The 55,495-nt window shown below is 70.6% G+C and carries 50 protein-coding genes and 3 pseudogenes (2 of these 53 only partly in view); 25 read left to right on the top strand and 28 right to left on the bottom strand.

Annotated features, from left to right (window positions below):
* Both ACFVV1_RS22600 and ACFVV1_RS22595 read left to right on the top strand, forming a co-directional pair.
* A protein-coding gene (locus tag ACFVV1_RS22600; protein ID WP_389991939.1) for a TauD/TfdA family dioxygenase crosses the window boundary here: on the top strand, window positions 1-364 show its 3' end. It extends 722 nt beyond the left edge of the window; only the last 364 of its 1,086 coding nucleotides appear in the window; the start codon falls outside the window, past its left edge; its stop codon occupies window positions 362-364.
* A 32-nt stretch (window positions 365-396) separates the two neighbouring features.
* The gene (locus ACFVV1_RS22595; protein ID WP_389991936.1) at window positions 397-1,902 is read left to right on the top strand and encodes a long-chain fatty acid--CoA ligase; all 1,506 of its coding nucleotides are present in this window, start codon (window positions 397-399) and stop codon (window positions 1,900-1,902) included.
* Between the two features lie 521 nt (window positions 1,903-2,423).
* Here the strand turns inward: ACFVV1_RS22595 and ACFVV1_RS22590 are convergent.
* From ACFVV1_RS22590 to ACFVV1_RS22580, 3 genes are read right to left on the bottom strand one after another with little or no spacing between them, the layout of a single operon-like run.
* Window positions 2,424-3,758 (bottom strand): Dyp-type peroxidase, encoded by a 1,335-nt coding sequence (locus ACFVV1_RS22590; protein WP_389991933.1) that lies wholly within the window; start codon window positions 3,756-3,758, stop codon window positions 2,424-2,426.
* 19 nt (window positions 3,759-3,777) lie between these two features.
* A complete protein-coding gene (locus tag ACFVV1_RS22585) occupies window positions 3,778-4,791 on the bottom strand; it encodes a hypothetical protein (RefSeq protein WP_389991931.1) in 1,014 nt (337 codons plus the stop codon).
* 44 nt (window positions 4,792-4,835) lie between these two features.
* Entirely contained in the window at window positions 4,836-5,366 is a 531-nt protein-coding gene (locus tag ACFVV1_RS22580) for a hypothetical protein (protein ID WP_389991929.1), read from the bottom strand.
* A gap of 874 nt (window positions 5,367-6,240) precedes the next feature.
* On the opposite strand from ACFVV1_RS22580, the gene ACFVV1_RS22575 reads away from it, so the two are divergent.
* A complete protein-coding gene (locus tag ACFVV1_RS22575; protein ID WP_389992124.1) occupies window positions 6,241-8,064 on the top strand; it encodes a glycoside hydrolase family 5 protein in 1,824 nt (607 codons plus the stop codon).
* 690 nt (window positions 8,065-8,754) lie between these two features.
* Here ACFVV1_RS22575 and ACFVV1_RS22570 read toward each other — a convergent pair.
* The 5 genes from ACFVV1_RS22570 to ACFVV1_RS22550 all read right to left on the bottom strand — a co-directional run bounded on the left by ACFVV1_RS22570 (window position 8,755) and on the right by ACFVV1_RS22550 (window position 15,056).
* Complete coding sequence (locus tag ACFVV1_RS22570) at window positions 8,755-10,095, bottom strand: carboxylesterase/lipase family protein (RefSeq protein WP_389991926.1); 1,341 nt, start codon at window positions 10,093-10,095, stop codon at window positions 8,755-8,757.
* A 25-nt stretch (window positions 10,096-10,120) separates the two neighbouring features.
* Entirely contained in the window at window positions 10,121-11,197 is a 1,077-nt protein-coding gene (surE, locus tag ACFVV1_RS22565) for a 5'/3'-nucleotidase SurE (protein ID WP_389991923.1), read from the bottom strand.
* Window positions 11,198-11,325: 128 nt separating this feature from the next.
* Window positions 11,326-12,588, bottom strand: a complete 1,263-nt coding sequence (locus ACFVV1_RS22560; RefSeq protein ID WP_389991920.1) for an MFS transporter — start codon at window positions 12,586-12,588, stop codon at window positions 11,326-11,328.
* Window positions 12,589-12,672: 84 nt separating this feature from the next.
* Entirely contained in the window at window positions 12,673-14,067 is a 1,395-nt protein-coding gene (locus tag ACFVV1_RS22555) for an NAD(P)/FAD-dependent oxidoreductase (RefSeq protein WP_389991917.1), read from the bottom strand.
* Window positions 14,068-14,180: 113 nt separating this feature from the next.
* Window positions 14,181-15,056, bottom strand: a complete 876-nt coding sequence (locus ACFVV1_RS22550) for a PaaX family transcriptional regulator C-terminal domain-containing protein (protein WP_389991915.1) — start codon at window positions 15,054-15,056, stop codon at window positions 14,181-14,183.
* Window positions 15,057-15,213: 157 nt separating this feature from the next.
* On the opposite strand from ACFVV1_RS22550, the gene ACFVV1_RS22545 reads away from it, so the two are divergent.
* The 5 genes from ACFVV1_RS22545 to ACFVV1_RS22525 all read left to right on the top strand — a co-directional run bounded on the left by ACFVV1_RS22545 (window position 15,214) and on the right by ACFVV1_RS22525 (window position 19,648).
* Window positions 15,214-16,116 carry an SDR family NAD(P)-dependent oxidoreductase gene (locus tag ACFVV1_RS22545; RefSeq protein ID WP_389991913.1) on the top strand — a complete coding sequence of 301 codons (903 nt, stop codon included), beginning with the start codon at window positions 15,214-15,216 and terminating at the stop codon, window positions 16,114-16,116.
* Window positions 16,113-17,000 carry an amidohydrolase family protein gene (locus ACFVV1_RS22540; RefSeq protein ID WP_389991911.1) on the top strand — a complete coding sequence of 296 codons (888 nt, stop codon included), beginning with the start codon at window positions 16,113-16,115 and terminating at the stop codon, window positions 16,998-17,000. Before ACFVV1_RS22545 ends, ACFVV1_RS22540 begins: the two co-directional genes overlap by 4 nt.
* A 9-nt stretch (window positions 17,001-17,009) precedes the next feature.
* A complete protein-coding gene (locus ACFVV1_RS22535; protein WP_389991908.1) occupies window positions 17,010-18,530 on the top strand; it encodes a long-chain fatty acid--CoA ligase in 1,521 nt (506 codons plus the stop codon).
* A 60-nt stretch (window positions 18,531-18,590) separates the two neighbouring features.
* Window positions 18,591-19,046: a MaoC family dehydratase gene (locus tag ACFVV1_RS22530; protein WP_389991906.1), complete on the top strand. Its 456-nt coding sequence runs from the start codon at window positions 18,591-18,593 to the stop codon at window positions 19,044-19,046.
* An 89-nt stretch (window positions 19,047-19,135) separates the two neighbouring features.
* Window positions 19,136-19,648 carry an IclR family transcriptional regulator C-terminal domain-containing protein gene (locus ACFVV1_RS22525; protein WP_389991903.1) on the top strand — a complete coding sequence of 171 codons (513 nt, stop codon included), beginning with the start codon at window positions 19,136-19,138 and terminating at the stop codon, window positions 19,646-19,648.
* Here ACFVV1_RS22525 and ACFVV1_RS22520 read toward each other — a convergent pair.
* Window positions 19,572-20,282, bottom strand: a complete 711-nt coding sequence (locus ACFVV1_RS22520) for a helix-turn-helix domain-containing protein (RefSeq protein WP_389991900.1) — start codon at window positions 20,280-20,282, stop codon at window positions 19,572-19,574. The two genes, ACFVV1_RS22525 and ACFVV1_RS22520, sit on opposite strands and share 77 nt — an antisense overlap.
* Window positions 20,283-20,374: 92 nt before the next feature.
* Here ACFVV1_RS22520 and ACFVV1_RS22515 point away from each other — a divergent pair, with 92 nt between their 5' ends.
* Window positions 20,375-22,009, top strand: a complete 1,635-nt coding sequence (locus tag ACFVV1_RS22515) for an amidohydrolase (RefSeq protein ID WP_389991898.1) — start codon at window positions 20,375-20,377, stop codon at window positions 22,007-22,009.
* 17 nt (window positions 22,010-22,026) lie between these two features.
* Here the strand turns inward: ACFVV1_RS22515 and ACFVV1_RS22510 are convergent, their stop codons facing one another.
* Window positions 22,027-23,106 carry a LacI family DNA-binding transcriptional regulator gene (locus ACFVV1_RS22510; RefSeq protein WP_389991895.1) on the bottom strand — a complete coding sequence of 360 codons (1,080 nt, stop codon included), beginning with the start codon at window positions 23,104-23,106 and terminating at the stop codon, window positions 22,027-22,029.
* A gap of 130 nt (window positions 23,107-23,236) precedes the next feature.
* Between ACFVV1_RS22510 and ACFVV1_RS22505 the strand changes: the two genes are divergently transcribed.
* Genes ACFVV1_RS22505 through ACFVV1_RS22485 form a run of 5 tightly spaced genes read left to right on the top strand, consistent with a single transcriptional unit; the run spans window position 23,237 to window position 28,545 of the window.
* The gene (locus tag ACFVV1_RS22505; RefSeq protein ID WP_389991893.1) at window positions 23,237-24,874 is read left to right on the top strand and encodes an ABC transporter substrate-binding protein; all 1,638 of its coding nucleotides are present in this window, start codon (window positions 23,237-23,239) and stop codon (window positions 24,872-24,874) included.
* Window positions 24,871-25,824 (top strand): ABC transporter permease, encoded by a 954-nt coding sequence (locus tag ACFVV1_RS22500; protein ID WP_385135791.1) that lies wholly within the window; start codon window positions 24,871-24,873, stop codon window positions 25,822-25,824. The genes ACFVV1_RS22505 and ACFVV1_RS22500 overlap by 4 nt, the downstream gene beginning before the upstream one ends.
* Complete coding sequence (locus tag ACFVV1_RS22495; protein ID WP_389991890.1) at window positions 25,821-26,708, top strand: ABC transporter permease; 888 nt, start codon at window positions 25,821-25,823, stop codon at window positions 26,706-26,708. Before ACFVV1_RS22500 ends, ACFVV1_RS22495 begins: the two co-directional genes overlap by 4 nt.
* Before the next feature lie 5 nt (window positions 26,709-26,713).
* Window positions 26,714-27,727, top strand: coding sequence for an ABC transporter ATP-binding protein (locus ACFVV1_RS22490; protein WP_389991888.1), 1,014 nt, complete (start codon window positions 26,714-26,716; stop codon window positions 27,725-27,727).
* Window positions 27,694-28,545, top strand: a complete 852-nt coding sequence (locus ACFVV1_RS22485; RefSeq protein ID WP_389991885.1) for an ABC transporter ATP-binding protein — start codon at window positions 27,694-27,696, stop codon at window positions 28,543-28,545. The genes ACFVV1_RS22490 and ACFVV1_RS22485 overlap by 34 nt, the downstream gene beginning before the upstream one ends.
* Window positions 28,546-28,830: 285 nt before the next feature.
* Here the strand turns inward: ACFVV1_RS22485 and ACFVV1_RS22480 are convergent, their stop codons facing one another.
* From ACFVV1_RS22480 to ACFVV1_RS22470, 3 genes are read right to left on the bottom strand one after another with little or no spacing between them, the layout of a single operon-like run.
* Window positions 28,831-29,793 carry a hypothetical protein gene (locus ACFVV1_RS22480; protein WP_389991883.1) on the bottom strand — a complete coding sequence of 321 codons (963 nt, stop codon included), beginning with the start codon at window positions 29,791-29,793 and terminating at the stop codon, window positions 28,831-28,833.
* Window positions 29,712-30,002 carry a hypothetical protein gene (locus ACFVV1_RS22475; RefSeq protein WP_389991880.1) on the bottom strand — a complete coding sequence of 97 codons (291 nt, stop codon included), beginning with the start codon at window positions 30,000-30,002 and terminating at the stop codon, window positions 29,712-29,714. The genes ACFVV1_RS22480 and ACFVV1_RS22475 overlap by 82 nt, the downstream gene beginning before the upstream one ends.
* Window positions 29,995-30,378, bottom strand: a complete 384-nt coding sequence (locus ACFVV1_RS22470; protein ID WP_389991878.1) for a hypothetical protein — start codon at window positions 30,376-30,378, stop codon at window positions 29,995-29,997. Before ACFVV1_RS22470 ends, ACFVV1_RS22475 begins: the two co-directional genes overlap by 8 nt.
* A 244-nt stretch (window positions 30,379-30,622) precedes the next feature.
* Here ACFVV1_RS22470 and ACFVV1_RS22465 point away from each other — a divergent pair, with 244 nt between their 5' ends.
* On the top strand, window positions 30,623-31,447 hold the full coding sequence (locus ACFVV1_RS22465; protein ID WP_389991875.1) for an SAM-dependent methyltransferase: 825 nt from the start codon (window positions 30,623-30,625) through the stop codon (window positions 31,445-31,447).
* 121 nt (window positions 31,448-31,568) lie between these two features.
* On the opposite strand, the gene ACFVV1_RS22460 is transcribed toward ACFVV1_RS22465, so the two are convergent.
* Window positions 31,569-32,177, bottom strand: a complete 609-nt coding sequence (locus ACFVV1_RS22460) for a contact-dependent growth inhibition system immunity protein (RefSeq protein WP_389991873.1) — start codon at window positions 32,175-32,177, stop codon at window positions 31,569-31,571.
* Between the two features lie 457 nt (window positions 32,178-32,634).
* Between ACFVV1_RS22460 and ACFVV1_RS22455 the strand changes: the two genes are divergently transcribed.
* Window positions 32,635-34,587 (top strand): SMI1/KNR4 family protein, encoded by a 1,953-nt coding sequence (locus tag ACFVV1_RS22455; protein ID WP_389991871.1) that lies wholly within the window; start codon window positions 32,635-32,637, stop codon window positions 34,585-34,587.
* Window positions 34,588-34,844: 257 nt separating this feature from the next.
* Here ACFVV1_RS22455 and ACFVV1_RS22450 read toward each other — a convergent pair whose 3' ends face one another.
* Together ACFVV1_RS22450 and ACFVV1_RS22445 are read right to left on the bottom strand one after the other, a co-directional pair.
* Complete coding sequence (locus ACFVV1_RS22450; RefSeq protein ID WP_389991868.1) at window positions 34,845-35,174, bottom strand: hypothetical protein; 330 nt, start codon at window positions 35,172-35,174, stop codon at window positions 34,845-34,847.
* A gap of 46 nt (window positions 35,175-35,220) precedes the next feature.
* Window positions 35,221-35,640, bottom strand: a complete 420-nt coding sequence (locus ACFVV1_RS22445) for a hypothetical protein (protein WP_389991865.1) — start codon at window positions 35,638-35,640, stop codon at window positions 35,221-35,223.
* A 719-nt stretch (window positions 35,641-36,359) separates the two neighbouring features.
* Here ACFVV1_RS22445 and ACFVV1_RS22440 point away from each other — a divergent pair.
* Complete coding sequence (locus ACFVV1_RS22440; RefSeq protein ID WP_389991863.1) at window positions 36,360-37,160, top strand: SAM-dependent methyltransferase; 801 nt, start codon at window positions 36,360-36,362, stop codon at window positions 37,158-37,160.
* 1,157 nt (window positions 37,161-38,317) lie between these two features.
* On the opposite strand, the gene ACFVV1_RS22435 is transcribed toward ACFVV1_RS22440, so the two are convergent.
* The 8 genes and pseudogenes from ACFVV1_RS22435 to ACFVV1_RS22400 form a co-directional block, all read right to left on the bottom strand.
* Entirely contained in the window at window positions 38,318-38,578 is a 261-nt protein-coding gene (locus ACFVV1_RS22435; RefSeq protein ID WP_389991860.1) for a hypothetical protein, read from the bottom strand.
* Window positions 38,575-39,074 (bottom strand): annotated as a pseudogene (locus tag ACFVV1_RS22430) (transposase). The gene ACFVV1_RS22435 and the pseudogene ACFVV1_RS22430 overlap by 4 nt, the downstream one beginning before the upstream one ends.
* Window positions 39,075-39,111: 37 nt before the next feature.
* A pseudogene (locus ACFVV1_RS22425) lies at window positions 39,112-39,300 on the bottom strand (transposase); the annotation flags it as partial.
* A gap of 173 nt (window positions 39,301-39,473) precedes the next feature.
* The gene (locus ACFVV1_RS22420) at window positions 39,474-41,255 is read right to left on the bottom strand and encodes a CocE/NonD family hydrolase (protein ID WP_389991858.1); all 1,782 of its coding nucleotides are present in this window, start codon (window positions 41,253-41,255) and stop codon (window positions 39,474-39,476) included.
* Window positions 41,252-42,247, bottom strand: coding sequence for an MBL fold metallo-hydrolase (locus ACFVV1_RS22415; RefSeq protein ID WP_389991855.1), 996 nt, complete (start codon window positions 42,245-42,247; stop codon window positions 41,252-41,254). Before ACFVV1_RS22415 ends, ACFVV1_RS22420 begins: the two co-directional genes overlap by 4 nt.
* Before the next feature lie 41 nt (window positions 42,248-42,288).
* Window positions 42,289-43,212, bottom strand: coding sequence for an alpha/beta hydrolase (locus tag ACFVV1_RS22410; RefSeq protein ID WP_389991853.1), 924 nt, complete (start codon window positions 43,210-43,212; stop codon window positions 42,289-42,291).
* 4 nt (window positions 43,213-43,216) lie between these two features.
* Complete coding sequence (locus ACFVV1_RS22405) at window positions 43,217-43,780, bottom strand: FAD-dependent oxidoreductase (RefSeq protein WP_389991850.1); 564 nt, start codon at window positions 43,778-43,780, stop codon at window positions 43,217-43,219.
* Window positions 43,777-44,148: pseudogene (locus ACFVV1_RS22400) on the bottom strand (cupin domain-containing protein); the annotation flags it as partial. The gene ACFVV1_RS22405 and the pseudogene ACFVV1_RS22400, both read right to left, overlap by 4 nt.
* A 6-nt stretch (window positions 44,149-44,154) precedes the next feature.
* Between ACFVV1_RS22400 and ACFVV1_RS22395 the strand changes: the two are divergent.
* On the top strand, window positions 44,155-44,874 hold the full coding sequence (locus tag ACFVV1_RS22395; RefSeq protein WP_389992120.1) for an IclR family transcriptional regulator: 720 nt from the start codon (window positions 44,155-44,157) through the stop codon (window positions 44,872-44,874).
* A 119-nt stretch (window positions 44,875-44,993) separates the two neighbouring features.
* Here ACFVV1_RS22395 and ACFVV1_RS22390 read toward each other — a convergent pair whose 3' ends face one another.
* On the bottom strand, window positions 44,994-45,137 hold the full coding sequence (locus tag ACFVV1_RS22390) for a hypothetical protein (protein WP_389991847.1): 144 nt from the start codon (window positions 45,135-45,137) through the stop codon (window positions 44,994-44,996).
* A 760-nt stretch (window positions 45,138-45,897) separates the two neighbouring features.
* Here ACFVV1_RS22390 and dhaK point away from each other — a divergent pair.
* Genes dhaK through ACFVV1_RS22375 form a run of 3 tightly spaced genes read left to right on the top strand, consistent with a single transcriptional unit; the run spans window position 45,898 to window position 47,927 of the window.
* Window positions 45,898-46,884, top strand: coding sequence for a dihydroxyacetone kinase subunit DhaK (dhaK, locus tag ACFVV1_RS22385; protein ID WP_389992117.1), 987 nt, complete (start codon window positions 45,898-45,900; stop codon window positions 46,882-46,884).
* Between the two features lie 21 nt (window positions 46,885-46,905).
* Window positions 46,906-47,520 (top strand): dihydroxyacetone kinase subunit DhaL, encoded by a 615-nt coding sequence (gene dhaL, locus ACFVV1_RS22380; RefSeq protein WP_389991845.1) that lies wholly within the window; start codon window positions 46,906-46,908, stop codon window positions 47,518-47,520.
* A complete protein-coding gene (locus ACFVV1_RS22375) occupies window positions 47,517-47,927 on the top strand; it encodes a PTS-dependent dihydroxyacetone kinase phosphotransferase subunit DhaM (protein ID WP_266744462.1) in 411 nt (136 codons plus the stop codon). Before dhaL ends, ACFVV1_RS22375 begins: the two co-directional genes overlap by 4 nt.
* A 113-nt stretch (window positions 47,928-48,040) precedes the next feature.
* Here ACFVV1_RS22375 and ACFVV1_RS22370 read toward each other — a convergent pair whose 3' ends face one another.
* Window positions 48,041-51,469: a phosphodiester glycosidase family protein gene (locus ACFVV1_RS22370; protein WP_389992115.1), complete on the bottom strand. Its 3,429-nt coding sequence runs from the start codon at window positions 51,467-51,469 to the stop codon at window positions 48,041-48,043.
* 314 nt (window positions 51,470-51,783) lie between these two features.
* Between ACFVV1_RS22370 and ACFVV1_RS22365 the strand changes: the two genes are divergently transcribed.
* Window positions 51,784-52,311: an NUDIX domain-containing protein gene (locus ACFVV1_RS22365; RefSeq protein ID WP_389991843.1), complete on the top strand. Its 528-nt coding sequence runs from the start codon at window positions 51,784-51,786 to the stop codon at window positions 52,309-52,311.
* 85 nt (window positions 52,312-52,396) lie between these two features.
* Here the strand turns inward: ACFVV1_RS22365 and ACFVV1_RS22360 are convergent, their stop codons facing one another.
* Both ACFVV1_RS22360 and ACFVV1_RS22355 read right to left on the bottom strand, forming a co-directional pair.
* Window positions 52,397-53,341 carry a M56 family metallopeptidase gene (locus ACFVV1_RS22360; RefSeq protein WP_389991841.1) on the bottom strand — a complete coding sequence of 315 codons (945 nt, stop codon included), beginning with the start codon at window positions 53,339-53,341 and terminating at the stop codon, window positions 52,397-52,399.
* Complete coding sequence (locus ACFVV1_RS22355) at window positions 53,338-53,793, bottom strand: BlaI/MecI/CopY family transcriptional regulator (RefSeq protein WP_389991839.1); 456 nt, start codon at window positions 53,791-53,793, stop codon at window positions 53,338-53,340. The genes ACFVV1_RS22360 and ACFVV1_RS22355 overlap by 4 nt, the downstream gene beginning before the upstream one ends.
* Window positions 53,794-53,906: 113 nt before the next feature.
* Here ACFVV1_RS22355 and ACFVV1_RS22350 point away from each other — a divergent pair, with 113 nt between their 5' ends.
* The 3 genes in view from ACFVV1_RS22350 to ACFVV1_RS22340 are tightly spaced (each overlapping or abutting the next) and all read left to right on the top strand, a layout consistent with a single transcriptional unit that may run on beyond the window.
* Window positions 53,907-54,575 carry a DedA family protein gene (locus ACFVV1_RS22350; RefSeq protein ID WP_389991836.1) on the top strand — a complete coding sequence of 223 codons (669 nt, stop codon included), beginning with the start codon at window positions 53,907-53,909 and terminating at the stop codon, window positions 54,573-54,575.
* Entirely contained in the window at window positions 54,575-55,177 is a 603-nt protein-coding gene (locus ACFVV1_RS22345; protein ID WP_389991833.1) for a phosphatase PAP2 family protein, read from the top strand. The genes ACFVV1_RS22350 and ACFVV1_RS22345 overlap by 1 nt, the downstream gene beginning before the upstream one ends.
* Window positions 55,174-55,495: the 5' portion of a phosphatase PAP2 family protein gene (locus ACFVV1_RS22340; RefSeq protein ID WP_389991830.1), read on the top strand. It continues 383 nt past the right edge of the window; only the first 322 of its 705 coding nucleotides appear in the window; it begins with the start codon at window positions 55,174-55,176; its stop codon lies beyond the right edge, outside the window. Before ACFVV1_RS22345 ends, ACFVV1_RS22340 begins: the two co-directional genes overlap by 4 nt.

The following is a 55,495-nucleotide window of genomic DNA, read 5'->3' as shown; positions in this document are numbered from 1 at the left end:
GCGCTTTCCTGACGTTCCCCACCTGGAGCCGACGGACGTGGAGCTGTTCGACCTCGTCGACGCACTGGCAGGGTCACCGGAGCTCCGGCTCGAGGTCGACTTCGAGGTCGGCGACCTCCTGTTCCTCAACAACCATGCGGTTCTTCATTCCCGCACGGAATACGAGGACTTCGCCGAGCCCGAACTGAAGCGCCACGTCCTGCGGCTGTGGCTGGCCGTGCGGCAGGGACGCGCCCTGCCGTCCGACTTCTGGGGAGATCCGCACAGCACCGGCAGCGGCCCCGATCGCGGCGGGGTTGCCCCCCGCGACGTGATCACGACACAGAACTCCGCGAGCCTCGGCGGCTGCCGCCACCAACGGTGACCGCCACCGACCCGGACCGAAGAGGAAACCGAATGAACAACCTCGCCACGCTCCTGGCCGAATCCGCCCGGGCCGACGGCGATCGCGTCGCCGTCCGTCAGGACGAGATCGCCCTCACCTATGCCCAACTCAACGACAAGAGCGCCCGGTTCGCCACACTTTTGCAGACCAGGGGCGTGCGGCCGGGCGATCGCGTCGCGTTGGTCATGCCCAACGTCACCTCTTTTCCGGTCGCGTACTACGGCATCCTCCGCTGCGGTGGCGTGGTGGTACCGATGAATCCGCTGTTGAAGGCCCGTGAAATAGCCTTCACTCTCCGGGATTCCGGATCGCGGATCGTGGTGGCATTCCCGCGGTGCGCGGACGAGGTCGCAAAGGCCGCGGCGGAAGTCGGGGCCGACTGCCTGGTCACCGACTCGACGGCGTTCGACACCGCGGTGCGGGCCACCGAACCGATGCCTCACGTCGCCGACCGGGCGGACTACGACACTGCCGTGATTCTCTACACATCCGGCACGACAGGAACCCCGAAGGGCTCCGAGCTGACCCACCGCAACCTGATGACCAACGCGGCCACCGCGGCCGAGACGCTGCTCCACGTCGGGCCGGGCGACGTACTGTTCGGGGGCCTGCCGCTGTTCCACGCCTTCGGGCAGACCTGCGCTCTCAACACCGCCGTCGCCGCGGGCGCCACTCTGACCTTGCTGCCGCGGTTCGAGCCGGCCAAGGCGCTGGAGATCACGCATCAGGACGGGGCCACCATCTTCCTGGGCGTCCCCACGATGTACACAGCCCTGCTCCGCACCGGGATCCCGGACGGCTACGACCTCTCACGACTGCGCCTGGCCGTTTCCGGCGGTGCTTCCTTGCCGGTCGAGGTACTGCACGACTTCGAACGGACATTCGGCGTCACGGTGCTGGAGGGCTATGGGCTGTCGGAGACTTCGCCCGTCGCGTCGTTCAACCCCCCGGACAGGCCACGCAAGGCCGGCTCGATCGGTCTCCCGATCCGCGGGGTCGAGCTCAAGGTCGTGGCGGACGACGGCACCTCGGTGGGCCCGGGTGAGGTGGGGGAGATCGCGATCCGCGGCGACAACGTGATGAAGGGCTACTGGAATCGTCCGGATGCGACCGCGGATGCCATCCGGGACGGGTGGTTCCACAGCGGCGACCTGGCCCGTGTCGACGAGGACGGCTACTACTTCATCGTCGACCGGAAGAAGGACCTCATCATCCGCGGCGGATACAACGTCTACCCACGTGAGATCGAGGAGGTGCTCTACGAACACCCGGCCGTCGCCGAAGCCGCGGTAGTCGGCGTGCCGCACGAGACCTACGGAGAGGAGATAGCCGCCGTCGTGACCCTCCGGGACGGTGCACAGATCACAGCCGATGAGATACGCGACCATGTCAAACAGCGGGTGGCGGCCTACAAGTATCCGCGGATCGTCACATTCACCGACGCACTCCCCAAGGGAGCAACCGGCAAGATCCTCAAGCGGGAGATCGTCGTCAAGCAGAAGGCTTCCACGGACTGAACCGATCTGGTTCGACGGCGGCAACCGCAGGAAGACGCTGCGTGTACAGCGGCGTGGGCAGCGCGGTGCAGCTTCTGGTCGACGGTCTGTGCGGAACCAGGCTGCGCGAATCGTGCCGGACGCCCGTCAAATCCTCGCTGTTCCAAGCCGGGCGACGGCCGGTTTCGGAGCCGCTGATGGTGCTGTTGGCCGCCACCGCCCGGCGCCGGCCAACGAGCAGACGCCGGGAGCGTTCTGGCGTGGGCTGCGGCTGGTGGCGCTGGACGGCACGTGCTGGAATGCCGCTGACAGTCGAGCCACCCGAGAAGGCCCTGATCCTGACTGACCGGGTCTTCCTCGGCGTGTCGTGGCGGCCGGCGTTCACCGCCCCCACGACACGCCGCGGCGCCCGCGTACAGCGACTGTGGCTTCGACTACCGCCACCTGCGGCGATGGCTCCATGGCCGAGGCCTCGCCCACCGAACGCGCCCTCGGGCGGCGGTGCACCTCGGGGTGGTGCCACGGCGCACGTGACCGCACTGTCAGTTCTGGAGTTCCCCGAGCCAGCGCAGGGCGCTCAGGCTCGGCAGGAAGCAGTACTCGCCGCCGCGGGTGACGACGAACCGCGGCAGTGGGGTGAGGCGCCGTCGCAGCGGCCGCCGGGGAATCGTGAAGCCGGTGACGCCGTCGTGGGATCCGGTAACGGGGTCTTTGGTGTTGCCGGCGCCGAAGAAGACGCCGTCGTTCATCCACTCCGACTGGACGAACTCGAACTGCCGCCCGAGGTGCGCCCCGATAAACGCGAACATCAGGCCGCGGTCGGCCCCGTCGTCCTCCAGGGCTCCCTCGGGCAGCGGCGGACCGTAGACGGCGCCGCGTCTGATCATGCGGTGCAGTCGCACTTCACCCGCCACCGACGCGTCGCGGGGGTTGGCCCGGCGGATGTGGCAGCCGCCGGGCGTGATGAATCCCGCCGGATCGTCCCGCTCGTACAGGAAGGTGTTGCGGCGGTGCCGGTCGGCACCGAGAGCGGGGTCGTCGTGTTGCGGACTGAGCGCGAGGGGGGCTCCGCTGCGCCAGCGTCCCATGATCTTGGCCGCGAGCAGTTCCTCGTCTTCAGGAGAAGTGGCGTTGTCCCGCAGACAGCGCCGGAACGCGGCGACGTCTTGGTGGAGTTTACGGAAGACCGCGTAGCTGCCGTTGCGTCCCAGCACCTCCGGCCGCAGGGTCTGAAGACCGCCGATCTCGTCCCGGTAGCCGAGCACGAACTCCCCCGCCTTCAAAGGCACTTCCAGCCGGTTCGACCCGGCGATGCCGCTTCCTTCGACGGCTGGATGGCTGACGCCGTCGCGGTAGCCGAAATGCTCGGTCTCGGTGGGCAGCGCGTAGCAGTCCTGCCGCCAGATCGCGGTCACACCGGAAAGGTGGTCGTACGCGGGGCGGGCCCGTTCGAGGGCCGCCTCCAACCGTGGGGGGTCGGGCGCGACCGCCGTGAGCACCACATGGACGTCCGGCGTGCCCAGCGGCGCTTCCCAGTTCTCGGGGCTGCTCTCGCCGACATCGCCCAGCGTTTTGGCCCGGGCGGCCATCCCCTGCCGGAACTCCCAGGCGAACGTGTCCAGCGATGCGCTCGGCACACCCAGGGCCTTGAGCCCGTGAAAGGTGACCGCGACACTGACCCAGGTGTCCCCCTGGGGGCTGACCGAGTCGGCGGCGGAGGTCACCACCGCGCTCGCGCGCCGCATCAGCTTCCGGCCGGCCGGCCGGTCATCGACGCGGAACACAAGGTAGGTCGCCGCGTAGGGGGTCGGGCGAGGGCTGAGAACTCCGCGCTGAACATCGTCGAGTTCCAACGCAGTTTGCTCAGACCCACTCACGGTTCGCCTCCCTGCGACACTACTTCGAGACAAGGTTCCGCCAGAAGTTCCGCAGACTCTCGTCACCGCCGAACAGCGAACTGAAGATCGTGGAGTCCGCCAGCAGCACATCGCCGGCCCGCTCACCGCTCGGCGGCATCCACAGGAACATGTTGAACTCGGTGTTGCCTGCCTCGATGAACGGATGCGGCCTGGAGGTGTCGATCGGCTGCCGGGCCAGCACGCGTATGACATCCGGCTCGTCGGTCGTCACGGCGTAATGCGGAAGGTGCTGGTGGAAGTTGAAGTTCGTCACCCCGTCCAGCCACCCTTTCGCGTCCAGGTCCCTCACCGTGGAGAGCGGGGCGATCTTGTTCTTCTCCCGCACCGCGGGTCGCAGTCCGTAACAGTTCTCGACCGGCACCGCGAGGCTCTGCATCAAGCCACGGACGTAGGCGGCGAATCGTTGCTGGCGGGGGACCAAGGGATCGCCGTGGTGGTGGTACTCCACGTCCCGCACGGCCAGATCGTCCGATGCCCCGACGTCGTGGTGAGGCCCCAGGACAAGACAGGCATCCTCCCGGCCGAGGAAAGCACGCAGTGCCTCAACCTCCTCGGGCCGGGCCTCCTGCCCGGTGACCATGTGGTCCAGCCCGAACACGAAGAGAGTGTCGGTGTCGGCCAGTACGCGCTCGTCGAGCGGGTTCCGGAAACCGGCCTGGTCGATGCGCTGATACACCGGGACGGGGTGCCCGGTGACCTCTTCGACGAACTGCTGGAACGGCACCCAGGCCCAGAAGAACAATTCCAGTGAGCCGGCGATGCCCTGCTGGAACTGCAACGGGTCGGACCATTTCGGGTCCTCGTAGGCAGGCCAGGCCACCCGCCGGACCTCGGTCATGGTGGAGAACCGGTTGTCCAGCTCGGACGGATTCCTGCCCGCCTCGGCCGGATAGCTCCACGAGACGTAGATGCTCACCCGTCGCCGGCCCGGGGTGTATTCGCGCGGGACATGGTTCTGGTTGTAGGTGCGCGCGGTCCTGACCTCACTCATCTCGTCTCCGATCCGCAATGGGACAAGCACACGACAGCCCGCTCTCACTGCAGCTGGTCGAGCATCTCCGACAGGGCACCCTTGATCCGCAGAGCCTTCTTGATCTCATCAGCGGACACGTACGGGTACTCCCCGTACTCGATGAAGCTCGGACAGTGGTGTTCGCGCACAAACCTGCCGAACGCCTCGGGGTTGGTCCGCCAGTCCTCGGGAAACCCTTCGAGGTTCTCGAAGGCCGTGTTGACCCCCGCCTTGCCGAAAAGCGCAATGGCGTCCTCGGTGTACTTGTCGAAGTCGGTGTCGAAGATCCCCTGATACATGAAGCGCGTGTCGTCGTCGAAGAGCACCCAGCGCAGGTAGTGCAACTTCAGTGGCGCGAGGAGATGGGGGTCTTCCTCCAAAGCCTCGGCCAGAGTGTGGCCGTACTCACGCATCGCGTCGGCCCGGCCCGGCTTGACCTTCGCGACGATGGTGAACCCGTAGCACGCCGGTGTCTTCGGAAACACGGGACCGTATTTCCCCTGCTCGAGTTGGTCGATCTCGGGGATGACGGCCGCCTGCGGCTTGATCTCCATGTCCGCTCCCTCCCGCCATGTTTCGGCCGGGAACAATCCCTCTGATTGTCCCATGCAGCAGGCCCATCCGCCTCGTGAGCAGCACCGTCGTGATCCCGGCCTCGCGTGCGGGCACGCCGTCGGCAGCTTGGCGGAAGCCCGCCGCAGAAGTGGTCAAGGACAGTTCCAGGCACTTGTCCGTATCGAGACGGAAGGCGCCGTACGGAGAGATGGACCAGGGCCGCCGGCAGGCCGCTGCGGTGCACCACGATTGCGCTCGGCTCACCGCCGGAGTCCGCCATGTCCGGTGGCACCATGGCACGCTCCCGGTCCGACACGACCATCTTCAGCGGCAGCGAGTCGACCAGACGAAGCTCGAGACCCGCCATGGCGGCCGCCCGCACATCCCGCACGACGTCGTGACCGTCGAGACAGCGCTCGGCATTCACGACCCGGAAGCCGACTCCGCGGTCCAGCGCGGAACTCTCCGACAGGTCGGCATCCTCGCGCGGCACCGCGATGGGCGCGCCGACGAGGAAGACAAGCAACTCCCGTACGTTCGTGGCCGGCTCGCCCCTCTGCGCCGGACCCGATCACGACGCTTCCGACAGCTCGGTCCAGCGACATCCACGAAGTGCCGCCTCGGAGTCGGCCGTGGTGTATCGGCTCGCAGTCCATCCGGAGAGGGTAGCCCTGCCACCGGACGCACCTTACGGTTGCCCGGTGCAAGGCGCCGGTCCGGCAGCTCGCACAGCGCCAACCCCTCGTATCGGTTCCCTGTCCTCCGGAGGACACAGTGAGACGAACCCTGTTCCCGGCACTGCTGTCAGGGGCGCTGCTCCTCGGAGCGCTCGGGCCCGCCACGGCGGCTGCTTCCACGAGCGCGCCGCCGCCCATGACCCGGTTACCGGCCGCGGACGACACGGACAGCCTGGCCGATGCGTGGACCGCACCCCTGAGCACTCGCGGTCGGTACGTCGTCGACGCCTCCGGCAACCGCTTCAAGCTCAAGTCCGCGAACTGGCATGGCGCACAGGGGTCCTGGAACGGGTCCGGAGACATCAACGAGCCGGCGAACCATCATGACGGCGAGAAGGCCGACCAGATGCCGCTCGGTCTGGATCGCGCGCCGGTCCAGGCGATCCTCGCCGATTTCCACGAGCTGGGCATCAACAGCATCCGCCTGCCGTTCTCGAACGAAATGTTGCACGATCAGCGGCCGGTCTCCGACGCCTCGGTCGCCGCCAATCCGCAGCTGCGGGACAAGACGCCGCTCCAGGTCTTCGACGCCGTCATCGCCGCCACGACAGCGGAAGGCTTCGCGGTGGTCCTCAACAACCACACCAACACCTCGCGCTTCTGCTGCGGCCTGGACGGCAACGAGCGCTGGAACACGAGTCAGTCCACCGCGCAGTGGGAGAACGACTGGATCACCCTCGCCCGCCGCTACAAGGACAACAAGCGCGTCGTCGGAGCCGACCTCTACAACGAGGTCCGCCGTACCGTCACCGACGACGCCAACTGGAACTGGGGCAACGACCACGACTGGTGGACCGCTTCCCAACGCCTCGGTGACCGGCTCCTGACCGAGGCCAACCCCGACCTGCTGGTGATCGTCGAAGGCATCAACTGGCAGGGCATCCCCCTCGACGGGTTCTCCCACTGGCGCCCCACACTGGAGCCGGTGCGAACCGTGTCGCACACTTTGGTGGCTTCGAACAAGCTCGTGTACGCGGCGCACTTCTACGGGTACACGGGTCCGAACCACACCGGTGCCGACGGGCTCGGCGAGACCCACGATCCGCGCTATCAGGAGCTGTCCCGCGAAGAACTGTTCGCGACGCTGGACCGCCAGGCGCTCTTCGTCACCGGCGAGACCGGCCGTCACTTCACCGCGCCGGTATGGATCAGCGAGTTCGGTATCGGCAGTGACGAGACGAACCCGCAGGCCCGCGCATGGTTCGGCAGCTTCGTGGACTATCTGATCGACCGGGACGCCGACTTCGCCTACTGGCCGCTGGTCGGATGGACCGGACACGGCACCTGGTCGATCCTGAACTACGACGCGCAGGGTCGCCGGTCGGGGATTCCCGGCGGCGGTGACTGGCGCGCGGCCCACTGGAGCCGCCTCGTCGGCGCACCGCAGAAGAGCGGCCCGGTCGCGGTTGCCGATACGTGGGACATGCTCAACCTCGATCACGCGGACGCGGTCCAGTCACTCCGGACACGTGCCCGGGGAGACTGGGATCCGGGAGCCCGTAAAGGAGTGTGCCCCGACGGCCAGCGTCTCACCGGTCTGGCCCACAGCGGTGGTCGGGGTCTGTGCACCGACGCCGGAACTTCCCTGACCGTCCCTGCCAGTGCGCAGTCCACGGTGGTGCGCGACGAACGCAACGTCCAGCAGGGCGACTGGGCCGGTGGCTACACCAAGTACCAGTGCGGAGTAAACCAGTTCATCTCCGGGTACAGCGTCCGAGGCCAGGAGGTGTCGGCGGTCCTGTGCACTCCCGCGGGCCGCACGCTCGGGACGAGTGGTCGGACCGTCTGGTTCGACCGTGGAGACAACCGGCCTGCCGGGGAGCCGGGCGGCGGGTTCGCCCTGGGCAACTTCAAGGGCCAGTGCCGTACCGATGAGTATGTGGCGGGTGTCGCCTTCACCTCCGCCTGGGCCAAGGGGAAGACCCCGGACGCCCTTCTGTGCCGGAAGCTTGACGGCTGACCCTCGCGATCGGGAAGAACCGACGGCGGTCTCCGGACGACCTGCTCGGCCGAGCGCTGCGGTTCCGTGTACGGACGGCTGGGCAGACCGCGGCTGTGTGACGCACGAGCAGCGCGGGTGCGCGTGGCGGGGTCACCCCTCCCTGAAGCGATGGCCTCGCCATTCGGGCGTTCGGGGTGCCCTCGTCGCGAGCCTGGCCGAAGCGGCGGCGGAGGGGGTCGGGCGTCGGCACGGTCGCCGGCAGGACCGGCGCTGGGCGACCTCGTCGAGCCCGGAGCAAATCGCCCGGAGCAAATCGCCCGCAGGCTCCCGGTCGACCGAGCCGGTCCGCCGTGCTGTCCGGGCCGTGTCCGACCGCCTCCGGCATCCCGCCCTGGACCAGACCGGGACGATGCGACGGCGCCGAGAGCGCCGAGCTGACCGGCATGGTCGATCTGGACGGCTGTCCGGCCGGCACCCGCATCATCGTGCGCCGGGAACGGCCGCACCCCACGACCCGAAGGACCCCGGAGAACCCGACCATCGCTCCGGGGCCCACCATGCCCGAACAGAGAAAACACCCCGACCAGCTGACAGTTGACAGTCCGCGACGCCTCAACACGCCAACCGAAACGACGAGGTCGGAGATCAAGTCAGGAACTGTGTGAATTCTTGATCGAGCTCGTGGCTCGATCAGGGCCCGGACGCCCGTCACGCGGACAAGCGCTCCCGCAGATCGCGCAGGGGGTCGTGGGCCGTATGGGGTTCGGCGGACCAGATCCGGGTCGCACGGGTGTCGGGGGTGTAGCTCGGCCAGGACGGATCGAGGTCGCGGACGAACCGCACCCAGGACTCGTGCAGGGCGTCGGCGAGCGGCTGGGGAGGGTGGTCGCCGAGGGCCTCGGGAACGCCGGGAGCGTTCAGGAGGTCGAAGGCGAAGGGCAGGTCCACGCAGTGGTGCGCCAGGCCCTCGAAGGCAGGCGCGGTGGCCTGCCATTCGAACTGATAGAGCCAGGTCGGGCGGCCCGTGCGGGCGCGGGCCTCGGCGATCGCGAGGGCGGGGGCCCGGAACATCTCGTCGGTGAGGGCCGCGCCCAGCTCGGGGGGCTCGATCATGTGGAACTCGTGGGCAGTGAAACCCAGCATCAACGGAATGTCCTCACCGGCCTCGCCGTCGACGAGCGCCTCGTGCACCGGCTCGGGGACGAGTTCGCCGTCCGCGAAGGGGGCGAGGAGCGGCATCGGCATCGCGTCGCTATCAGGACCGGGCTCGCACAACCGGTCCTGAAGGTCGAGGAGTTCGTCGCCGGTGAGGTCGCGCAGGGCGGCGGCGGTGGCCGGGACGCCGGTACGGGAGGTGAACAGTGCCGACACCTTCTCGGCCAAGTCCCTGCCCTGGGGCCGCATGACCGCTCCGGAGACCGAGAGGGCCGCCCGGAAGAGTCCCCGGGCCGCCGGAACCGCGAGCAGGGTCTGGACGGCGCCACCGCCCGCGGACTGTCCGGCGATGGTCACCTTCGCCGGATCGCCGCCGAACGCCGCGATGTTGTCCCTCACCCACTCCAGTGCGGCAATCCAGTCCCGTACCCCCCGGTTGTCCGGGGCATCCTCCAGTTGCAGGTAGCCCTCGATTCCCAGCCGGTAGCCGATGGACACCAGCACCACCCCGTCCCGGTTGAACGCCCTCCCGTCGTACCACGGGCTGGCCGCCGATCCGGCCACGTAGCCGCCCCCGTGGATCCATACGAGGACCGGCAGGCCCGTCTCCGGGTCGGCGGCCGGAGTGAACACATTGAGGTTCAGCACCCCCTCACCCGGGATCGAAGGCTCCGGGATCGTGGTGACCTCGGCGAAGGGACGGCGCTGCGCCGTCGGCCCGTACGCCTTGGCATCCAGCGGCTCCGTCCAGGGGGTCGGCGGCACCGGCGCCGCGAACCGCAGTTCGCCCACCGGGGGCTGCGCGTAGGGAATGCCGAGGAAGCGAAGGGTGCCATCGGTGCGGTGTTCACCCCGCACCGGGCCGTGGCCGGTGCGGACGACGATGTCGGTCATGGGAGGGGCTCCTGTGGTGAGGGGTTCAGTTGCGGGGTGCGTCGTGTTCGACGTAATGGCGGATCTTCCGCAGCGTTTCGGGGTGCGGCTTCCGCACACCGTAGGTGCGGTCGGCCGTCACGGGTGCCACGGCGATCCGGCCGTCGCGCAGGAGAGCGGTCGCGTCGGCGTCCTTCACCGTCTCCGTGCACGGATCGCCGGGCAGTTCCTCGCAGAACCCGAGGGCGATGGCGAAGGAGTCCTCGCCGACCGGTTCGTAGGCGTGCCAGACGGCCCGGCCGTGTCCGATGCTCGTCCAGCGCGGCGGCCCGGCGGGCGTCCCGGCGCTGACGTCGGGGTAGTCGACCTTCAGGGCGAACTGCGGGGTCAGCAAACCGCGTTCCTTCAGGCCGGCGACGAAGCGGGCGCCGAACGCGGCGTTCGCACGGTAGTTGACCCGGGGGAAGGAGGTGTTGCTCGCGTCGCCGGAGGAGGAGAAGGCGATGGCCGGGACGTCCTGGTCGATCGCGGCGACGGCGGCGCCGACGGTCCCGGAGTCGTTGACGCCGGCGGAGATGTTCGGTCCGGAGTTGATGCCGGTGAGGACGAGATCGGGGGCGCCCTTCCAGCCGGCCTTCGCCTTCAGGCCGCCGCGCAGGGCAAGCTTGACGGTGTCGGCCGGGGTGGCGCTCGGGCTGTCCTTCCCGCAGGGGCCCTCGCCGAGGCAGACGCCGAAGACCGCGCCCCTGGCCGCAGCGCCCGCGCAGTCGTCCTCGTATCCGGCAGGCAGTGCGGTGCGACGCTGGGCGGTGACGACGCCGCCGTTGGTGACGGCCGTGCCCTTGCCCGACTGGACCTGCCAGGGGGCCATGACGACGACGTCGGCGCCGGCGGCGCACATCGCCCGACGCAGCTCGTACAGGCCGAGGCCGTCGGAGTTACTCCGCTTGGCGGCCTGCATGGAGTCGTCGTTGGAGAGCAGGACCCGCATCCCGGCGAGGGGGCGCTCACCGAAACCGTGGGCCGGCGTGGGGTCCGGTACCGCGTACGCGGTCACCCCCACGGCGGCGAGCAGCACGGCCCCGGCGGCCGCGCAGGCGAGTCTGCGCGCAGTCGACGTCATCAGTGGCATGGGCGAAGTCCCTTCGATCGGGAGGGGTTTGCCGGGCGGCGCCCGTCAGGTGGCGCCGCCCGGTGTCGCGGCCCCGGTGGGGCCGCAGACCTGGGGAGTGGTGGCTCGACCAGTTGGCCTCAGCAGACCTTCTTGATGGGGATCACCGACGCGGCACCGAGCAGCGTGATCAGCGCGGCGACGACGTACAGCCCGTCGTAGCCGATCGCCCCGACCAGAAGCGCCGCCAGGAGCGGAGCGACGATCTGGGGACCGGCGTTGGCGATGTTGAGCACGCCCATGTCGCGGGCCGCGTCGTCGGCGCTGGGCAGCACCAGGGTGACCAGCGCCGTGTCCACGGCCATATAGCTGCCGAAGGCCAGGCCGGCGAGCACCGTGAAGATGAGCATTCCGGTCCAGTCCGGCGAGACCACGGGCACGGTCATCGCGATCGAGGCGAGAACGCAGGAAACGGCGACGAGCGGCTTGCGGCGGCCGATGCGATCGGAGAGCAGTCCGCCGACGACCGTTGCGAGCAGGGTGCAGCCCGCATCGATCGGGGCGATGAACGCCACGGCCTCGGTCGGGCTGAGTCCTTCGGGGAGGGCGATGTGGTCCTGGAGGATGTAGACCTGGAAGAGCGAGACGGAGAAGAAGCCGAGCATCATCAGGAACCGCCCGATGAAGACCCATCGGAAGTCGGCCGACCTGAGCGTGTCCGCGAAGGCGGCCATCTGCTTCCGCAGCGGCACCGGTTCCCCCGCGGGACGTCTTTTCTCCCGTACGACAGAGGTGAAGAGCACGGCCGCACCCGCGATGACGGCGCCGAACATGAGGTAGCCGAGGGAGATGTCGTCCGGGACGAAGAGGGCGGCGAGCGAGATGCCGACGGCCGAGCCGATGGGGGTGCCGATGCCGACCATCGCCGAGGCCAGGCCCCGGCGTTCGACGGGCACGCGGTCGGGGACGACGGCCGTCAGGCCCGCCTGGTAGATGTTCATCATCGCCTGGACCAGACACCAGCCGACGGTGACGAGCAGGACTGTCCGGGCGGCGCCGAGAAGCGCCAGTGCGCCGAGGGCGGCCAGACCGCCGCCCAGGATCCAGGGGTTGCGCCGCCCCGAGCGGTCGGAGAGGAGCCCCGCGAGGGGGTTGAAGAGGGTCGCGAAGATCGCGGAGACACCGGAGACGAGGCCGAAGTTGGCCACCTTGTCCGCCGGGTCGACGAGTTCGACCTGGATCGGCAGCAGCACGGCGCCGATGCCCATGTAGACCATGTACATCGCGGCGTTCGCCACCGAGAGCATGGGCATCAGCCGTAGCAGGGTCCGGCCGTCGGCCGCGCCGGGGTCGGCCGGTTCCGGTGTCGCCGGTACGGCCGACCGGACTTCGGGTGCGTTCATGTCGGGTCTCCTCCGCCCCGTACCCCGGTGCGGGGCAGGAGCAGATGGTGCGAAGGGAAGAGGGGACGGGGCCGGGGCGCGGCGTCAGCTGTCGAAGCCGAGGCCGAAGCGGTCGAGCGTCCGCAGCCAGAGGTTGCGGTGTCCCTCGTTGCGATCGGCGCGCGCCATGGACCACTTGGTGATGCCGATCCCGGCCGCGCGGACGGGCTCGGGCGGGAAGGGGAGGGGCTTGCGGCGGACGAGTTCCAGCCCGGTCCGCTCGGTGCGCTCGCCCGCCAGGAGGTCGAGCATGACCTCGGCGCCAAAGCGGGTGGCGCCCACTCCGAGGCCGGTGAATCCGGCCGCGTAGGCGACCTTGCCGTGGTGGCTCGTGTCGAAGAACACGCAGAAACGGGTGCTGGTGTCGATGGCGCCGCCCCAGGCGTGGGTGAAGCGGACGCCCTCCAGTTGCGGGAAGGTCGTGAAGAAGTGTCGGGCGAGGGTGGCGAAGGTCGCGGGCCGCCGGTCGTGTTCGGCACGGACCCGGCCGCCGTAGTGGTAGACGGCGTCGTATCCGCCCCACAGGATGCGGTTGTCGGCGGAGAGCCGGACGTAGTGGAACTGGTTGGCGCTGTCCGCGAAGCCCTGACGGCGCGTCCAGCCGACGGCGGAGAGCTGTGCCTCGGTCAGCGGCTCGGTCATCAGCGCGTAGTCGTACACGGGGACGGTGTACGGGCGGTGGCGCCGGAGCAGGGAGGGGTAGGCGTTGGTGGCGAGCGCGACGCGCCGGGCGGTGATCCGGCCGTAGGAGGTACGGACGGCAATCACGGCGCCGTGCTCGTCGAGCGAGGTGGCGGGGGTGTGCTCGTACACCCGGACGCCGGCGTCGAGGCAGGCGCGCTTGAGTCCCCAGGCGAGCCGGGCCGGGTTGACCATGGCGACATCGTCCTTGTTCCACAGGCCGCCGAGGAAGGTCGGGGAGTCGATCTCGGCGCGGACGGTGTCGGCGTCGAGGAGGACCGGCTTGCCGCCGTACCGGGCGGCGGCCTCGGCCTCCTCCGCAAGGCCGTCGAGCTGGTAGGGCTCGGTGGCGACGACGATGGAGCCGGTGCGCTCCCAGTCGCAGTCGATGCCGTGGCGGTCGACAGCGTCTTCCATCGCCTGGAGGTTCTCCCGGCCGAGCCGTTCCAGGAGGCCGATCTCCTCGGGCCAGCGCTGGAGGCCGTTCTGCAGGCCGTGGGTGAGGCTGGACTCGCAGAATCCGCCGTTGCGGCCGGAGGCCGCGCCGCCGGCCTCGTCCGCCTCGACCAGCACCACGTCTGCGGAAGGGTCACGTTCCTTGGCGACGAGGGCGGTCCACAGGCCGGTGTAGCCGCCGCCGACCACGAGCAGGTCGCAGGTGGTGCCGCCGACGAGGGCAGGGGAGGCCTGCGGGCGGCGGGGGTCGTCGAGCCAGAACGGGGTCGGCTCGGCGTCCCGGAGCGAGGTGAGGTGGTCCATGGGGGTTCCTTCGGGTCGCGGAGGAGCCCGGACACACGGACCCTCCGAAGTGCCGCCCATGAGACTCCGCCGCGCACAACAAGGTCAATGGTGTTGACATAAAGCCGCCGGGCTCAGTCGGTCCGCTCCCCCGCCGGCTCCCAACGGTCGAGGATCTCTTCCGCGATCCGGCTCGCCCCGGGCGCGAAGCGCGCCGCCAGCTCACGGAACAGCGCCTCCGCGCGCGCGGCGGGCCACTCCCCGGGCAGGTGCTCGGCCGGCAGGTACGGGTCGCGGCGGACCAGGTCGAGCCAGTCGGTGTGGAGCAGGAGCTGGCGGCCGAGGTCGTCACGCGCCTCGGCCGGTACGGGTCCGTCGCCCCAGCGGGCCAGGAAGATGCGGTAGCCCTCGGCGATCGCGTCGATGTCGAAGGCGGTACGGAGCAGGGGGCCGGCCTCGGTGGGCGCGGCGGCCTCGCCGTGGAACGCCCTGATACGGTCCCCGAGTCCGAGTTCCGCCGCGATGGGCGCGACGTCGACGCGTCCGGGCGCCACCCACAGGCCGCTCTGCAGCGGGCCGAATCCCGCCCAGACGAGCCGGGAGCGCAGGTCGTGGCGCTCACTGCGCCAGGATTCGGGCAGCGAGAAGCCCACCAGGGTCCAGGTGCCGTCCCAGGCCCGGTTGACGGCGCCGGTCCGCTGGATCCGCTCCTCGCCGTCGGCGAGCACCTCGGCCGCTCGGGCGGTGAGCGAGAAGTACATCCTGCGACCGCGCCGGTGCCGTTCCAGCAGGCCGCGGCCGACCATACGCGTGAGCGTCGAGCGGACAGCGTCCTCGCCCACCCCGACGCGCGCGAAGGCGTCGATCACGCTCGCCGAAGGCAGGGCGGTGCCCGTGCCGAGGACGTGGATGCCGAAGAAGCTCAGCATCAGGGACTGGGGGCGGGGCGGGGCGCCGCGGCCGACCGAGGGGTCGGCTTCGGGTTCCGTCATCGGATCGGGGTGGGTCACGGGGACAGCGTAGGCGCGGCATCCGTCCATCCGGATCAATATTCGGCAGTTCATTGACCGTGGATAAGAATGTGCCTAACTTGGGCATCCGCCGGTGCGTGCCTCAGGTCGCGACTCCCGCGCCCCGCACCCGCTTCACGGGAAAGGACCCCCGTTCATGGATCTCTCCGACAAGGTCGCCGTCGTCACCGGCAGCGGCCGCGGGCTCGGGCTCGCCTATGCCCGGTCCCTGGCCGCCGCCGGCGCCGCCGTGGTGATCAACGACGTGGACCCGGACGCGGCCGACGAGGCCGTGCGGCAGATCACCTCGGCCGGCGGCCGCGCCGTCGCCGAGGTGGTGCCGGTCGGCTCCACCGAGGCCGCCGAGGCCCTCGTCGCCCGCGCGGTCGACAGCTACGGCCGGCTCGACGCCATGGTCACCAACGCAGGTGTCCTGCGGGACAGGGTGCTCTGGAAGATGACGGACGAGGACTTCGACACCGTCGTCGAGGTGCACCTGCGCGGGACCTTCACCTGTGTCCGCGCCGCCGTCGAGCGGATGCGGGCCCAGGGCGAGGGCGGCCGGATCGTCGTCGCCGGTTCCCCCGCCGGCCAGCGCGGCAACTTCGGCCAGACCAACTACGCCGCAGCCAAGGCCGGGATCGCCGCCATGGTGCGCACCTGGGCCATGGAACTGGCCAAGGCCGGCATCACCGCCAACGCCGTCATCCCGGTCGCCGCGACCGCGATGACGAAGACCATCCCCGTCTTCGCCCCGCACGTCGAGGCGCTGGAGCAGCAGGACACGGCTTTCCCCGACAGCCTGCGCAAGGGCGAGGGCTTCGGCACGCCCGAGGACGTCGCGGGCCTGGTGACCTTCCTCGCCTCGGACGCCTCCGCCGGGATCACCGGCCAGTGCATCGGCATCGGCGGTGACAAGCTCGCCCTGTGGTCGCACCCGCAGGAGGTCTCGGTGGCGTACGCCGACGGGGGGTGGAGCGCCGACGCCATCGCCGCCGCCTGGCCGGTGACGGTCGGGCGCACCCCCGAGACCTTCGGCATCCCGGCCCCGCAGCTGTGACGGGCCGCACCGGGCCGAACCCGGACGAACTCGTCGCCATCGACGTCCACACCCACGCGGAGGTGTCCGAGAAGGGCGGCGCCTCGCTCTCCGCCGAGCTGGACCGCGCCGCCGGAGCGTACTTCAAGGCGGAGCACCGTCACCCCACTCTGCCGGAGATCGCCGCGTACTACCGGGAGCGCCGGATGGCGTGCGTGGTCTTCACCGTGGACGCGGAATCGGCCACCGGCACCCCGCCGGTACCGAACGAGGAGATCGCCGAGGCCGCCCTCCGGAACCCCGACGTGATCATCCCGTTCGCCGGAGTCGACCCGTACAAGGGAAAGGCGGCGGTCCGTCAGATCCGGCGTCTCGTCGATGAGTTCGGGGTCCGCGGTTTCAAGTTCCACCCGAACATCCAGGCCTTTCACCCCAACGACCGGATGGCGTACCCGCTGTACGAGGCCATCGAGGACGCGGGCGCCATCGCGGTCTTCCACACCGGCCAGACCGGCATCGGCGCCGGTGCCCCCGGCGGCGGGGGCATCCGGCTGAAGTACTCCAACCCCATGGACGTGGACGATGTCGCCGCGGACTTCCCCGGGATGCGGATCGTCCTCGCCCATCCGTCCTTCCCCTGGCAGGACGAGGCGCTCGCGGTGGCCACCCACAAGCCGCAGGTGTACATCGACCTGTCCGGCTGGTCCCCCAAGTACTTCCCGCCCCGCCTGATCCAGTACGCCAACAGCCTGCTGAAGGACAAGGTGCTGTTCGGCTCCGACTATCCGCTGCTCTCGCCGGACCGCTGGCTGGCCGACTTCGCCGACCTCCCGATCAAGGACGAAGTGCGTCCGAAGATCCTCAAGGAGAACGCGGCCGCGCTGCTCGGTCTCACCGAACGCTGAGGGGATTCCATGCGCAACCAGGGCATCGGCTCCTGGCCCGCCCGCCGGAACCGGAAGACGCCCCGGCGCACCGCCCTCCTCCACGAGGGCCGCGCGATCGACTACGCCGAACTCCACGACCGCTGCACCCGCCTCGCCCACGTCCTGCGGGACGCCGGCGTCTGCCGCGGCGACCGGGTCGCCTACCTCGGCCCCAACCACCCCGCGTTTCTGGAGACGCTCTTCGCGACCGGGCTGCTCGGGGCGGTCTTCGTCCCGCTCAACACCCGGCTCGCGGTCCCGGAACTGCTGCACCAGCTCACCGATTCGGGCAGCCGGGTCCTGGTGCACGCCGTTCAGCCGGACGGACGGGTGGCCGACCTGGCGAAGGGAACCGGCGTCACCACCCTCCTCGCCGTGCAGGCGGGGCCCGGGCCGGCGTACGAGGAGTTGCTCGCCGCCGCGGACACGGATCCGCTCGACGAGGAGGTGGGCCACGAGGACGTCTGCCTCATCATGTACACCTCGGGCACCACCGGCCGTTCCAAGGGGGCCGTCCTCACCCACGGCAACATCGTCTGGAACAGCCTCAATGTGCTGGTGGACACCGATCTCGCCGGCGACGAGGTGGCGCTGGTCGCCGCGCCGCTGTTCCACACGGCCGCCCTGAACATGAGCTGTCTGCCCACGCTCCTCAAGGGCGGCACGGTGCTCCTGGAATCCTCCTTCGACGCGGACCGCAGCCTGCGGCTCATCGAACGGCACCGGGTGACCTGCATGTTCGGCGTGCCGACGATGTACGACGCGATGGCCGCCGCGCCGGGATGGGCCGGCGCCGACCTGTCGAGCCTGCGTACCCTGCTGTGCGGTGGTGCCCCGGTGCCGAGCCGCACGGCGCGCGCGTATCTGGACCGGGAGCTGGCCTTCGTCCAGGGGTACGGCATGACGGAGACCGCGCCCGGGGCCCTGGTCCTCGACCGGGCCGACTCGCTCAGCCACGCCGGTTCGGCGGGCGTACCGCACTTCTTCACCGATGTGCGGGTGCTCCGGCCCTCGGGCGAAGAGGCCGCGCCGGGCGAGAAGGGCGAGGTGGTCGTCGCGGGGCCGAACGTCACCCCGGGCTACTGGAACCTGCCGGAGGCGACCGCGGCGGCCTTCCTCGACGGGGGCCGGTTCCGCTCCGGCGACGTGGCCACGGTCGACGCCGACGGCTATGTGCGGCTCGTCGACCGTCTGAAGGACATGATCATCTCGGGCGGAGAGAACATCTACCCGGCCGAGGTCGAGGACGCCCTGCTCGGGCATCCGGACGTCGCCGAGGCCGCCGTCATCGGCGTCCCCGACCCCAAGTGGGGCGAGGTGGGGCGGGCTGTCGTCGTGCCGCACCCCGGAGCCGCCCTCACCGCCGAGGAGCTGATCGCGCATCTGGAGGGCCGGCTCGCCCGCTACAAGATCCCGCGGAGCGTCGTCCTCGTCCCCGAACTCCCCCGCAACGCCGCAGGAAAGCTGCTCAAGCAACCGATCCGGGCGCGCTACGGCACCGGCGCCTGATCGCCCCGCATCACCTCACCGTCAGCACATCACCCTGAATCACCGCACAGGAGTACTGCCATGCCTCTCACCGTTCACGGAATCGACGAGATCAGGAACCAGGCCGGAGCCGACCTCGGCCACAGCGCCTGGGTCGATATCGCGCAAGCACGGGTCGACACCTTCGCCGACGCCACCGACGACCACCAGTGGATCCACGTCGACCCGGAGCGTGCCGCCGCGGGTCCGTTCGGCGGCACCATCGCCCACGGCTATCTGACGCTCTCCCTGCTCATCCCGATGTGGAGCGAGCTGCTCCAGGTCGAGGGCGTGTCCATGGCCGTCAACTACGGTCTCAACAAGGTGCGTTTCCCCTCCCCCGTACGCGTCGGCTCGAAGATCCGCACACATGGCCGCGTGGTGTCCGTCGAGGACGTCAGGGGCGGCGTCGAGGTCGTCGTGGACCTCACCGTGGAGATCGACGGCACCGACAAGCCGGCGTGCGTCGCCCAGGCGGTGTACCGCTTCTACGCCTGACCTACCGGAACGGCAAGGGGGCGGCTGTGTGAAGCAGCCGCTCCCTCAAGCATTCTGATGTGGCGTCAGTAGTTTCCGCGGAAACCGGCATGGTTGTCCGCGGGGGACGCCGAGGCAGCCTCCGGGGCGGCCAGGTACCGCAGGTGCGGAAGGCGCAGCGCGCGGTCGAATTCCGACTCGCGAGGCTCCGGGGCGGTGCCCGAGGCACCGGCCCCTGCACGGTGACGACGTCCGAAGGGCTCGGCGAGGCCGTGACAGCCGCGGCCCGGCGTGGCTACGGGTGGGTGGCGCAGGAGCCGGAGGAGGTGCTGCGCTCGCTCGCGGCGCCGGTCACGGACGGCGACGGGCAGGTGGTCGCAGCGGTCAACGTGGCCCTGCACGCGGGCCGGACCACCCCGGAGGAGAGCCTGGCCATCCTGCTGCCACACCCTCTGGGAGGCCGCCGCCCGGATCAGCGCCGGCCTCGCCGCCGTGGGCCGCTTCTCCCCCGTGGGGCCGACCGGGCTTCCCGGCCCCGGCCGCCGCTCAGTCCCCGTCCGCCGCCGGGCGGAGCGCCGCCACCGCGCCGAGCATCAACTCCAGGGCGAAGGGGTATCCGCTGACGCGCATGTCGGCGGCGAGGAGCGGGAAGGTCGCGGCGATGTTCGGGTGGCTGTCGGCCGACAGCCTGCCGTACACCGCGTGCCAGACCTCCGCGTCCGCGTCCTGGGCCGCCCTCGGAAGAGCGAGCGCGGCGGCGTCCTGGGCGGCGAAGGCGAGCGCCTGATCGACGAAGGCATGGTAGATCCGCACCGCGAGGGCGTCCGGGAAGCCTCCGGAACGCAGGATGCCGAGGATCGTCTCAACGGCCCGGGTCTCATGGGGACGCCCTGTCGTACGGTGCGCCGCGAGGAGGGCGGCCTGCGGGTTGGACCGGTAGGAGGCGTGGATGCGCAGCCCGATCGCGCGGAGGTCGGCCCGCCAGTCGCCGGTGACCGCCCAGCCCTCCTGGGCACGGCCGATGAGCTCGTCGGCGAGGGCGAGCAGCAGCGCGTCGGTGTTGCGGAAGTAGCGGTAGAGGGCGCTGGGATCCGCGCCGAGTGCGGCGCCCAGTCTCCGTACCGAGAGCGCTTCGGCGCCGTGCTGCGCGACCAGACGCAGCGCGGTCTCGATGATCAGCCGTTCCGAGAGGACGGCACCGTGCTTGGTCGGCCTGCGGCGCTGCCGCCTGCCTTCGGGAACCACGCGTTCAGCCATGCCCGGACGTTACGTCAACACCATTGACGTGTAAATGGCCGTCCCGCTTCCATGACACCCACCGACCGTCACCTCACGCTCTGGAGCACCCCATGACCACGGCCGACCTGGTCTTCACCCGCGGCCCCGTTCTCACCATGGATCCGGCCCGCACCCGGGCCACCTCGCTGGCCGTCGTCGGCGAACGGATCGCGGCCGTCGGCCACGACGAGGTGCGCGCACTCGTCGGCCCCCGCACCGAGGTCGTCGACCTCACCGGGAAACTGCTGCTCCCCGGGTTCCAGGACGCCCACATCCACGCCGTCTACGGCGGGACGGAGCTGGCAGAGTGCGATCTGACCGGCACCGTGGGCGTCGCGGAGTACCTGACCCGGATCCGTTCGTACGCGGACGCCCGCCCGGATCACGTGTGGATCACCGGCGGCGGCTGGTCGATGGAGAGCTTCGACGGCGGGCTGCCCACCCGGCAGTTGCTCGACTCCGTCGTCCCGGACCGCCCGGTCCTGCTGTCGAACAGGGACCACCACGGCGCCTGGGCCAACACGTGTGCGCTCGAACTCGCCGGGATCACCGCGGCCACCCCCGATCCCGCCGACGGTCGGATCGAACGGGAACCGGACGGCACCCCCAGCGGCATGCTCCAGGAGGGCGCCACGGCGCTGGTCGCCCGGCTGGTGCCGGCGAGCACCCCCGCGGACCGACTGGCCGGCCTCCTCCGGGCCCAGGAGCTGCTGCACTCCCTCGGCATCACCGGCTGGCAGGACGCGCTGCTCGGTGTGTTCGGCGGCAAACCCGATCCGTCGGACGCCTACGTGACCGCCGCCCGCGACGGCTCGCTCACCGCCCGGGTGACCGGCGCGCTCTGGTGGGACCGGGAGCGGGGGGCCGAGCAGATCGACGAACTGGTGGCACTGCGCGAGAAGTTGAGCCACGGGCGGTTCCGGACGGGCTCGGTGAAGATCATGCAGGACGGCATCGCGGAGAACTTCACCGCCGCCATGACCGCCCCCTACCTCGACGGCTGCGGCTGCGCCACCACCAACAGCGGACTGAGCTTCGTCGACCCCGAGGCGCTGCGCGGATACGTCACGCGCCTCGACGCCCTCGACTTCCAGGTCCACTTCCACGCCCTCGGCGATCGCGCCGTCCGCGAGGCCCTCGACGCCGTCGAGGCCGCGGTGGCCGCCAACGGCCACCGCGGCAACCGCCACCACCTCGCCCACCTCCAGGTCGTCCACCCCGACGATCTCCCCCGCTTCGCCCGCCTCGGCGCCATCGCCAACATCCAGCCACTCTGGGCCGCCCACGAGCCCCAGATGGACGAGCTGACGGTTCCCTTCCTCGGTCCCGAACGCGCCGCCTGGCAGTACCCGTTCGGCGATCTGCTGCGGGCCGGGGCCACCCTGGCCGCCGGCAGCGACTGGCCCGTCAGCAGCCCGGACCCCCTCGAAGGCATCCACGTCGCCGTCAACCGCAAGGACCCCGAGGCCACCGACGACCGGGTCTTCCTGCCTGAACAACGCCTCGACCTCTCCACCGCCCTGGCCGCCTACACGGCCGGCTCCGCCCATGTGAACGGCCTCGACGACGCGGGCAGTCTGCGCCCGGGCCGGCTCGCCGACCTGGTGGTGCTGGACCGGGACATCCTCACATCGCCTCCGGAGGAGATCGCCGAGGCCAGGGTGGAGCGGACCTATGTCGGCGGCAGACTCGTGCACTCCGTCTGAGCCCGCCGCCGCGGGGCTCAGGCAGGGCCCGTCCGCGACGAGGACGCCCGCACTTCGAGCCGGGTCGGCACGAGCACCCCGGCCGACTCCCGCAGGCCGTGCTCCAGGACGGCCACCAGGAGTTCGATGCCGGCCTCCGCGACCTCCCGCGGCCGCAGGCTCAACGTCGTCACGGCCGGCTCGGTGTGCTCAGCCGTCACGTCCTCGCTCGCACAGACGAGGAGCAGATCGCGGGGCACCTCGTAGCCATGGCGGCGTGCTGCCTCCAGGACGAGGGGCGGGCTCGCCTCGGCCACGACGAACAGCGCGTCGGGCCGCTCGCGGCCCTCCTCCGCGTCACCCGCCGGGGCCTCCGCCAAAGCGGTCTCGACAGCGCGTACGACCGGTCCGTTGCCGGCGGCCTCGGCGCGTACGACCCGCTCCGGCAGACCGTGCGCGGTACACCACTCGCGATAGGCGGCGAGCACCCCCGTATGGAACCGGGTGGTGCTGTCGGGCAGGACGAGCACGGGCCGCCGGGCACCCTGCTTCCCGAGGTGGTCCAGGGTCTCGCGCACCGCCGCGCCGGCATCGACGTCCACCCAGTGCGCCCCTGGCCGCCCTTCGACGGAGCGGTCGCTGAACACCGGGATCCTGGCGGCGAGCACATCGTCGACGATCCGGTCGTCGGCGACGGGGTCGGCCACGACCACCGCGTCGAGCGGCAGGTCGGCCCACTCGCTCTGCAGGGAGCCCGCGGGCAGCAGCACCACTGCGTAGCCGCGCTCCAGCGCGGTCGCCGCAGTGGCACCGGTCAGCTTGGCGAAGTAGGGAGACTCCAGGAAGGTCCAGGGGGCGTCGACGAACTCCCCCACCACGTATCCGATCAACCGGGCTCGCCCCGCGCGCAGTTGGCGCGCGGTGGCGTTGGGCCGGTAGCCCATTCCGCGCGCGGTCTCGCGGGCCTTCTCCCGTACGGCGGGAGAGAGCCGTCCGGTGCCGTTGAGCGCCGCCGAGACGGTCGTCTTGGACAGGCCCGCCTCGCGGGCCACGTCGACGAGCCGGACGCGCGGGGTGGGCGGCGAGGGCTGCCCGCCGTGCCGTGAAGCTTCAGTCATGGGGTCGATGCTGCCACCCTCGCGACCTCGGCAAAACCGTTCCCGCAGAGCCTTGTGCGGGAACGTTCCCGCATCAATACTCGCTCCATCCCCCGCACCCGTCACTACACCCGCAAAGGGGTGGGTCTGCATGCGCACGCCCAGAACCATCGCGCTTCTCGCCTGTACCGTCGCACTCGCGGCCGCCGCCACCGCCTGCTCCGGCGCCACCGCCCCCCGGACCGCAGGCGGCGGCGCCGGCTACCGGACCACTCCGACCTCGCCGCCCGCGCAGGGCCCACTGGACTCCTTCACCTGGTCCCTGTACGCCGAGCCCTACACACTCGACTACTCCCTCGCGTACGACTACCCGCCGAACACCGTGCTCGCCAACGTGTGCGAGCAGCTCCTGCGGGTCACACCCGACCTGCGGATCGAGCCCGGTCTCGCCCTCAAGTACACCCGGCCCGACCCGCGCACGCTGGTCTACACCCTGCGTTCCGGGGTGAAGTTCCACGACGGGACGACCATGACAGCGGACGACGTGGTCGCCTCCCTCGAGCGCCACACGAACCCGGCCGTCGGCTCGCCCTGGGGCTCCGTCTTCAAGAACGTCGACGCCATCGAGAAGACCGGCCCGCTGGAGGTGACGATCCGCCTCAGCAAGCCCGACATCCTGCTCAACGAGCTGATGGCCGCCTCCCCCGGCACCATCGAGAGCGCCGCCTTCCTCGCCAAGGCCGGAAAGGATTACGGCACCCCCAAGGGCAAGGTCAACTGCACCGGCCCGTACGCCCTCGACAGCTGGGACCAGGGCGACAGCATCACGCTCAGGAAGAACGCGGCCTACTGGGACCGGTCGCTCGCCGCCAAGTCCGCGTCCGTGAAGTTCACCTTCATCGAGGACGCGGCGGCCCGTGCCAACGCCTTCCTGTCCGGCACGGCCGACGGCGGCTACATGGTGCCCTCCGCCTCGCTCGCACAACTGCGCACCGGCGGCAAGGGAACGGTCCTCTTCGGCCCCAACACCGCCGCGGCGAACCTCGCCGTCCTCGACTTCCACGGCCCGCTCGGCGACCTCAAGGTCCGCAAGGCCCTCTCGATGGCCCTCGACCGGAAGAACATCGTCAAGGCCGCGGCAGGCGGCGTCGGCGTCCCCGCCAAGGCCCCCGCCGCGCGCGGCGCCTGGGCACTGGCCCCGCAGAAGACCGCCGCGCTCTACGACACCCTTCCCGAGCCGGTGTACGACGTCGCGGCGGCCAAGAAGCTCGTCCAGGAGGCCGGTGCGACCGGCCGCAGGATCACCTTGGTCACCAGCTCCCTGGCGCCCGAGATCAGCGTCGTCGCCAACGCGGTCCAGGCCGCCGGGCGACAGATCGGCCTCGACGTCCAGCTCAAGGCCGTCGCCCCGGAGGCGTACAGCAGCATCTTCGTCGACCCGAACGCGCGCGCCGGCCTCGACCTGGTCATCACCAACGGATACGACAACACGCCCGACCCGCTGGAGTTCTACCAGTACCTGCGCACCGGCGACTTCGGCAACTACGGCAAGTGGTCGAACGCCGAGTACGACGCCGCCTTCGACCGGGCCAACGCGGAGCCCGACCCCGACGCGCGCGCGGAGCGGACCGCAGACCTCCAGCGGATCGCGCTGCGTGAACTGCCGATCATCCCCGTGTACGAGGCGCCCTACTCGGTCTTCCTCGGCAGGCGGGCGACCGGGGCGCCGACCGGGATCGCCCAGCTGTACTACCCGTGGGCCGCGACGATCGGGGCCGCGAAGCGATGACCCGCTACCTCGTCGGACGGCTCCTCGGCCTGGTGACAGTGCTGTTCGTGACCTCGCTCGTGGTCTTCGGCACCATCCACCTGGCCCCCGGCGACCCTGTGTCGTTCCTGCTCCACGGCCGCCCCGCGACCCCCGAGGCCGTGGCGGCCCTGCGCACCCAGTACCACCTGGACGACCCGCTGCCCGTGCAGTACGCGAAGTGGCTCGGCGGTGTCCTGCACGGCGACTTCGGCCGCTCCGCCCAGTTCCACCAGGACGTCGCCGATCTCATCGGCTCGCGGCTGCCCGGCACCGCCCTGCTCGTCGGCTACGCGGCTCTTCTCGTCGCCCTCCTCGGTGTGGCGGCCGGCATCCTCGCCGCGCTGCGCCCCGGCCCGCTGGACCGCGCGGTGCTCCTCGGCACCGGTGTGGCCACGGCGACACCCTCCTTCGTCACGGCCATCGCACTCGTGTCGCTCTTCTCCGTGCAACTGGGTTGGTTCCCGGGGCCGGGCGGCACCCCCTCGGGCTTCTCGGACCGCCTGTACCACCTGACGCTGCCGGCCTTCGCCCTGGCGCTGACCTTCGCGGGTCTGCTCGCCCGGGTGACCCGCTCGGCGATGCTCGACGAACTCGGCCGCGAACACGTCGAGGTGGCACGCGCCCGCGGTGTCGCACGGCGAACCGTGGTCCGCCGGCACGTGCTGCGCAACGGGCTCGGCCCGGTCGTCACCGTCGGCGGCACAATGCTCGCCGGACTCCTCATGAGCACCTCGATCGTCGAGACCGCCTTCGACGTGCCCGGCCTCGGCTCCCTGCTCGTGCAGTCGGTGACCGCCAAGGACTTCGCCGTCGTCCAGGCGATCACGCTGCTCAGCGTGGCGGCCTTCGTCCTCGTGAACCTCGCCGTCGACCTCCTCGCCCCCCTCATCGACCCCCGGCTGTCCCTCCACGGGGAAGGCTCCTCATGACCATCACCACACCCTCCGCGAACGGCGCGACCGCCGTACTGCGCCGCCGGCCCGGCCTGCGCGGCCTGCGCGTCCTCGGCCGGAGCCCGCTGTTCACCGCCTCGGTCGCGGTGCTCGCCACGCTCGTCCTGGTCGCCGTCCTCGCCCCGGTCCTCGCCCCGTACGACCCCGAGGCCGTCGACCTCTCGGTCAGCCTGGCCGGCACGACCGGCGAGCACCTGCTCGGCACCGACCAGTCGGGGCGGGACATCCTGTCCCGGCTGCTCCACGGTGCCCGGACCGGCCTGCTCGGGCCGCTGCTCGTCATCGGGGTCTCCACCCTCCTCGGCACCCTGCTCGGCGTGGTGGCGGCATGGCGAGGCGGCTGGGCGGACACGGTCCTGTCCCGCTCGATGGACATGGTCTTCGCGATCCCCGGACTCCTGCTCGCGATCCTGCTCGTGGCCGTCGTCGGCCCCGGCATGACCGCGCCCGTGATCGCCATGGCGGTGGCCTACACCCCGTACGTGGGGCGCCTGGTGCGCGGGATCGCGCGCCAGGAGAAGGCCCGCCCGTACATCGAGTCCTACCGGGTGCAGGGCTGGTCGGGCTGGACCGTCTGCCTGCGTCATCTGCTGCCGAACATCGCGCCTACGGTCTTCGCCCAGTCCGCGATGAACTTCGGGTACGCGCTGATGGACCTGGCGGCCCTGTCCTTCCTCGGCTTCGGTGTGCAGCCGCCGACCGCCGACTGGGGCGCCATGATCAACGAAGGCCAGTCGGCCATCCAGCAGGGGGCGATGCTGCCGGCCCTCGCGCCCTCCGCGTGCATCGTGCTCGCCGTGGTGGCGTTCGGCATCGTCGGCGAGGGACTCGCCGACCGGATCGCGAGGCGGGAGCAGTGAGCGACATGACCGAGAAGAACACGGCGGTGCACGGCACCGCGACCACCGATGGCCCGCCGGTCCTGGACATCGACGGGCTCGGGGTCCGCCTGGCGGACGGTCAGGCGGCCCGGCCGATCCTGGACGGGGTCAGCCTCCGGGTGCTGCCCGGGGAGACGGTGGGTCTCGTCGGCGAGTCCGGCTCCGGCAAGTCGGTGGCCTGCCGCAGCGTCCTCGGACTGCTGCCCGTCGGCGCGCGCGCCGACGGACAGGTCCGGGTCGCCGGCCGGGACGTGCTCACCATGAACCGGACGGAACTGGCCGCGCTGCGGGCCCGGCAGGTCGCGATGGTCTTCCAGGACCCGCGAGCCTCCGTCAACCCCCTGCGCCGCGTCGGCGACTTCCTCACCGAGGGACTACGCGCAGTGGGAACTCCGGCCGCGGCGGCCACCGCCCGGGCCGAGGAACTCCTCGACGCGGTCGGCATCCGCGATCCGCGCGGCGCGCTCCGCCGCCATCCGCACCAGTTCTCCGGCGGCATGCTCCAGCGAGTGGTCATCGCCGCGGCTCTCGCAGCCGAACCCGCCCTGCTGGTCGCCGACGAGCCGACCACCGCTCTGGACGTCACGACCCAGGCGGAGATCATCGCGATCCTCACCCGGCTGCGGGCCGAGCGCGGCACGGGCCTGCTCTTCGTCACACACGACCTCGAACTGGCCTCCGCCATCTGCGACCGCGTGTACGTGATGTACGCGGGCCGGATCGTCGAGACCCGCGGCACGGACGAGCTGTTCGACCGGCCCCGTCACCCGTACACGGCGGGGCTGCTCGCCTGCACCCCGCGCATCGGACCGGACGCGCCTGCGCCCCGGCCGATCCCGGGCCGCCCCGTCTCCCTCGCCGAGACGCCCCCCGGGTGCGCCTTCGCCGCACGCTGCGCCCACGCGCTGCCGCGCTGCTCCGAGGAGACACCCACCCTTGCGCGCTACGGCGACGGTCTCGCCGCATGCCACCGCGCCGACGAAGGGATCACGCTGTGACCGCCACGATGAAGGGACTCGTGGTCGAGGGGCTGTGCAAGCGGTACGGGAACCACACGGCCGTCGACGGCGTGTCGTTCACCCTGGGACCGGGAGCCTCCCTCGCCCTCGTCGGGGAGTCCGGGAGCGGCAAGACCACGACGGTCCGCATGCTCGTAGGCCTGGAGCGTCCGGACGCCGGCACCGTCCACCTGGACGGCCGGGACCGTTCGGCGCGGGCCCGGAACCGGACCGAACGGCTGGCCCGGGCCCGGGAGATCCAGATGGTCTTCCAGGATCCGTACCTGTCGCTGGACCCGCGGGTGGCGGTGGCCGACTGCGTGGACGAGGTACTCCGGCTCCACACCGAGTTGGACGCCGCCGCCCGGAGGTCCCGGGTCGCCGAGCTCCTGGAGCAGGTCGGCCTCGGCGCGCGTGAGGCCACGGCGCTGCCGCGACGCCTCTCCGGTGGGCAGCGCCAGCGCGTGGCCATCGCACGTGCCCTCGCGGTCGAGCCCCGGGTCCTCGTCCTCGACGAGGCGGTCGCGGCACTCGACGTGTCCATCCAGGCCCAGATCCTCGATCTTCTCACCACAATCCGGCGCGAGGAGGGAATCGGCTACCTCTTCGTCACCCACGACCTCGCCGTGGTCCGGCACATCGCGGACGAGGTACTGGTACTCAAGTCGGGAAGGGTCATGGAGTCCGGCCCTACCGCCCAAGTGCTGGACGCGCCGGAACACCCCTACACGCGTCTGCTCCTCGACTCCGTGCCCCGGCGCGGCTGGGACCCGGGCCGCGCGGTGTCGGGCACCGAGCGCTCGACCGACCGACACTGACACGGAACCTGACCACCGAACTCCCGCCCGGCCGGGTGCCCATCCCGACGCCGGGCAGGATCCGTCGGGCCCTGTGGGGGGCGGTCACTGTTCGGCGAGGAAGCCGGGCGCCGTACGCATGTCGTGGAAGACGAAGGGCGTCGAGCCGCTCCAGTGACACCGTCCAGGCCATCGCCGGGCTTCTCTCGCACCAGGAGAGCATCACCCGAATCGATCAGCGAAAGTGAACACCAACCAGACTCGGGGCCCTTCACGCGCCCACCGCCGGCCGGGCAGGGCTGGTGCTCAGTGCCGCTGGCGGCCGCTTCGGCTCGCTGAGCGGGCGGAGCGCAGGACGCCGACGGCAAGGAGCGCCGCTGCGGTCGCCACCAGCGCACCCGCTGCCGCCCACCAGGGCCAGTTGGCGGCGTCGGCGGAGCCCGCGGACGCCACCGATCGTGCGGGCGAGGACGGTGTCTGCGCCGTGGGCGGGGACGCTTTGGCGGTTGGCGAGGAGGAGGGCCGGGCCGAGGCGGCCGTTGCCGTGTCCGTGCTGGTGAAGGTGTAGCGGCCTTGGAGTGGCGCCTCGAGCATGGTCGTCGGCAGGCTCGCGCCGGCGGGGCGGCACTGGGCCAGGCCCCGGGCGGCGCCGGCCGCGACGACGGGCGCGTTGCGGGCCACCCGTGCGATGACCCGCCAGGCCTGCTGCCAGGAGTCGGTGGCGCCGTCGGTGCGGACGTGGCCGACGACGGCGCCCAGCAGGGCGTGGAGTTGGTCCGTCCGGGTGGGCAGTGGGGCGTCGGGGTCGGCCAGCAGGGTCGCGGGGTCGGGCAGGTCGAGGTTGATCAGCCAGGACAGCAGCTCGAAGGCGGCGGCCTCGCCGACGGTGCCGAAGAGCAGCTGGGCGCGGACCATCTCGTCGGCGCCGGCTCCTTCGCATGCCGCGAGCACCACGGCGGCCATCTCCCAGGTCCGGGGGCTGGGCCAGGCCCGGCCGGCGAGTTCGGGAGTGCCGGGCACGACGAGCAGCAGTTCGGGGCGGATCCGCAGGAAGAATCCGATCAGGGTCCGGGAGCGGGCGATCTCGGCGGCGGTCGGGGGCTGCTTGTCGGCGAGTTCCGGCACCGGGAAGCCGTGGGTGAATCCGTCGGCGATGGCGGTGGCGTCGACCTGCCAATGCAGGTGGATCAGCCGGTGGGCCGGCGGTGCGGACAGGTCCCACCCGTCCGCGGCCTCCTCCGGCGGGCTGGCGGCGGCGGTGATCCGCACCTCGGGGGCAACGCCGGGTCGCCGACGGTGCGTTCGAGGACGACGCGGAGCATGGCGGTCTGCACGGCGGGCGGTGCGGTGGTGAGTTCGCCGAGGAAGAGCAGGCCGTTGCCGACGGCGGCGAGTCGCTCGGCCCACCGGGGCGGTGCGAACCAGGTGTGCCCGTCCCGCAGGACCGGCAGGCCGGCGAAGTCACTCGGTTCACGCATCGAGCCGACGACGGCTTCCACCGGCAGGTCCAGGGATCGGCGCTGCACGGCGGCCGGCGCAGCCACTCGGGCACGGTGCCCGGACCGTTGCAGGGGACGTACCGGGTGGCCAGCCGGTCGGCACCGCGAGGCTCTGCAGGCTGGTGGGGGTCGGGTCGACCGTGCACACCCCGTACTCCGCGCGCACCTCGGCGCCGTACTTCTCGAACAGCTGCCGCAGCGCGTCGGGCCACTGGTCGACGGACACGCCCGCCCCCGGCGACCCGAGCAGCGACGGGATCTGCGGCCCCCACCGATGCCGTACCAGCGGCGCCTTGGCCAGCTCGGCGGCGAGCGCGCCGACCAGCTCCAGCGGATCGGAGATGACGCCCGCCACCTTGTCCCCGTCCCTGATGGACGTAGATGGCCGGTAGCACCCGATCGCGGCGCTGCCTCCCCCCTCAGTCTCGCAGCACTGGACAGCTGGAGCCCCGCGGGTCGTTCCGCAGGCAGGACCCGCAGCGCCGCAACTCACGTTCGGGGCAGCTGATCGCGCAGACGGCTTGCCGCCTTGGGGCGTACCTCGCTTATGTAGGCTGCGCTTTGACCTTGAAGTGAGTTTGACTCCAAGAGGAGACCCCGTGGCCGAGCAGTCGACGTCTTCCGATGTGTCCCAGCAGCGCGACAGGATCAACACCACGCAGCCGCATACGGCTCGGATCTGGAACTACTGGCTGGGCGGCAAGGATCACTACCCGGTAGACCAAGAGGCCGGTGACCAGATCCGCGAGCTGCACCCGGGCATCGGCGACTACGCCCAGGCGGATCGGCTGTTTCTCGGGCGTGCGGTGCGGTACCTGGTCGCCGAATGCGGGATCCGGCAGTTCCTCGACATAGGTACCGGCCTGCCGACGGCCGACAACACCCACGAGGTCGCCCAACGGCTGGCCCCTGAATCCCGCATCGTCTACGTCGACAACGACCCGCTGGTGCTCGCCCACGCGCGTGCCCTGCTCACCAGCACACCCGAGGGGAAGACCGACTACCTCGACGAGGACCTGCGCAACGTCGACGTCATCTTGGAACACGCGGCGAAGACCCTGGATTTCAGTGAGCCTGTCGCACTCATCCTCCTCGGCGTGGTCATTTTCCTTGAGGACGACGCGGAGGCGTACGGCATCGTCAGCCGCCTGATGGATGCACTGCCGTCCGGGAGCCACCTGGTCCTCTCCCACACCATCACGGATCCGGCGATGCCCGATGTGGACGCGGCAGTGGCGTTCTGGAACGAGCACGGCACCCCTAAGCTCACCCAGCGCACTCCTGGCCAGGTCACTCGGTTCTTCGAAGGCCTGGAGCTCCTCGACCCCGGAGTGGTGTCCTGCAGCCGCTGGCGCCCTGAGACGGGTACCACAGGCATGCCGGACGAGGTAGCGATGTTCAGCGGAGTCGCACGCAAGTCTTGACCTCGCCGGATCGGTTCGGGCTGGTCCGCATGCTGACCGAAACGCGAAAGTGCCTTCCTGAGCTGGGACGGTGAACCTTGTCTGGGGTTTTGATCGTCGCCAGCGGAAGGCACTGCACTTTCTACGTGCAGGTGCGACACGAGGTCGCGTGTGTTGAGTGGGCGCTCTCGGAGAGGGGGGCGGCGATGTCGCCGACGACAGGGTAGCCCCGGGTCCGTGTCCGATGGCCCGTCCCCGCCCGGACGTGCGTCGCTGGTAGCGGCGGGGTGCGAAGCTCCGGGGAGAAGCCCAAGTGCCGCTGTTCCACCCGGTGGCAACAGGCAAGGGGAGGACCGGGCGGGCGCACATCCGTGAACCCTCGATGACGTCTCGCGAAGGAAAGCCCTGCCGGTGGATGCGGCAGCGGGGTGCAGGGCGGGCCGCTGAGCTCTGGCAGCAAGGCCCAGGCCGAAGCAGGGGCATTGACAGCAGCGAGCAGCAGGTCGCCCTCGTAGAAGTAGGTGTCGAGCAGCGGCTCCTCGATCAGCAAGCGCACGGCGAGTGGAAGGACGTAGGGCAGTGCCACCTGCTGTGAAAGGAGAGTGCGCAGATCCGCCGCACTGAGTTCGCCCAGGGGCACACGCCGCAACTCATGCACTATGCGCACCAAGTGGGTCGCGTCAGCGGCAGGAGGCGTCCAGCGAGGTGGGTCCAGCTCGTCGAGCGTGCGGTTGAGGTGCAGCAGACGCATGGCAGCCCTTGGCACTGGATCGTGGCCCAGTACGGCTTGAAACGTGCCGGTCGGGCAGGTGGGCACCGTCAGGGTGACCGTCTCGCACACGATCAACCTGTCTCTTCTGCTGCCAGGCGTCCCTGGTGCCCGCACCCTCACGTCAACGGCGAACTCCATCGTGTACCAGTACCGTCATGTCGCGCGGGAGCTGTTCGCCGCCCGGGACGCTGGCACGGGCGAGCAGCAGATGGTGATCCCAGCCCGTGCGCTGGGGCACGCCTGCTTCCGGGACGGAGGTAGACGCGCCACGGCCTTGGGATCGCCTGCACCGACGTGGAGTTCGCCGACTTCTCCGTCGACCAAACAGGGCGCGAGCACGCCGGCACAGCCTGCCAGGCCGGTCGCGTACGCGAGGGTCCTGTTGGCCGCAGCAAGCAGCGGGGCACTGTCAGTGGTGGGTGGCAGCATCGGGCGCATGACGGACACTACGGCATTCGACTGGCGGTCCTTCCTACTCAGGTGGAGCGGGGAGTGGGCAGATTCCCTGCCGGACGGCGAGACGCGGGGCGAGGACGACGAGACCGCGCGACAGGCGCGATGGCTGGGGTTCCCACCCGCGCCCGAGGAGCGGATCGCGGCCATGGAGGAGCGCCTCGGCCGACGGATGCCCCCGTCGTACCGGGAGTTCCTCAAGGTCAGCGACGGGTGGCGGCACGCGGGCGGGTTCGTGTGGCTGCTGGCGGGGAGCGAGGACGCGCACTGGCACAACGACGAGTCAGGACTCGCGGACGTGTTCGAGGAGTACCTGGACGAGGACGCCGGGCCCGAGGAGCGGCGGGAGGCGGACATCTGGCGGCGCGGACTGCAGCTCGACGTCGAATCCGACATCACCCACGTCCTCATGGATCCCGAGGACGTGGATGAGGACGGTGAGTGGGCCGTGTACACATGGGCGAGCTGGCGGGCCGCGCCACCCGAACGGCACGCGAACTTCCTTGAGTTCATGCGGGAGATGTACCGGGAGTTCCACAGCCTGCGGGCGCACCGGAGTGACGGGGAGCCGGTGTTCGCCAACGACACGACGCTCAAGCTGGACGCCCTGGTGGAGGAGGCCCGGCTGGAGGCGCTGCGCGGCGGCTGGGAACGGGCCGGGAAGGCGCTGGACGAGGCCAAGGAGTACGGCAGACCGCGGGCCGCCGGGCTCGGCGACCAGATACGCCGCCTGCTCGGACAGACCTACATGGTGTACTTCGACGGATTGGTGACGGACCCGCAGTACGCTCCCGAGCTGCTGCCACCGCTGGTCGCCGAGCACGCAGCGCACTCGTACCGGGACGACTCCACGCTGACGTTCCATCTGCGGGGCGCCGACGACGAACTGGTGTCACAGGCTTACGCAACGCTGGATCAGGTGAGGAACGGCACGTACCGGTACACGGCGGCCGGACCGTTCGGGGAGGCGGTCGAGCGGGCGCGGGAGCTGGCGCGGTGGGGAGACTCCGACGGGGCATGGTGGACACTGGTAAATGCTCTGCCCCTGTGGGAGCCGCTGGGACCGGACCACCTGGCGCCGCTGGGGTGGGTGGCCGACCCCGTGCTCGGGCCGCTGCTGACCCCGGAGCGGGGCCGCGAACTGCTGTCCACGCCAAGGGGCGGGCAGGCGGGTGAGGCACCGAGGCCGACGGCCGGGCTCGACCCGAGCGACCTGGCGTGGCTCGCGGAGCCGGACCCGGGTAACAACCGCACGTCCTACCGGTTCGTCCTGGTGGAGGGGGTGGAGCCGGAGGAGTTGCCCCGACGCCTCGCGGACGGGTACGGCACCGTGCTGAACGAACCCATGACCTTCTGGGAGGCGCGCCACAGGTCGCTGGACAGCCAAAGGGAGTTCTCGTCCTACGACGACAGGGCTCTCATGACGGTCGGCCGGGCCGGCACCGGTTGGAGCTTCGCCTTCGACGGCGATGCCGCCCCGTTCGACCAGCGGCGGTTCGTCTCCCCGGCCGCGGCCGCCGGCGAGGGCACCCGTGCGGTGGTGGTGTGGAGCGGCCTGAGGACACGGCACGGGGGGCCGTTCTTCCACCTTTCGGTGGCGCGAGACGGTGCCGAGCAGTACGCATTCACGTACGTGGACGGGGGGATCCGGCAGAGCGGGGAGATACCGCGGGCGCTGGATCCGAGCCGGTTCTTCGGCGCCCTGGAGGACGGGGCCGAGGTGGAACGGTCGCTGCTGGAAGCGGTGGCCGGGGAGTTCGGTGCGTCTCTGCCGCGTCATGCCATCGTGAACGGGCGGCTGCACACATTCACCACCCGTTCATGGACGCGGCCGCCGAGGGACGGCGAGACGTACGCGGTGATCCGCATGCACCGGGCAGCCGCGCGCCCGGCGGACGGCCGGCGGACGGGAGAGGACGGGCCGGGGAGCAGGTAGAGACCGGCCAGGCTGCGCAAATTCTCAATGCGGTGAGAGTCGAGAGCACGTAGACCTGGGATGTCGGAGGACGAACTCCCGGGGATTCGCCGTAGCCCCTTGCGCAACTTCCACGCAGCGGGAGGGCCCCTCAGCGATCGCCGCGGGGGCCCTCAATCATGCCGTGCGAATCATCCGACGGCCGCGTGCTTCCTGGGTCTCCCTGGGCGCCTGACCACACTGCGAACCAAGTGGCCGGCCGTTGCAGTGGACGGAAATCAGTGCGGGCCACTCGCGGCCATCTCCTCGTCCCAGCGGCGCCGCTTGTCGCAGTCCGGGCAGGCTGCGAGCCCGAGAACATCCCGGTCCCCAGGCACCAGATTGCCGCAGCCGGCGGCACAAAGCTGGAGGCGGGTGCCGCATGCGAAGCACAGGGGCAGGTCATCGGCGGCGGGCTGGGCGGTGGTGGGGACGTCCGGGACCACGGCGTCGTCGCCGCACGCGGGGCAGGGGACGTAGAACGTCTCGCCGCTCAGTGCCCACCGCCTGGTGACGTCCCCCCGAACCCGAGAGCGCGCGCTGTCGCCACTGCTCCTAGAAGTCGTCACCGACGAAGACCCGGGCATGGAACGCTGCAGCGGAGGTCGGACTCCCTCAGGTGACACGGCAGAACAGGCAGTGCGGTCGGTGCTGGCCGACCACGAGGGCCTGTTGCCTGCACATGCCGCATTGGACCGTCGCGGAGGCATTCGGTGTCAGAGCAGCTGCGAGCGCCGCCATGCGCGCCTCGACGAGCTCGCTCAGCCCCTGGTAGCGGCCCCGCAGGAATTCCAAGGTGTCGTCGGCCAGGAAGCGGTCGGACCAGCCCAGGTGGGGGCGCGAGTCGTCATGAAGGAAGTCGAGCAGGAAGTGCAGGACCTGGACGGAGAGGCTCTGAATAGCCTCGACGCACTCCTCCATGCCGTAGTGCGTCAGAGCGTTGCGCAGCTCCCCCAGGCGGCGCAGGCTGTCTCGGTCGCTGTCCGCGACGCGCAGCGCCGCGGTCTGGTCCAGGCGATCGAGAGTCTCCTCCATGCCGGTGCTCTCGAAGCAGCCCCGGCGGAACTGCTCGTAGGTGACTCCGCCCTTCGTGTCCTGGCGGTTCTTGGGCCAGCGTCCCTGACAACCAAGGTCCAGTGTCCGGCCTCCAGACGCGATTTGAGGAGTACCTCGGCAGCGCCGTAGAGGTTGGTTACGGCCTGCTTCAGCGCGGCATCGGTGACCTCGCCATCCGCCGGCGGGGTCAGGTGGTCAAAGACGACGCGCAAGGAGTCGAGGCCGTTGGCCAACGGACGCATCACCAGCCGTCGGGGGCGGAATTGGGGGCGTTCACCTGGACTCCCATTCGGCAGTCGACCTCCGAAAAGGCCCACGGACGACAGGGGCGGCCGGTGTGGGAACGGCGGACCGGCCGGCGTCAGGGTGGCGGAGCCGACCGGCCCCTGCAGCTGCAGCAGGTGTGAACACCATGGGGCCTCCGTCATCTTCGGGCTGTGGTGCCCGCCCGGTGTCGCGAGCGGTATCTGTCCTGGCCGTGGGCGAGTTCGTTCGGTCGGATATCGGGGCGCTCTGAACCCGTCGTGTTGCCGTCCCCCTGTGGCCCGTGCCGTACCGCCCAATCCGCCATGGAACGCGCCAGTGCAGAACGCTCGCCAAGCGATTTCCGCTGAACGGCGGTGACAGGCGGATCACAGGGGTACCGTGGCCGAACCCGAGTCCGACCTGGCCGTTTCGGCCGCACGAGGTGACGAACGATGAACGATTACGCACTGTCCGCACCGCATCCCGCGAACGCGCACCCCGCCCGCGTCTACAACGTCTGGCTGGGCGGCAAGGATCATTATCCGGTCGATCAGGAGGCAGCCGAACTCGCTGCCCGGGCGAACCCGACGATCGTGCCGTCGGTCCGGGCCAACCGGGCCTTCCTCGGGCGCGCCGTACGTCACCTCGCGGCAGCCGGGGTCCGCCAGTTCCTCGACATCGGTACGGGGATTCCCGCCGCAGAGAACACCCACGAGGTGGCGCAGCGGGCCACTCCCGAGTCGCGTGTCGTCTACGTCGACAACGATCCGATCGTCCTTTCCCACGCGCGGGCGCTGCTGGTCAGTGGCCCCGAGGGGCAGACCGACTATGTGCAGGCCGATGCACGGGACGTGGACACGATTCTCGACGCAGCCTCCCGCACCCTGGATCTGGACCAGCCGGTCGGCCTCATGCTGGTGGCGATCCTGCAGTACATCAAGGACTCGGAGGACCCGTGGGACGTCACCCGCCGGCTGCTTGACCGCCTTGCCCCGGGCAGCCACCTCGTCCTGTCCCATCCGGCCGTCGACGTCACCGCCCCCGAGGTCGCCGAATCCATGCGGATCTACAACGAGCGCGCCGCCAGCCACGCCTCCGCCACCCCCCGCACCCACGAAGAGGTGCAACGATTCTGCGATGGCCTGGAGATCCTGGAACCGGGCGTTGTCACCCTGACCCGCTGGCGCCCCGGACCGTCCGACACTCCGGACGACACCCTGCCCATGTGGTGCGCCGTCGCCCGCAAGGCTTGACCAGCGACTTCCCCGCCCTGCGCCTCAGTTCGCGACACACGAATGCGCGCAGGGGTTCGGTTCAACTGGTGGACAGACTCAGTGGCGTTCGGCTTCATCGGCAGGCCAACTCTGCAGCACAGCGCACGGGCCCCTCTGGTCACGCTCTCGTCCCGGCAACAGGCCGGCGACCTCGGACCGAAGCCGTACCGGTCTCCACCGGCCCTTCAACCGATGGCGTCCCCGGCGTCCACTGGGCGGTGGCAAGGTCGCCAGGCAGTTGAGGGGTGCACCGCAGCGCGCGTATCTCGGTGGAACGCGCGCAGCACCGAACTCCTCGGTCTGACCGTGCTGGGGCCCGCCATCAGAACCAGGCCCGCAGCCTCTTCGAGTAGGCGATCGAACGTACGGACCCATCAGCTACCGCGGCGCCGAGCTTTTCCGCCGCCGCCTGGCCGCCCTGAGGTGATATCTCTCGGCGGAGAGCCACCCCCGATGCGAGGCGCCCGCCTCGCATCGACGAACTCCACGTCGTCAGTACCGCTGTTGCCCGGAGCGTCCCCCAGCGCCGGGACGCGCATGGTCCCTGGCCGGTGCAGTGCCGCCCCGTCCCGCTACGGTGCGCGCCGGCCAGGGCCTCACTTCCTTCGACTCCCGCCGGCGACCCTGACCGAGGATTCCTCACCCTGACGGCCCCAATACCTCGCTATCGGCGAGTTTGATCACGTCTTTGGGCTTGGGTTCCCGGCGACGGGCGCGGTGAGCCCCTGCGGTTGGCCTCCCGCGTTCGTCTACGCATCGACCTGGCATATTCGCTCTGGCCGGTTCCGTGTGGCTACTGTTTCGCCGCGAAGCCCATGTGGTCCCGAGGAGGGGCCCGACCCGCGACCGGCACTTTGCCGCCCGAGGACGAGCACGGAGCCCGACTGTGGCCATGCGAGCACTCTGGTGGCTTTCTGTTGCCGGGCTGCGGGCGCAGCAGCGACCGTGTGCCGGCCGAAGACGGCGCAGTGTCTGTCGCGTTGACGGTGGTTGAGGGGTGTCGACGGCAAATCCAGAGCTTGCGGGCGACTCCGAACCGCGTCATCGGGGCGGTGGAGAAGTCTTGTGCGGCCTGACTCAGCACCTCATCCTCATCTCAGCCCGTGGCCGCACGATGCGCCGGCCCGTGTCCTCGCTCATTTATGACTGCGCTTGATGTGTTCGGTCAGGTCGCCGACCGCGCTGCCGAGTTTCTGCACGGGGTCGGCGAGGGCAGCCAGGGCAGACTTGATGTCGACTGTTGCGGCCGTGTAGTTGTCCATGCCGGTTGCATGGTCCAGCCGTGCCCACACGGCGGCTTCGGCTACGAGCGCGTTGCGCTGGGGACTGGCGACCGGGTGCTGGGATGCCTGGGTCAGCAGATCGCGGGCCTTCTGGCCGGGGGCGCTGTCGGTCATGGACCGTATCTTTCCAGCGCCCCGCTGCTACGGGCGGATTCGGTGGGCGGATTCCATTCGGGTCCTGTCTCTTTGCCGTTCAGCCTGGTCTGGATGCTGGTCGCGCAGGCCGCTAAGGTCGCTGCAACCCCTGGGTTCCCGACCCGGAGGGCGGAGCCGCGTTTGACTGCGTTCGTCGTGCAGACGATGCGCCGAATCTCGGTGTCGAAGCGGAGGAACAGCGTGAACTCTTCCCACGTGTTCTCCCGGAGCCGCACGATCGCCGGACGCCTTTTCCCCAGGCATCGGCGAACTCGGTGAATCGCTCGAGCGCGGCGTCTTCGGTCGCGGCGGCGTAGACAAGCTTGAGAACCTTCGCGATCTTGTCCCAGTCCTGACGGGCGGCACAGTGGAAGGAGTTCCGCAGCAGGTGAACCACGCAGGTCTGGACCGTGGTGCGGGGCCAGACGGTCTCGACGGCGTCGGGCAGGCCCTTCAGGCCGTCGCAGGCGAGCATGAGGATGTCGTTGACGCCGCGGTTGCTTGATCTCGGTGAGGATGTGCATCCGGTGCTTGGCACCCTCGCCGCCGTCGCCGGCCCACAGGCCCAGGATGTCCCGCCGGCCCTCAGTGGTGACGGCCAGGGCCACGTAGATCGGCCTGTTCGCAACCGCGCCGTCGCGGATCTCCACGTCGATCGCTGCCGAGACGACGAGCTGGGGACTCGAGGCGGTAGTGAGCACGCAGAAAGTGCCTTCCTGCTGGAACGACAGAGGCCTTCGGCAAGCCCTATCGCCCCAGTTCAGAAGGCGCTTTTCGCTACCGCCCGAGATCCGGACGCCGCTCGATCAAGCGAAGAGGCCAGGCCAGCCGCCGGGGGCACGGCGGTCCCCCGGTAGGCGTCGTGGTGGCCGCATCAGGAACCGCTGAGCTGGTCTCCTTCGTGGTTGCGCGCAGAGCCTGACCGTGTCGCGTCTGTCGCCGTGACCGTTGTGAACGGCAGCACGAGCCGGGAGGGGTGCGCGGCGTCGCGGTAGATCTTGTGGGTGACGGGGCGGCCCACCGGCAGGTGGAAGGCATCCGGTGGCAGCAGCGCGTTGTGCGCGTCGACCAGCGGCTCGTTGTTCGACAACTCCACCACCAGCCGGTGACCGGGCTTGAATGTGGCTGCGAACGGGTAGAGCCGCAGCACGTACTCCTCTGTCTTCCCGGGCTCCACCGGCACCGCGTGGGTGTGCGGGTGGTAGGGGTCGCCCTCGGTGGTGCGCTTCTCGTCGAGCTCGCGGTGGGAGGCCTTGAGGTATCCGCTGGTGATCAGCTGCCGGCCGCCGCCGGGAGCCTCGTCCCACATGCGCAGGATGAAGTTGGTGTCGTCCTGGTCGATCTCCGCGAACAGGTGCGCCGCACCGGTGCCGATCAGCTCCGTGGGCTCCAGATACGGCTCGGTGCTCCACTTCAGCACCTCCACCTTGTCGGTGACGGTGAGCGGTGCCTGGTAGAAGCCGTCGGGGGCGGCGTATTCGGCGCCCATGGACTCGGGTTCGAAGGAGAGCTTGTGCCGCGGGCGCAGGTAGAGCGGCTTGTGCTCGATCTCCTTCGGCGGCCACTGCTCCGCGGTGACCACCTCGCGCGAGCCCTCCACGAAGACGCTCACGGCCGGTTCGTCCATGATGCCGTTGTCGATGCCCTTGAGCCAGTACTCGTACCAGCGGAACATCTTGTCGTGTTCTTCGATCCAGGGTCGCGACTGCATCGGCGGGTAGGAGCCGATGTCCAGCTTCTTGGGCCCCTTCAGGACGTTGAACAGCTCGATGTGGCCATCCAGGGTCCAGCCACGCCCCTGGTCGATCTGCAGGAAGACCGGAATGTCGATGTTCTCGGCCAGATTGATCGGGTTGCGCTCCTCGTACCAGTCGCCGTCGAGGTGGTTCATCACGATGTCGAACCAGAACTCGCGGTTCTTCGGGTACTTGAGCACGTGCACGAGGTTCGGCCAGGCTGCCACGTCCGGATCCTTCAGCCGCTCCTCGACAAGCTTCTTCAGCTCCTCGGGGCGGTGGACCTCCTGCATGCGGGACTTGACATGGGTGTGCGCGATGCCGGAGTCGCCGCCGCGTCCCTCGCGGGCAGCGCGCGGCATGAACCACATGATGCCGCCGTGGTAGGTGGTCTCGTAGAAGTCGTAGTGGCCGCCGCTGACGAAGATCGCCTTGAGGTGCGGTGGCCGCTCGGCGGCGGCGAGCACCTGCATGGAGCCGAAGTAGGAGATGCCGATCAAGCCGACGTTGCCGTCGCACCACGGCTGCGCGGCGACCCACTCGATGAGGTCGTACAGGTCCTGCCCCTGGGGAACGCCGCCGAAGTTGTAGTTGCCGATCATGACGCCGCCGGAATCACCGGTTCCGCGCATGTCGCCGATGACGTGGACATAGTCTTCCTTGACGACGCGCGCGATGTCACCGGCCTCGATGCAGCCGTCCCACATCGGGCTGGGCCGGCGCTGCGGTGGCGTGGTGAGGGCGAGGGCCTGCAGCTCCTTGCCGTAGGCGCTCATCGCGATCAGAGCCGGCCGCGGCTTGTCGTCCTGGCCGTGGTAGGCGTCCACGGCGAGTTCGATGCCGTCCCGCATCGGTACCCGGAGGTCCTTGCGGACGGCGATCGCCAGCTCGCCCGCGCGGATCGTCTGGAAGTCAGTCATGGGTGCGAAGCTCCTCTGGGGGTCTGGGGGTCATCCCCCGGGACAGTGCGGTACGAGTTCTGGTCGAGGTGCGTGCGGTAGCCGTGCATCGATGTGAAGAACGGCGATGGCTCGAGCGCGGGGTCGCCGGTGTAGCCGAGCTCCTCGGCAACGCGGGCGAACGGGGAGTACGGCGAATCCGTCTCCTGCAGGCCGGCTTGCAGGCAGCCGCAGGCGGCCTCGGTGACACGGCCCTCGATCGCGAGGCTGTGGGCGATGGCCTCCTGAGCCTGCGCGGCGTCGAGCTCGACGCCGTACGGCGTGCCGTCGGCGCGGCGGTACGGGTGTCCCAGGTACAGGTGCTGCGGACGGATCTCGTCACGCACGTACTCCAGGCTGGTGCGGTAGGCGACCGGGTCCGTGTAGCCGGGGAAGCCGTTGGCGGCCCCGTGGACCTGCACGGCGTCGCCGACGAACACCGAACGCCGGCCGTCGACGACGTAGGCGACCGATCCGGGCGTGTGGCCCGGGATCGAGTGCACCGAGACGGTGACGTCGCCGCCGAGGGAGATGGTCTCGCCGCCCTTGACGAGCATGGAGGGCTCCATCTCGCCTGAGATGACGGCATGTGCCGCGGCCGTCACCTTCGCCTCGCCCCCGGGGTCGCCCAGGTACTGGCCCCGTCCCGCGAGGTACTCCTCCACGTGGGCCCGCCGCGAGCGGAGCATCGGCGCGTCGGCCTCGTGGATCACCACCTGCGCCTGCCGGCCGGTGAGCTCCCACAGGGCGTACGCCCCGCCGAGGTGGTCGATGTGACCGTGGGTCAGCAGGATCCAGCGCACGTCCTCGATGCGGCGCCCGATCGCCTCGAGCGTGGGAACCATCCCTTCGGCAGGCGAGGAGGCGATCCCGGTGTCGACGATGGCCGGCTCGGGTGCGTCGATGAAGAAGCTGTAGAGACCGAATCGACCCCACGGCGAGACCAGGGGATGGACGTTGACTGCGTGCGCCATGGCTCTCTTTCTGAACTCGTACGCGGGGTAGGTCGGCCGGGTCAGCGCCGGCTGAGAAAGTCGCGCGTCTGAGCGAAGACCCTGTGGAACTCGGGGATCCAGGAGAAGTGCTGGACAAATCCATGGCCCGCGCCCTCGTACCGGCTCACCGTCGCCGCCATGCCGGCCTCCCGCAGCCGCCGGCCGTAGAGCTCGCCCTCGTCGCGCAGCGGGTCGTACTCCGCGGTGACGATGAGGGCCGGCGGCAGCCCGGTGAGGTCCGCCCGCCTGATCGGCGAGACGAGCGGGTCCGCAGGATCGGCGCCGCTGTCGATGTAGAAGGCGTTGAAGGGCTTCAGCCCCGCCGTCTCCATGCCGTAGCCCACGGCGTTCTCCCGCAGCGAGACATAGCGGTCGACGTCGAAGTGCAGGTCGAGCGAGGGGTAGTAGAGGACCTGGTGCGTGATCTGGTGAAAGCCGTCGTCATGAGCCTTGGCCGCGACCGCGGCGACGAAGTTGCCGCCGGAGCTGTCGCCGGCGATGGCGAGGGTCGCGCCGTCCCATGCCTGGCTCTCGCCCTCCTCGGCGGCCCAGCGCACGACCGCGTAGCAGTCGTCGAGACCGGCCGGAAAGGCGGCCTCGGGCGCCAGGCGGTAGCCGACGGATATGACCTTGAACCCGGTCTCCTTTGCCAGCGAGCGCGCGACATGGTCGTGCGTCTCCAGACTGCCGAGGAAGAACGCGCCGCCGTGGAAGTAGACCAGCACGCCGTAGCTGTCGGCCTCGACCGGCGTGTAGATCCGCACCGGTACCTCGCCCGACGCCGTCTGCGCTGTCACGTCGTCGACCGCGTGGAGCGGCAGGCGCTCCTCGGGGGGAGCGACGTGCGCCTCGTCTGCGACGCGCATGGAGACCGGGTGGAGCGGACCCTCGGGCGGGGTCGGCAGGCCGGCGATGAACTTGGCGATCTCAGGATGCAGTGGCATGGCGTCACTCCTGCGGCGCAGCGGCCGCGGGCCTCTGCCCGGGGAAGACGTCATCGATCTCGCCCTCGCTCCACCCTTGGCGCGAGACCTGCTGCAGCTTGTCGGTCACCGGTTTGCGGGTGGCCTGGAACAGGGCCAGCCCCTCCTTCACGGAGTCCGCCTGCCGTAGGGCGTCGGCGAGCGCTCCGGCGTCCTCGATGGCCGAGTTCGCGCCCTGGCCCTGGTGGTGCAGCATCGAGTGGGCCGCGTCGCCCACGAGGACGACGGAGTCCGAGTGCCACGTGTCGACGGGGTCGATGTCGTAGACCGCGCGGATGTTCACGGTGTCCATGTCGAGGTCGCGCGTGATGCTCACGAGGCGCTCGTCGAAGCCGTCCACCATCGCCAGGAGGTCGTCCTTCGTGACCTTCGGTGCCCAGGTGCTGTCCGGGCACAGGGCGGTGATGTCGAACGACACCTGCTTGCCCAGCAGGGTGCCCACGTCCGGGGCCCCGAGATCGACCAGGATGTCACCGTCGAGCCGGACGGCCCTGGTGGTGCCGCCGGTGCGGAGGGTGGCGAGCTTCATCGGGTGGTTCGTTCCACATGGGTACGGTCGAGCCGCAGGGCCTCGAAGATCGGGGAGTCGCTGAAGCGGAACAGGTCCAGGGCGCCGGAGTCGGAATCGGTGGTGCCGGCCTCGGAGCGCACGGACAGCGGCTGCCAGGAGGGGACGACGAACAGGTCGCCGCGCGTTACGGTCCAGGACTTCTCCCCGACGGTGACGGTGCCGGAGCCGTCGAAGACCTGGTAGACCGACGAGCCGGTCTCGCGGACCGGCGCGGTTTCCGCGCCGCGCGCCACGCGGTGCATCTCGGCGCGGATCGTGGGCAGCACGTCGGCAGCGGTCGCCGGGTCGCTGAAGCGAACGGCGGCGTGGCCGGGCTCGACGGTGCCGGCGGACTGGGTTTCATTGGCGTACTGGAACGGGATGTCGAGGCCGTCGTCTCACAGATCGCCGAGCGGCTGGGGGTCGCCCGATCCACCGCCCACCGGCTCCTGGCGATGCTCGTCTACCGGGACTTCGCCGTGCAGGACGAGAACCGCGTCTACCGGGCGGGCCCCGTCCTCGAACTGGCAGCGCACTCGCAGTCGCAGGTGTCCCGGCTGCGGGCCGCCGCGCTCCCCCATCTGCGCCGACTCGTCAACCTCCTGGACGAGACCGCGAACCTCACCATCCGCACGGGGGACACGGCCCGGTTCATCGCCAGCGTCGAGAGCGGACAGGCGCTGCGGGTCGGCTCGCGGGAGGGGATGGTGTTCCCGGCCCACCGCACGACGGCCGGCCTGCTCCTCCTCTGCGAACTCGACGACGCCGAACTGGCGGAGGTCTACTCCGCCGTGCGCTATCGCGACCGCCCCGCGGACCGGCCGGACCTCGCGCAGCTGCGGAGCGAGCTGGAGCTCATCGGCCGCAACGGATTCGCCGTGAACCGGGAGCGCTCCGAGCGCGGACTCATCGCCGTCGGGGTGCCGGTGCGCGACCGGGACGGGACGGCACAGGCGGGCCTGTCGGTGTCGATGCCCAGCGTGCGCTACGACCCCCACGGTCTCCGGTCGCTGATCGCCGCCCTCGACGCCGCGGCACGCGCGCTGGAGGCGGACCTGGCCGCGGCGTACTGAGCGCTGTCCTCGGCTCGGCTCTTGATGCAGATGACGGCGGCCACCACACCCCCACCCCCTGCCGAAGTGGTGCCCTTCTTGATGACCCCCGTGTCATCGATGATCAGTACACCTCCCGGTCAGAGGTGCTCGACCACGTAATCGCGCACCTCGTCACTCAGGGCCTCAGCATCCCAGCGGGCCCCGTCCAGAAGGTGCTGGAACCCTTCGGGGGTGCGATGGCCCGCGTATTCGGCGAGCTGCCGGCCGTTCTTCCGCGTCACCGGACCCAGCAGACCACGGACGTAATCCCGTATCCGCCACCGCAGATCCACCTGGCCGAACAGACCCCCAGCCCGCCCCAGCAACAACTCCAACCCAGCCGCCCACACGCCCACTTCAACAGCCCCCGCCATACCCCGTGCAGCGATCGCTCCCGGCCCAGGAAACGAAATCCGACTGGAGTACTAATACACCAGCCGGATTTCTTCATTCGTGCTGGTCAACGGCTTGGGCGTGGGAAGTGTAGCGGGCCGGAACGGGGGTGGGGCGGTCATGTATGTACTGGACCGGTACGGGAAGTACTTCGGCTCGGACCGGCTGCCGGGATCGTCTGAGCCGAGGTTTCCGTAACCCAGATATCTGAGAGATTCAAGCATTCTCTTCCTGAACTTCACGACAGAGTCCCCTTTCCGCCACTGCCCACCGAGGCGACCGAGCGCACGTATCACCGCTCATCGTGGTGCGCCTCGAGCGCAACCAGCAGAGCAGCCCTGCGCAAGCCCGTGAGCGTGTACGCACGTGACCTTCGCTGCCGCAAGGTCGATACTGCCGATGGCAGCTTCTCACCGACCCGCGTCCAACCGCCACGGAAACCTGACGGCCCGTCACCGAAGTCAGCATTGAGTCAGCGTCAATACCGCCGGAGTCCGCTTCCGACCGCCGCACAGCGCCAAGATCAACAATCCAAGTCGGATCATCTGACCAGCCACAACACAGGCCAGAGACCCACCTGCTAAGGCCCCCCAGGAGGTACACGTGAGGATGCTCATCAACGTCCCGGAAACCGTTGTCAAGGACGCGCTGCGCGGTATGGCCGCCGCCCATCCGGAGCTGAGCGTGGATGTCGGGAACCGTGTCGTCCTGCGGCGTGATGCGCCCGTGGCCGGGAAAGTGGCACTGGTCTCCGGGGGCGGGTCCGGACACGAGCCGTTGCACGCCGGGTTCGTCGGGCCCGGGATGCTGTCGGCGGCGTGCCCGGGAGAGGTGTTCACCTCGCCCGTGCCGGATCAGATGGTGCGGGCAGCCGCGGCGGTCGACAGTGGGGCGGGAGTGCTGTTCGTCGTCAAGAACTACACCGGTGACGTGCTGAACTTCGCAATGGCCGCCGAACTCGCCGAGGACGAGGGCATTCGGGTCACCCAGGTCCTCGTCGATGACGACGTGGCCGTGACCGACAGTCTGTTCACGGCGGGGCGGCGGGGCACGGGCGCGACCCTGTTCGTCGAGAAGATCGCCGGGGCCGCCGCCGACGAGGGCGCGCCGCTGGAGCAGGTGGCGGCCATCGCCCGGCGGGTGAACGAGGAATCGAGGAGTTTCGGGGTGGCACTCAGCGCCGTCACCACGCCCGCCAAGGGGTCTCCGACCTTCGATCTGCCACCGGGCGAACTGGAGCTGGGGATCGGGATCCACGGCGAGCCGGGGCGGGAGCGGCGTCCGATGATGACGTCGGGGGAGATCGCGGACTTCGCGGTGGACGCGGTGCTGGAGGATCTGCGGCCACGCGGACCCGTGATCGTGCTGGTCAACGGGATGGGCGCGACTCCGCTGCTGGAGCTGTACGGGTTCAATGCCGAGGTGCAGCGGGTGCTGTCCGAGCGGAGTGTCGTGACGGCTCGTACGCTCGTGGGGAACTATGTGACCTCGCTCGACATGGCGGGCTGTTCGGTGACGCTCTGCCAGGTGGACGAGGAGCTGCTGCGCCTCTGGGACGCGCCGGTGGAGACACCGGCGCTGCGCTGGGGCCGTTGACCCGCCCGACAAGGAGATCATGTGCTCGACGCCGATTTCTTCCACCGTTGGATGACCGCGGCCGCGGCTGCCGTGGATCGCGAGGCGGACCACCTCACCGAGCTCGACTCGGCGATCGGGGACGCCGATCATGGCAGCAACATGCAGCGCGGGTTCGCCGCGGTGACCGAGGTCCTGGGACAGGAGCGACCACAGACCCCGGGTGCCGTGCTGACGCTCGCCGGACGGCAGTTGATCTCGAAGGTCGGCGGGGCTGCGGGGCCGTTGTACGGGACGCTGCTGCGGCGTACGGGAAAGGCTCTGGGCGACACGCCTGCCGTGACGCCGCAGCAGCTGGCCGAGGCGCTCGGGATGGGCGTCGCGGCAGTGGCCCAGCTGGGCGGGGCACAGGCCGGGGACAAGACGATGCTCGATGCGCTGCTGCCGGCCGCCGAGGCGCTGGGTACCTCGTTCGGGGCGGCCCGGGAAGCGGCGGAGGCGGGGGCGCTGGCGACGGTTCCTCTCCAGGCCCGCAAGGGCAGGGCCAGCTATCTGGGCGAGCGCAGCATCGGTCATCAGGATCCGGGGGCGACGTCCTCCGCCCTGCTGATCGCCGCGCTGGCCGAGACCGGCGGCGTGCTCGGGGGTGAGGCATGAGCGACGGGAAGCAGGTCGGGATCGTGCTGGTCTCGCACAGCGGCCCGGTGGCCGAGTCCGTCGCCGAGCTCGCCAGGGGACTGGCCGCCGGTGGATCGACGGCCCCGGTCGCCGCGGCCGGTGGTACGCCCGCGGGTGGTCTCGGGACCAGTGCGGAGCTGATCGCCGAGGCCGCCAGGTCGGTGGACGGCGGTGCGGGGGTGGCCTTGCTCGTCGATCTGGGCAGCGCGGTGCTCACGGTCAAGACAATGCTGGCCGAGGGCGACGAACTGCCGGACGGCTCGCGTCTGGTGGACGCGCCGTTCCTGGAGGGTGCGGTGGCCGCCGTGGTCACGGCGTCGGCGGGTGGCGACATCGCGGCGGTGGCGGCCGCGGCTTCGGAGGCGTACGAGTACCGCAAGGTGTAGGCAGGTGGACGTCCGCGGTCCGTGCGGCCGCCCCGTACCCGTTGTCCGTGGGTGTACGGGGCGGCCTCACGCCCGTCATCCGGCCGCGATCCGCCGGACGGGCCCTCGGTCCGTCAGGCCGCCGACGCGGTCGCGGCTGCCTCGATCCTGATCCGGGCCTGCTGTGTCGTGCCGTTGACCGTCACGGCGAGTGTGATCGTGCCCGGCCGGAGCGCGGTGAGGGTGCCGGTGGACGGGTCGAGGACCGCCGTGTGGCGGTGGCGGGCGTCGCCCCGCTCGCCGATGTGGACATTCGGGGATCCGGTCCAGTCCGCGGCCAGCGGGAAGCCGACCGGAACCCTGCGGGCGCCCTGCGTGACGGTCGCCGTGACCTTCGTACGGCTGCCGGTGCCGAGCACCGCCGGCGCCTCGATCTCCAGCGCGTCGACATGCGCGCGGGTCTGTACGGAGACCCAGTCGGGCCCGCCCTGCCACGGCCGTTGCCGCGCGGCTCCCTGTTCACCGGGCGTGATGTGGTCGGCGCCGACCAGCGACCAGCCGGTGAAGCCGCCCTCGTCGGCCGGTCCGGCCGGTGCCTTGCCGGAGTTGCCGTTGATCAGATACGGCACTCCGTCGACGTGCGAGGCGTGGAAGACGCCGACGTGGCCGCCGATGAACGCCGCGCCCTTGCCCGTCGTGCGGCGGAAGTCGGCGAGCCACTGTTCGACGAGGGCCGCCTCCTTGCGGTCGCCGAGCCGGCTGCCCTTCTGGACGGTCGGGTCGCGCGGCGGCACGTGCTCGATCAGCATGACCGAGTCGACGGTCCGGTCGTTCGCTGCCGCGTCCAGCTGGGCGCGGAGCTGCTTGATCTGGGCGAAGCCCCCGCCGCGCAGGCTGAGGCTGGAGGTGTCGAGCGTGACGAAGCGGGTGCCCTTGTGGTCGAACGTCCGCTGGGCGGGGCCGAATTCAGTGATGAAGTTGTCGATTTTGCCGCCCATCACCTCATGGTTGCCCGGTACGTAGTACCAGGGCAGCGAGTCGCCGAGTTCCTGGTCGAGGATCCGGTGGGCGAAGGCCAGGTCCGCGGGTGACCCCTCGTCGACGAGGTCACCGTTGATCACGAGGAAGTCCGGGTGGGCCGCCTTGATCTCGCGCAGGGTGCGCCGTGCCTGGGTGACGATGGCGCTGTCCGGTTCCCGGGCGACGAACTGGGCGTCGGACATCACCGCGAACTGCCAGTCCCTGCGCCCGGTCACGGCAGCCGGGTCGATCAACGGGTCTGCGGGGGCCGCCTGTTCGGGAAGGTCGACGGTGGGCGGCACCTGGGCGGTGAGTTCGTCGATGACGATCTCGCCCGTGTACTGCTGGGCGGCCGCGGTCTCCGCGAGGTAGAAGCGGGACACGGCGAGCGGCATGGCGGCTCCCGCCGGTACGGCGAAGGTGATCTGCCGCCAGCCGGTCCAGGTGACGTACGGTCCGCGTAGCAACTGGTCGGAGCCCGCGGCGTCCTTGAGGTGCAGGGTCGGCCAGGCGCCCTTGCCGTCGCCCTTGATCCACAGCTTGAACGACTGGGGCTGGCCGGGCACGGTGACCGGCTGGGGCGGTGCCGCGTAGGCGGCGCGGGTGGCGGTGGACCGGGTGAAGTCGTAGGTGAGTTGCAGTCCGGTGCCGGTGTGGCCGTCGGGCGTGGCGGCGAGTGAACCGCTCGCGCGGGCCTGGCTGAACTTCCAGGAGCCCGCGTCGTCGAAGGAGGAGACGGCCTGCTCGGTGAGGCCGACGCTGATGGCGAGGACGGTGGTGGTGCCGGCCACGGTCGCCTTGATCTGTCCGGCGCCGCCGCCGGTGCGTGAGGCGACGGTGAAGGAGCCCTGGCCGTCGTCGCGGATGTCGAAGAGCGCGTGATCGTAGTCGAGGGTGACGTCGCGCGGTTCCACGGGGGCGCTGGTGCCGTGGGCGTCGAGCCCGACGATGCCGAACGTGCCGGTGGCCTCGGCATCGGCGAGGCCCACGCGCCGGGTGGTCGGTTCGATCCGGGCCAGTTCGTCGAGGACGGTCAAAGTCGTGCTGCCGTTCGCCGGTCCGTGTTCGGCGCGTACGTCGGTGGTGCCGCCGCGGCGCGCGGTGAAGAGCCCGTCGCGGTCGACGGTGCCGACGGACCCGCGCACCGTACGCCAGCGCGGGTCGCTGTCGGCGGGGCCGTACGTCTCGTCGTATCCGGTCGCGGTGAGGCGGCGGGTGAGCCCGGGGAAGACCCGGTCGGGGTGGCCGCCCTTGACGGGGTCGACGCCCGGTGCGGAACCGGCGGGTGTACGGGGCTGGACCCAGAAGCCCCTGAGGCGTCCGCTGCCGTCGGGGGCGGTGAGGGCGAGGCCGTTGGGTACGGTGCGTTCGCTGCCGTCGGACGGGCTGTTCTCCACCCGGAGCGCGTCGCTGCCGGGTGCGCGCGCCACGAGGGTCGACGAGCCGCCGCCGTCCAGGTTGAGTGCGCTGTACGAGCCTGCGCGCCGCATCATCAGCCCGAGTTCGGTGAGGGTGACGCCGCCGCTGTCGGCCTGCCGCCCGTCGACGGTGAGGATCTGCATGGTCCGGCCGTCTCGGGAGAATCCGACGGCGGTTCGGGGGGCGGCGGTGTTGTTGCCCTCGCCGTCGTGGTTCTGCGCGACCCCGTCGACGACGAGGAGTTCGCGCCCGCCGACGGCGGTGCGCGGCAGGGCTCCGTTGTCGGTGCGTGCCCGGTAGGTCAGGGACACCGGGTCGCCGGGCTTCAGGGCGTCGAGCGCGGCGGCCCCGGCTTCGCGGCCGATCAGGATGGTGGTGTCGTCGGGGACGGCTCCTGATCCGGGGGTGTGCGAGGCGGAGACGACCTTGCCGTCCCGTACGACCGCTTCGGCGACCGGGGTCGCGTTGTCCACGGTCAGGGCGCGGTCGGCGGTTCCCCAGGCCGAGGTGTACGCGCCGACTCCCCCGGCCGGGACATTGGCGGCGTTGTAGGCGGCGAGCGGCCGCTGCCCGGCGGGCAGGGTGAGCGTCCCCTCGAAGTACAGGTTCAGGATGCGGCCCGCGCTGTCGGGGCCGATGCCGACGGCCCGGTTGATTCCCGGGGCGGGCGACTGGACCGTCGCCCCGTCCTTGATGCCGATCCCCTCGGGAGCGCCGGTCTGGTTGATGTCGAAGAAGTCGGCGTTGATCGCGGCGACGGTGCGGCGGCCGCGGCCAGCGTCGTGTGCGGCGGCGAGTTCGGAGACCGTGTGCCGTTCGGAGACCTTTCCGGAGGAGAGGTAGTCGGCCTGTACGCCGGTGCCTGCGAGGTCGACGGAGAGGGAGTCGACCCGCAGCCACTTGTCGGATTCGAGCCGGTCGTACGAGTCGAGGCGGACACCCTGGGCGATCGGGCGCGACATGCGTGCGGTCTCGATGCCGTCGCCGTCCGCGACGGACCGGAGCTCTCCCGTCGGGTTGCTCGCGGGTGGTGGGGCGACCGGTCGGAGTGCATCGGCGGAGATAGGGGGACGGGGGACGGGGGTCGAATCGGCGAGCGCGGGAGAAATCGCGCCGACCGTCATCGCGGACACCGTCGCCAGCAGCACGAGCGGTCGCGCGACCGTCCCGTACCGCCGCGCCGCTCTCGCACGCGGTCCGATCGTCCTGCCGACTATACCGAGGGCCACAAATCCTCCTGGAATCACGTTGGTTGCCCGGCCCGTTCCACGGGCGGAAAGCGCTGTCGGCGGACAGCATGGCCGCGCGCGCAGCCTCGCACCAGGGGGCATCGGGAACCTCGGGGGAAACAGGGCGAGTCGGCTCGATGACGGAAATGATCAACGGGCAGGGGTGTCGTCCGGGGCGGCGTGCGGGACCGGCCAGCAGACTTGACGGCATGTCATCCCAGAAGCGCGCCACGCGCAGTGCGGGTCTCCTGCTGTTCCGCCGGCCGGCCGGCGCCACGGACGACGGCGCAGGTTTCGAGGTGCTCATCGGCCACATGGGTGGCCCGTTCTGGGCAGGCCGGGAGAGCGCGGCGTGGTCGATCCCCAAGGGTGAGTACGGCCCCGACGAGGAGCCGACGGCCGCTGCCCGCCGTGAGTTCGAGGAGGAGTTCGGCCGTCCGGCGCCGGACGGTGAGTGGGTGGCGCTCGGCGAGGCCCGTCAGTCCGGCGGCAAGACCGTGACGGTGTGGGCGCTGGAGGCGGATCTCGATGCCGCGACGGCCGTTCCCGGGACGTTCACCATGGAGTGGCCGAGGGGGTCCGGGGTGCTGCGGGAGTTTCCGGAAGTCGACCGGTTCGCCTGGTGCACGCCCCAGGAGGCGGCGGAGCGGCTCGTCACGGGGCAGCGGGTCTTCCTCGACCGCCTGCGGGAGCACGTGGAGGACGGGCGGGTGACGCCCGCTCAGGACGGGCCCTGAGCGGGGTGTTCGCCGGCTGTGCTGTTGATCTCCGGACTGTGCGGGTGGTGTTCGACGCTGCCGTGACTCACAGCGGTCGGAAGCGTCAGTGCTGCGCTCCCTCGCCCTGAGCTGCCTCGATGCTGCTGTGCAGATCACTCGTCGCGTCGAGCGCGGCGGCTCCGGAGAGGACCAGGCAGGCCAGCAGCGCGGCGGCCGCTGCCCGGCCGGCGCGGGGCCGCGGGGCGTTCCGGCCGAGCAGTGCGGCGACGCGGCGCGGTACGGGGCCGGCCGCTGCGGCGAGCGCCGTCCGGGGACGGGGCTGCGGGGCTCCTTCGGCGGCGCGGGCGGCGAGGGCGGCGCGGCCGATGGCGCGGGCGGCGATCCGTCGGTCGCCGACTGCGCAGGCTGCCGCTTCGTCGGCGCAGCGCTCCAGGGCGTAGCCCATGGGGGCGCGCAGGGAGCGCAGTGCGGGGTGGCAGAGTGCCGCGATTTCGGCAGCTGCGATGAAGAGATGGTGGCGGCCTGTGAGATGGGCGCGTTCGTGTGCCAGCAGGGCGTCGCGTTCGGCGGGGTCCAGGGCGCGCAGCATTCCTGTGGTGACGACGATCCGGCCCGGCGTGCCCGGACGGCCGGGCAGCGCATACGCGTCGGCGCGGCTGTCGCGCAGGACGGCCAGCTCATCGCCTGCGTACTCGGACGGCCGCGCCGCCCGGTACAGCTCCGCCCAGTGGCGGTGGGCGGCGCGGGCGACCGCGGCGGCGCAGCCCGTGAGCAGTGCCAGCGCGGCGGCCGCGAGGGGTACGGCGACGGCGGGAGCGGCGTCGGAGAGCGGTCTGACGAGTTCGCCGAAGGCGGAGACGGCGGAGAACCGGGTGGCGCCGGGCACCACCAGCAGGACCAGGGCGAGCAGGCTGCACAGGGCGAGGCCGATGCCCGTCGAGGCGAGCAGCCGTACGGCGCGCGCCGGCGACAAGGCGTCCGCGAGGCGACGGGCAGCGGGTACCGCGACGAAGGGCATCAGCAGCGGAACCCACACGGCGTAGATCATCGGTTTTCTCCGTCGAGCAGGTCCCGGAGCAGCTGCTCGTCCTCATCGGTGAGTTGTGACACGAATCGCGCCAGCACTGTGCTGCGGTCCTCCTCCTTCCGCAGCTCGCTGTGCATCCGGCGGGCGGTCAGACCCGGCGCGTCCTCGGTGGGGGTGTACGCGAATCCGCGGCCGGCCCGGGTGCGGGTGACCGTACCCTTTTCGTAGAGACGCGACAGGATCGTCGTGACAGTGGTGCGGGCGAGCGCCGCCCCGATCGCGCCTTGCACCTGGCCGGGGGTCAGGGGCGTGTCGGCCGCCCACAGGGCCGCCAGGATCGTGGATTCCAGCTCTCCGGACGGGCGCCGCTCCGATGCGGTGTGGTGCGGGCGCTCCGGCACGGTCTCCGGTGCCGGGTCGCCGTGCGGGCGGGGGGCGGGTTCTCCGCTCGATATCCCCTTCACCTGCGACATGGAACTCTCCTCCCCCTTCGGGCGTCTACAGTGACATAGACCGTCTACACCACTGTAGTCAGTCCGGGCGTTCCGTCGGGTCGCCCGCTCACCATTATGGGAGACCCTCCACCGTGTCCGTATTCTCACTGGCGGCCGCGCCACAAGCGGTGAACGTGCTGGACGCAGGTTCACTGCTCGGAGCGTTCGGTGCGCTCGGCATCGCCGTCGTGCTCTTCGCCGAGACGGGACTGCTCGTCGGCTTCTTCCTGCCCGGCGATTCCCTGCTCTTCACGGCGGGTCTTCTCTGCGTGCCGGGCACCCGCGGGCCGGTCGAGCTGTCGTTGCCGCAGGTACTGATCGCCGCCGTGGCCGGCGCGCTGCTCGGCGCGCAGGTGGGCTACTGGATCGGCCGCCGCGGTGGCCGGGCCCTGCTCGCCCGCAGCCGCGCCAAGCGGCTGCACGAGGGCGCCGCCCGCGCCGAGGAGCTGCTCGGCAGGTACGGCCACGCCCGGGCGATCGTGCTGGCCCGCTTCGTACCCGTCGTACGCACGGTGCTCAACCCGCTGGCCGGGGCGCTCGACGTCCCCGCCGGGCTGTTCACGCTGTGGCAGGTCGTCGGCGGGGTGGTCTGGACCGTGGGGCTGGTCCTCGCCGGGTACGCGCTGGGCTCCTCGGTGCCCAACGTCGACCGCTATCTGCTGCCGATCGTCGCTGTCGTGGTCGTGGTCTCCCTCATCCCCCTCGCCGCCGAACTGCTCCGCTCCCGCGGCCGGCGCACCGCAGAAGGAGACAACAGCTGATGTTGCTCGCCTCCACGGCCACCTCGATCGACGGTGACCTGTACACCTGGATCACCGAGCTGGCCCAGCGCTCCCCCGCCGCTCTGGATTCCGCCGTCCGTGTCTGGTCGGATTACGGACTGGCCCTGTTCGCCCTGCTGATGCTCGTGTCCTGGTGGCGCTCGCGCTCCACGGGCCCCGCCCGTACCGCCATGGCGCTCGGTACCCCGCTCGTCGTGGTGGCCGCGTACATCGTCAACGACCTGGTGAAGTCGGCCTTCCATGAGCAGCGGCCGTGCCAGACCCTGCATGTCCTGACGGTGGAGGCCTGCCCGGCGCTCGGTGACTGGTCCTTCCCCAGCAACCATGCCGCCATCGCTGCGGCCGCCGCGATGGCCATCTGGCTGACCGATCGCAGACTCGGGGCGATCGCGGTGCCCGCCGCTCTGCTGATGGCGGCGTCCCGGGTGTGGATCGGTGTGCACTACCCGCACGATGTGCTGATCGGGCTGGTCACGGGCGCGCTCGTCGCCTGGCCGTTGACGATCGCGGCGCGGCGCTGCGCCCCGGCGGTGGTCCGGCTGCGCGAAAGCCCGCTGCGTCCCCTGGTGGCGAACCGGTGACCGAGAACGCTTCGGCGCTCGCGCGCGGCCGGTCCGCACCCGTGGCATCAGGGCTCCGTGCACCGCTGGGAGCCGTTCTTGTCGGGCTGCTCGGACTCGTCGGGCTGGCGGCTCTCGTCCTGGCCGCCCGGCACGGCTCCCCGCCTGCCCTGGACCGGGCCGCCCATGACTGGTCGCTGCGGCACCGGCCGTCGGGCCTCGTGGCGACCGCGCGGGCCGTCACGGCCACCGGCACCGGGATGTTCCCGTACGCGGCGGCGGTGATCGCCGGGCTGATCGCGGGCCGTGATACCCGTCGGCGGCTGGAGTACGCAGTGG

Source organism: Streptomyces sp. NPDC058092, assembly GCF_042884935.1.
Taxonomy (GTDB): Bacteria; Actinomycetota; Actinomycetes; order Streptomycetales; family Streptomycetaceae; genus Streptomyces.
Note: the sequence above shows the minus strand (reverse complement) of the source record. Positions and strands in the feature narration are given on the sequence as shown.

What these genes read in the sequence shown, in the direction of transcription:
- ACFVV1_RS22595 (WP_389991936.1), top strand. Translation starts at nt 397, where the DNA reads ATGAACAACCTCGCCACGCTCCTGGCCGAATCCGCCCGGGCCGACGGC.
- ACFVV1_RS22585 (WP_389991931.1), bottom strand. Translation starts at nt 4,791, where the DNA reads ATGAGTGAGGTCAGGACCGCGCGCACCTACAACCAGAACCATGTCCCG.
- ACFVV1_RS22580 (WP_389991929.1), bottom strand. Translation starts at nt 5,366, where the DNA reads ATGGAGATCAAGCCGCAGGCGGCCGTCATCCCCGAGATCGACCAACTC.
- ACFVV1_RS22575 (WP_389992124.1), top strand. Translation starts at nt 6,241, where the DNA reads ATGACCCGGTTACCGGCCGCGGACGACACGGACAGCCTGGCCGATGCG.
- ACFVV1_RS22570 (WP_389991926.1), bottom strand. Translation starts at nt 10,095, where the DNA reads ATGACCGACATCGTCGTCCGCACCGGCCACGGCCCGGTGCGGGGTGAA.
- surE (WP_389991923.1), bottom strand. Translation starts at nt 11,197, where the DNA reads ATGACGTCGACTGCGCGCAGACTCGCCTGCGCGGCCGCCGGGGCCGTG.
- ACFVV1_RS22560 (WP_389991920.1), bottom strand. Translation starts at nt 12,588, where the DNA reads ATGAACGCACCCGAAGTCCGGTCGGCCGTACCGGCGACACCGGAACCG.
- ACFVV1_RS22555 (WP_389991917.1), bottom strand. Translation starts at nt 14,067, where the DNA reads ATGGACCACCTCACCTCGCTCCGGGACGCCGAGCCGACCCCGTTCTGG.
- ACFVV1_RS22545 (WP_389991913.1), top strand. Translation starts at nt 15,214, where the DNA reads ATGGATCTCTCCGACAAGGTCGCCGTCGTCACCGGCAGCGGCCGCGGG.
- ACFVV1_RS22535 (WP_389991908.1), top strand. Translation starts at nt 17,010, where the DNA reads ATGCGCAACCAGGGCATCGGCTCCTGGCCCGCCCGCCGGAACCGGAAG.
- ACFVV1_RS22530 (WP_389991906.1), top strand. Translation starts at nt 18,591, where the DNA reads ATGCCTCTCACCGTTCACGGAATCGACGAGATCAGGAACCAGGCCGGA.
- ACFVV1_RS22525 (WP_389991903.1), top strand. Translation starts at nt 19,136, where the DNA reads ATGGTTGTCCGCGGGGGACGCCGAGGCAGCCTCCGGGGCGGCCAGGTA.
- ACFVV1_RS22520 (WP_389991900.1), bottom strand. Translation starts at nt 20,282, where the DNA reads ATGGCTGAACGCGTGGTTCCCGAAGGCAGGCGGCAGCGCCGCAGGCCG.
- ACFVV1_RS22515 (WP_389991898.1), top strand. Translation starts at nt 20,375, where the DNA reads ATGACCACGGCCGACCTGGTCTTCACCCGCGGCCCCGTTCTCACCATG.
- ACFVV1_RS22510 (WP_389991895.1), bottom strand. Translation starts at nt 23,106, where the DNA reads ATGACTGAAGCTTCACGGCACGGCGGGCAGCCCTCGCCGCCCACCCCG.
- ACFVV1_RS22505 (WP_389991893.1), top strand. Translation starts at nt 23,237, where the DNA reads ATGCGCACGCCCAGAACCATCGCGCTTCTCGCCTGTACCGTCGCACTC.
- ACFVV1_RS22500 (WP_385135791.1), top strand. Translation starts at nt 24,871, where the DNA reads ATGACCCGCTACCTCGTCGGACGGCTCCTCGGCCTGGTGACAGTGCTG.
- ACFVV1_RS22495 (WP_389991890.1), top strand. Translation starts at nt 25,821, where the DNA reads ATGACCATCACCACACCCTCCGCGAACGGCGCGACCGCCGTACTGCGC.
- ACFVV1_RS22490 (WP_389991888.1), top strand. Translation starts at nt 26,714, where the DNA reads ATGACCGAGAAGAACACGGCGGTGCACGGCACCGCGACCACCGATGGC.
- ACFVV1_RS22485 (WP_389991885.1), top strand. Translation starts at nt 27,694, where the DNA reads ATGCCACCGCGCCGACGAAGGGATCACGCTGTGACCGCCACGATGAAG.
- ACFVV1_RS22475 (WP_389991880.1), bottom strand. Translation starts at nt 30,002, where the DNA reads ATGCGTGAACCGAGTGACTTCGCCGGCCTGCCGGTCCTGCGGGACGGG.
- ACFVV1_RS22460 (WP_389991873.1), bottom strand. Translation starts at nt 32,177, where the DNA reads ATGCGTCTGCTGCACCTCAACCGCACGCTCGACGAGCTGGACCCACCT.
- ACFVV1_RS22455 (WP_389991871.1), top strand. Translation starts at nt 32,635, where the DNA reads ATGACGGACACTACGGCATTCGACTGGCGGTCCTTCCTACTCAGGTGG.
- ACFVV1_RS22445 (WP_389991865.1), bottom strand. Translation starts at nt 35,640, where the DNA reads ATGGAGGAGACTCTCGATCGCCTGGACCAGACCGCGGCGCTGCGCGTC.
- ACFVV1_RS22440 (WP_389991863.1), top strand. Translation starts at nt 36,360, where the DNA reads ATGAACGATTACGCACTGTCCGCACCGCATCCCGCGAACGCGCACCCC.
- ACFVV1_RS22435 (WP_389991860.1), bottom strand. Translation starts at nt 38,578, where the DNA reads ATGACCGACAGCGCCCCCGGCCAGAAGGCCCGCGATCTGCTGACCCAG.
- ACFVV1_RS22420 (WP_389991858.1), bottom strand. Translation starts at nt 41,255, where the DNA reads ATGACTGACTTCCAGACGATCCGCGCGGGCGAGCTGGCGATCGCCGTC.
- ACFVV1_RS22415 (WP_389991855.1), bottom strand. Translation starts at nt 42,247, where the DNA reads ATGGCGCACGCAGTCAACGTCCATCCCCTGGTCTCGCCGTGGGGTCGA.
- ACFVV1_RS22410 (WP_389991853.1), bottom strand. Translation starts at nt 43,212, where the DNA reads ATGCCACTGCATCCTGAGATCGCCAAGTTCATCGCCGGCCTGCCGACC.
- ACFVV1_RS22405 (WP_389991850.1), bottom strand. Translation starts at nt 43,780, where the DNA reads ATGAAGCTCGCCACCCTCCGCACCGGCGGCACCACCAGGGCCGTCCGG.
- dhaK (WP_389992117.1), top strand. Translation starts at nt 45,898, where the DNA reads ATGCTCATCAACGTCCCGGAAACCGTTGTCAAGGACGCGCTGCGCGGT.
- ACFVV1_RS22375 (WP_266744462.1), top strand. Translation starts at nt 47,517, where the DNA reads ATGAGCGACGGGAAGCAGGTCGGGATCGTGCTGGTCTCGCACAGCGGC.
- ACFVV1_RS22370 (WP_389992115.1), bottom strand. Translation starts at nt 51,469, where the DNA reads ATGACGGTCGGCGCGATTTCTCCCGCGCTCGCCGATTCGACCCCCGTC.
- ACFVV1_RS22365 (WP_389991843.1), top strand. Translation starts at nt 51,784, where the DNA reads ATGTCATCCCAGAAGCGCGCCACGCGCAGTGCGGGTCTCCTGCTGTTC.
- ACFVV1_RS22360 (WP_389991841.1), bottom strand. Translation starts at nt 53,341, where the DNA reads ATGATCTACGCCGTGTGGGTTCCGCTGCTGATGCCCTTCGTCGCGGTA.
- ACFVV1_RS22355 (WP_389991839.1), bottom strand. Translation starts at nt 53,793, where the DNA reads ATGTCGCAGGTGAAGGGGATATCGAGCGGAGAACCCGCCCCCCGCCCG.
- ACFVV1_RS22345 (WP_389991833.1), top strand. Translation starts at nt 54,575, where the DNA reads ATGTTGCTCGCCTCCACGGCCACCTCGATCGACGGTGACCTGTACACC.